This is a genomic window from Chitinophaga sp. 10T418, from assembly GCF_056394125.1.
The window spans coordinates 57,672-115,342 of sequence record NZ_JBFTHG010000013.1; the positions used below are offsets into that span (position 1 = coordinate 57,672).

Annotated in this window: 49 protein-coding genes, 3 tRNA genes and 1 pseudogene (2 of these 53 cut by a window edge); 28 read left to right on the plus strand and 25 right to left on the minus strand. The window is 45.5% G+C overall.

Annotation, left to right across the window (positions count from 1 at the left end; translation table 11 throughout):
* The 4 genes in view from AC1DCV_RS29325 to AC1DCV_RS29340 are tightly spaced (at most 50 nt apart) and all read left to right on the plus strand, a layout consistent with a single transcriptional unit that may run on beyond the window.
* Positions 1-275 carry the final stretch of a LiaF transmembrane domain-containing protein gene (locus tag AC1DCV_RS29325; protein ID WP_477026507.1) on the plus strand. It extends 463 nt beyond the left edge of the window, so the window shows 275 of its 738 coding nt (coding positions 464-738); the start codon falls outside the window, past its left edge; its stop codon occupies positions 273-275.
* 50 nt (positions 276-325) lie between these two features.
* Complete coding sequence (locus tag AC1DCV_RS29330) at positions 326-679, plus strand: DUF4288 domain-containing protein (RefSeq protein WP_477026508.1); 354 nt, start codon at positions 326-328, stop codon at positions 677-679.
* Positions 680-689: 10 nt separating this feature from the next.
* Entirely contained in the window at positions 690-1,754 is a 1,065-nt protein-coding gene (locus tag AC1DCV_RS29335; protein ID WP_477026509.1) for a sensor histidine kinase, read from the plus strand.
* The gene (locus AC1DCV_RS29340; protein WP_477026510.1) at positions 1,732-2,469 is read left to right on the plus strand and encodes a LytR/AlgR family response regulator transcription factor; all 738 of its coding nucleotides are present in this window, start codon (positions 1,732-1,734) and stop codon (positions 2,467-2,469) included. Before AC1DCV_RS29335 ends, AC1DCV_RS29340 begins: the two co-directional genes overlap by 23 nt.
* A 182-nt stretch (positions 2,470-2,651) precedes the next feature.
* Here the strand turns inward: AC1DCV_RS29340 and AC1DCV_RS29345 are convergent, their stop codons facing one another.
* From AC1DCV_RS29345 to AC1DCV_RS29355, 3 genes are read right to left on the minus strand one after another with little or no spacing between them, the layout of a single operon-like run.
* Positions 2,652-3,044, minus strand: coding sequence for a thioesterase family protein (locus AC1DCV_RS29345; protein ID WP_477026511.1), 393 nt, complete (start codon positions 3,042-3,044; stop codon positions 2,652-2,654).
* Between the two features lie 31 nt (positions 3,045-3,075).
* Positions 3,076-4,980: an Nramp family divalent metal transporter gene (locus tag AC1DCV_RS29350; RefSeq protein ID WP_477026512.1), complete on the minus strand. Its 1,905-nt coding sequence runs from the start codon at positions 4,978-4,980 to the stop codon at positions 3,076-3,078.
* Positions 4,981-5,009: 29 nt separating this feature from the next.
* Entirely contained in the window at positions 5,010-5,669 is a 660-nt protein-coding gene (locus AC1DCV_RS29355; protein ID WP_477026513.1) for a metal-dependent transcriptional regulator, read from the minus strand.
* 131 nt (positions 5,670-5,800) lie between these two features.
* Here AC1DCV_RS29355 and AC1DCV_RS29360 point away from each other — a divergent pair, with 131 nt between their 5' ends.
* The 4 genes from AC1DCV_RS29360 (at position 5,801) to AC1DCV_RS29375 (ending at position 7,438) form a co-directional block, all read left to right on the plus strand.
* Positions 5,801-6,742: a hypothetical protein gene (locus tag AC1DCV_RS29360; RefSeq protein ID WP_477026514.1), complete on the plus strand. Its 942-nt coding sequence runs from the start codon at positions 5,801-5,803 to the stop codon at positions 6,740-6,742.
* A 403-nt stretch (positions 6,743-7,145) separates the two neighbouring features.
* A tRNA-Val gene (locus AC1DCV_RS29365) sits at positions 7,146-7,220 on the plus strand.
* A gap of 39 nt (positions 7,221-7,259) precedes the next feature.
* A tRNA-Val gene (locus AC1DCV_RS29370) sits at positions 7,260-7,334 on the plus strand.
* 29 nt (positions 7,335-7,363) lie between these two features.
* Positions 7,364-7,438 (plus strand) — tRNA-Val (locus AC1DCV_RS29375).
* A 582-nt stretch (positions 7,439-8,020) separates the two neighbouring features.
* On the opposite strand, the gene AC1DCV_RS29380 is transcribed toward AC1DCV_RS29375, so the two are convergent.
* Both AC1DCV_RS29380 and AC1DCV_RS29385 read right to left on the minus strand, forming a co-directional pair.
* Positions 8,021-8,764 carry a hypothetical protein gene (locus tag AC1DCV_RS29380; protein ID WP_477026515.1) on the minus strand — a complete coding sequence of 248 codons (744 nt, stop codon included), beginning with the start codon at positions 8,762-8,764 and terminating at the stop codon, positions 8,021-8,023.
* Between the two features lie 235 nt (positions 8,765-8,999).
* Positions 9,000-11,141 carry a cation:proton antiporter domain-containing protein gene (locus AC1DCV_RS29385; RefSeq protein WP_477026516.1) on the minus strand — a complete coding sequence of 714 codons (2,142 nt, stop codon included), beginning with the start codon at positions 11,139-11,141 and terminating at the stop codon, positions 9,000-9,002.
* Positions 11,142-11,250: 109 nt separating this feature from the next.
* Between AC1DCV_RS29385 and AC1DCV_RS29390 the strand changes: the two genes are divergently transcribed.
* Genes AC1DCV_RS29390 through AC1DCV_RS29400 form a run of 3 tightly spaced genes read left to right on the plus strand, consistent with a single transcriptional unit; the run spans position 11,251 to position 12,870 of the window.
* Complete coding sequence (locus AC1DCV_RS29390) at positions 11,251-11,559, plus strand: ATP-dependent Clp protease adaptor ClpS (RefSeq protein WP_441577401.1); 309 nt, start codon at positions 11,251-11,253, stop codon at positions 11,557-11,559.
* An 8-nt stretch (positions 11,560-11,567) separates the two neighbouring features.
* Positions 11,568-12,206: a leucyl/phenylalanyl-tRNA--protein transferase gene (aat, locus tag AC1DCV_RS29395; protein WP_477026517.1), complete on the plus strand. Its 639-nt coding sequence runs from the start codon at positions 11,568-11,570 to the stop codon at positions 12,204-12,206.
* 52 nt (positions 12,207-12,258) lie between these two features.
* Complete coding sequence (locus AC1DCV_RS29400; protein ID WP_477026518.1) at positions 12,259-12,870, plus strand: DinB family protein; 612 nt, start codon at positions 12,259-12,261, stop codon at positions 12,868-12,870.
* A 116-nt stretch (positions 12,871-12,986) separates the two neighbouring features.
* Here AC1DCV_RS29400 and mtaB read toward each other — a convergent pair whose 3' ends face one another.
* The gene (gene mtaB / locus AC1DCV_RS29405) at positions 12,987-14,276 is read right to left on the minus strand and encodes a tRNA (N(6)-L-threonylcarbamoyladenosine(37)-C(2))-methylthiotransferase MtaB (protein WP_477026519.1); all 1,290 of its coding nucleotides are present in this window, start codon (positions 14,274-14,276) and stop codon (positions 12,987-12,989) included.
* A gap of 70 nt (positions 14,277-14,346) precedes the next feature.
* Here mtaB and AC1DCV_RS29410 point away from each other — a divergent pair, with 70 nt between their 5' ends.
* The 3 genes from AC1DCV_RS29410 to priA all read left to right on the plus strand — a co-directional run bounded on the left by AC1DCV_RS29410 (position 14,347) and on the right by priA (position 18,162).
* Complete coding sequence (locus AC1DCV_RS29410) at positions 14,347-14,790, plus strand: DUF4258 domain-containing protein (protein ID WP_477026520.1); 444 nt, start codon at positions 14,347-14,349, stop codon at positions 14,788-14,790.
* Positions 14,791-14,956: 166 nt separating this feature from the next.
* Positions 14,957-15,724, plus strand: a complete 768-nt coding sequence (locus AC1DCV_RS29415; RefSeq protein ID WP_441577396.1) for a lysophospholipid acyltransferase family protein — start codon at positions 14,957-14,959, stop codon at positions 15,722-15,724.
* Positions 15,721-18,162: a replication restart helicase PriA gene (priA, locus tag AC1DCV_RS29420; protein ID WP_477026521.1), complete on the plus strand. Its 2,442-nt coding sequence runs from the start codon at positions 15,721-15,723 to the stop codon at positions 18,160-18,162. The genes AC1DCV_RS29415 and priA overlap by 4 nt, the downstream gene beginning before the upstream one ends.
* Before the next feature lie 4 nt (positions 18,163-18,166).
* Here priA and AC1DCV_RS29425 read toward each other — a convergent pair whose 3' ends face one another.
* Together AC1DCV_RS29425 and AC1DCV_RS29430 are read right to left on the minus strand one after the other, a co-directional pair.
* Positions 18,167-20,137 carry a DUF3857 domain-containing protein gene (locus tag AC1DCV_RS29425; RefSeq protein WP_477026522.1) on the minus strand — a complete coding sequence of 657 codons (1,971 nt, stop codon included), beginning with the start codon at positions 20,135-20,137 and terminating at the stop codon, positions 18,167-18,169.
* 33 nt (positions 20,138-20,170) lie between these two features.
* Positions 20,171-20,833, minus strand: coding sequence for an oxidoreductase (locus AC1DCV_RS29430; RefSeq protein ID WP_477026523.1), 663 nt, complete (start codon positions 20,831-20,833; stop codon positions 20,171-20,173).
* Between the two features lie 74 nt (positions 20,834-20,907).
* Here AC1DCV_RS29430 and murB point away from each other — a divergent pair, with 74 nt between their 5' ends.
* Positions 20,908-21,915, plus strand: coding sequence for a UDP-N-acetylmuramate dehydrogenase (gene murB, locus AC1DCV_RS29435; protein ID WP_477026524.1), 1,008 nt, complete (start codon positions 20,908-20,910; stop codon positions 21,913-21,915).
* A 106-nt stretch (positions 21,916-22,021) separates the two neighbouring features.
* Here murB and AC1DCV_RS29440 read toward each other — a convergent pair whose 3' ends face one another.
* From AC1DCV_RS29440 to AC1DCV_RS29515, 16 genes and pseudogenes are all read right to left on the minus strand, one after another.
* Positions 22,022-22,990, minus strand: a complete 969-nt coding sequence (locus AC1DCV_RS29440) for a YpdA family putative bacillithiol disulfide reductase (protein ID WP_477026525.1) — start codon at positions 22,988-22,990, stop codon at positions 22,022-22,024.
* Positions 22,991-23,002: 12 nt separating this feature from the next.
* Positions 23,003-23,698, minus strand: a complete 696-nt coding sequence (locus AC1DCV_RS29445; RefSeq protein WP_477026526.1) for a type 1 glutamine amidotransferase — start codon at positions 23,696-23,698, stop codon at positions 23,003-23,005.
* Between the two features lie 40 nt (positions 23,699-23,738).
* Complete coding sequence (locus AC1DCV_RS29450; protein ID WP_477026527.1) at positions 23,739-24,620, minus strand: class I SAM-dependent methyltransferase; 882 nt, start codon at positions 24,618-24,620, stop codon at positions 23,739-23,741.
* A 125-nt stretch (positions 24,621-24,745) separates the two neighbouring features.
* Positions 24,746-25,702 carry a YeiH family protein gene (locus AC1DCV_RS29455; RefSeq protein ID WP_477026528.1) on the minus strand — a complete coding sequence of 319 codons (957 nt, stop codon included), beginning with the start codon at positions 25,700-25,702 and terminating at the stop codon, positions 24,746-24,748.
* Positions 25,703-25,795: 93 nt separating this feature from the next.
* Positions 25,796-26,632 (minus strand): hypothetical protein, encoded by an 837-nt coding sequence (locus tag AC1DCV_RS29460; protein ID WP_477026529.1) that lies wholly within the window; start codon positions 26,630-26,632, stop codon positions 25,796-25,798.
* Between the two features lie 76 nt (positions 26,633-26,708).
* A complete protein-coding gene (locus tag AC1DCV_RS29465) occupies positions 26,709-27,086 on the minus strand; it encodes a hypothetical protein (protein WP_477026530.1) in 378 nt (125 codons plus the stop codon).
* Positions 27,087-27,255: 169 nt separating this feature from the next.
* Entirely contained in the window at positions 27,256-27,834 is a 579-nt protein-coding gene (locus AC1DCV_RS29470; protein ID WP_477026531.1) for a hypothetical protein, read from the minus strand.
* A 63-nt stretch (positions 27,835-27,897) separates the two neighbouring features.
* A complete protein-coding gene (locus tag AC1DCV_RS29475; RefSeq protein ID WP_477026532.1) occupies positions 27,898-28,329 on the minus strand; it encodes a phosphohydrolase in 432 nt (143 codons plus the stop codon).
* A 74-nt stretch (positions 28,330-28,403) separates the two neighbouring features.
* Positions 28,404-30,332, minus strand: a pseudogene (gene nagB, locus AC1DCV_RS29480) (glucosamine-6-phosphate deaminase); the annotation flags it as partial.
* 237 nt (positions 30,333-30,569) lie between these two features.
* Positions 30,570-32,867: a beta-N-acetylhexosaminidase gene (locus tag AC1DCV_RS29485; protein WP_477026533.1), complete on the minus strand. Its 2,298-nt coding sequence runs from the start codon at positions 32,865-32,867 to the stop codon at positions 30,570-30,572.
* 34 nt (positions 32,868-32,901) lie between these two features.
* On the minus strand, positions 32,902-33,669 hold the full coding sequence (locus tag AC1DCV_RS29490; RefSeq protein ID WP_477026534.1) for an endonuclease/exonuclease/phosphatase family protein: 768 nt from the start codon (positions 33,667-33,669) through the stop codon (positions 32,902-32,904).
* Between the two features lie 126 nt (positions 33,670-33,795).
* Complete coding sequence (locus AC1DCV_RS29495; protein ID WP_477026535.1) at positions 33,796-34,680, minus strand: alkaline phosphatase family protein; 885 nt, start codon at positions 34,678-34,680, stop codon at positions 33,796-33,798.
* 94 nt (positions 34,681-34,774) lie between these two features.
* The gene (locus AC1DCV_RS29500) at positions 34,775-35,530 is read right to left on the minus strand and encodes a copper homeostasis protein CutC (RefSeq protein ID WP_477026536.1); all 756 of its coding nucleotides are present in this window, start codon (positions 35,528-35,530) and stop codon (positions 34,775-34,777) included.
* Positions 35,531-35,645: 115 nt separating this feature from the next.
* Positions 35,646-36,701: a glycosylasparaginase gene (locus tag AC1DCV_RS29505; RefSeq protein ID WP_477026537.1), complete on the minus strand. Its 1,056-nt coding sequence runs from the start codon at positions 36,699-36,701 to the stop codon at positions 35,646-35,648.
* A 124-nt stretch (positions 36,702-36,825) separates the two neighbouring features.
* Positions 36,826-37,791 (minus strand): ROK family protein, encoded by a 966-nt coding sequence (locus AC1DCV_RS29510; protein ID WP_441577378.1) that lies wholly within the window; start codon positions 37,789-37,791, stop codon positions 36,826-36,828.
* Positions 37,763-39,679, minus strand: a complete 1,917-nt coding sequence (locus tag AC1DCV_RS29515; RefSeq protein ID WP_477026538.1) for an MFS transporter — start codon at positions 39,677-39,679, stop codon at positions 37,763-37,765. The genes AC1DCV_RS29510 and AC1DCV_RS29515 overlap by 29 nt, the downstream gene beginning before the upstream one ends.
* 197 nt (positions 39,680-39,876) lie before the next feature.
* Here AC1DCV_RS29515 and AC1DCV_RS29520 point away from each other — a divergent pair, with 197 nt between their 5' ends.
* Together AC1DCV_RS29520 and galK are read left to right on the plus strand one after the other, a co-directional pair.
* The gene (locus AC1DCV_RS29520) at positions 39,877-41,202 is read left to right on the plus strand and encodes a sugar MFS transporter (protein ID WP_477026539.1); all 1,326 of its coding nucleotides are present in this window, start codon (positions 39,877-39,879) and stop codon (positions 41,200-41,202) included.
* Positions 41,203-41,372: 170 nt separating this feature from the next.
* Positions 41,373-42,533, plus strand: coding sequence for a galactokinase (gene galK / locus AC1DCV_RS29525; RefSeq protein ID WP_477026540.1), 1,161 nt, complete (start codon positions 41,373-41,375; stop codon positions 42,531-42,533).
* Positions 42,534-42,766: 233 nt separating this feature from the next.
* On the opposite strand, the gene AC1DCV_RS29530 is transcribed toward galK, so the two are convergent.
* Positions 42,767-44,161: a Gfo/Idh/MocA family protein gene (locus AC1DCV_RS29530; protein ID WP_441577374.1), complete on the minus strand. Its 1,395-nt coding sequence runs from the start codon at positions 44,159-44,161 to the stop codon at positions 42,767-42,769.
* 268 nt (positions 44,162-44,429) lie between these two features.
* On the opposite strand from AC1DCV_RS29530, the gene AC1DCV_RS29535 reads away from it, so the two are divergent.
* The 11 genes from AC1DCV_RS29535 to AC1DCV_RS29585 form a co-directional block, all read left to right on the plus strand.
* Positions 44,430-46,559 carry an alpha-L-fucosidase gene (locus AC1DCV_RS29535; protein WP_477026541.1) on the plus strand — a complete coding sequence of 710 codons (2,130 nt, stop codon included), beginning with the start codon at positions 44,430-44,432 and terminating at the stop codon, positions 46,557-46,559.
* A 508-nt stretch (positions 46,560-47,067) separates the two neighbouring features.
* The gene (locus tag AC1DCV_RS29540) at positions 47,068-47,847 is read left to right on the plus strand and encodes a GNAT family N-acetyltransferase (protein WP_441577372.1); all 780 of its coding nucleotides are present in this window, start codon (positions 47,068-47,070) and stop codon (positions 47,845-47,847) included.
* Between the two features lie 50 nt (positions 47,848-47,897).
* Positions 47,898-49,088: an argininosuccinate synthase gene (locus AC1DCV_RS29545; RefSeq protein WP_477026542.1), complete on the plus strand. Its 1,191-nt coding sequence runs from the start codon at positions 47,898-47,900 to the stop codon at positions 49,086-49,088.
* 12 nt (positions 49,089-49,100) lie between these two features.
* The gene (argC, locus tag AC1DCV_RS29550; protein ID WP_477026543.1) at positions 49,101-50,084 is read left to right on the plus strand and encodes an N-acetyl-gamma-glutamyl-phosphate reductase; all 984 of its coding nucleotides are present in this window, start codon (positions 49,101-49,103) and stop codon (positions 50,082-50,084) included.
* A 32-nt stretch (positions 50,085-50,116) separates the two neighbouring features.
* Positions 50,117-51,244 (plus strand): aspartate aminotransferase family protein, encoded by a 1,128-nt coding sequence (locus tag AC1DCV_RS29555; protein WP_477026544.1) that lies wholly within the window; start codon positions 50,117-50,119, stop codon positions 51,242-51,244.
* Between the two features lie 74 nt (positions 51,245-51,318).
* The gene (locus AC1DCV_RS29560; protein ID WP_477026545.1) at positions 51,319-52,269 is read left to right on the plus strand and encodes an N-acetylornithine carbamoyltransferase; all 951 of its coding nucleotides are present in this window, start codon (positions 51,319-51,321) and stop codon (positions 52,267-52,269) included.
* Positions 52,270-52,271: 2 nt separating this feature from the next.
* Positions 52,272-53,060, plus strand: a complete 789-nt coding sequence (argB, locus tag AC1DCV_RS29565) for an acetylglutamate kinase (protein WP_477026546.1) — start codon at positions 52,272-52,274, stop codon at positions 53,058-53,060.
* A gap of 3 nt (positions 53,061-53,063) precedes the next feature.
* Positions 53,064-54,128, plus strand: a complete 1,065-nt coding sequence (locus AC1DCV_RS29570) for a M20 family metallo-hydrolase (protein ID WP_477026547.1) — start codon at positions 53,064-53,066, stop codon at positions 54,126-54,128.
* A gap of 1 nt (position 54,129) precedes the next feature.
* Positions 54,130-54,711, plus strand: coding sequence for a GNAT family N-acetyltransferase (locus tag AC1DCV_RS29575; RefSeq protein ID WP_477026548.1), 582 nt, complete (start codon positions 54,130-54,132; stop codon positions 54,709-54,711).
* 38 nt (positions 54,712-54,749) lie between these two features.
* The gene (argH, locus tag AC1DCV_RS29580) at positions 54,750-56,084 is read left to right on the plus strand and encodes an argininosuccinate lyase (RefSeq protein WP_477026549.1); all 1,335 of its coding nucleotides are present in this window, start codon (positions 54,750-54,752) and stop codon (positions 56,082-56,084) included.
* A 264-nt stretch (positions 56,085-56,348) separates the two neighbouring features.
* A protein-coding gene (locus AC1DCV_RS29585; RefSeq protein ID WP_477026550.1) for an alpha-L-fucosidase crosses the window boundary here: on the plus strand, positions 56,349-57,671 show its 5' portion. 483 nt of this gene lie beyond the right edge of the window; 1,323 of the gene's 1,806 nt are visible here — the first part of the coding sequence; its start codon is at positions 56,349-56,351; its stop codon lies off the right edge, out of view.

Here is a 57,671-nt window from a genome sequence, read left to right on the forward strand (position 1 = left end):
GAGGCGATGTGACTTCCATTTTCGGAGGTACCGTGCTTAATTTTATGAAGGCAGATATAGATGGCACTGCAAAGCTGGATGTTACAGCCATTATGGGAGGATGTGAAATCATCATACCGGCAAACTGGAAAGTGAAGATGGATGTGACAACCATTATGGGCGGTGTGGATGATAAGAGGTATCTGGATACGATCCCTTCTACTGGTCCGGAAAAGCTGCTGATACTGACAGGTACCTGTATTATGGGCGRCCTGGAAATAAAAAGTTACGCMTAAGGAAACCACCATATCTCACCCTTCTATCTCCAACTTTTAAATCTTTTTTTATGCATTGGTTTGTTGCGAAAGTAGTATATCAGATCATCTGCGGAGACGGCAATCACACTCCGCAATTTGATGAACAATTAAGATTGATTAGTGCTCTTACTAAGAAAGATGCTTGTGACAAAGCCCGTGAAATTGGTATGCAGGAGCAGTACGCCTTTAAAAATCAACAACAGGAACTGGTACAGTGGAAATTCATCAACGTACCGGAAGTATATACCCTGGATCAGCTGACAGATGGTATGGAACTGTATTCCCGCATCGAAGAACCGGGAGATCCTAATTCCTATATCGCCTGGTTACAGATGAAATCAGCCCAGTTGCAGGGACAACAATATTTTGAACTCAACGTATAAAACCACTGTTTTGGTAAAGCAATTCATAAAAGGTAATTCCTGGTGGTCTTTTCTCTGTTCCTTTGCAATATGGATGCTGATTTACGGAGGATTGCTGTACTACTGGTTTGATATTCCCTTAGCACAGTCCATTATAGACAGTTGCGTACACGTCATCTTACTGGGAGCTGCCAGCATCATCATCAGTCATAACGTAGCCTATTATCGTCCGGCTGCAGGCACCATGAAGTTTGGTTATGTGGCGGTGGTGAGTTTTGCTTTATCCGTATTGTGGGTGTGTTTGAGCCGTTGGTTATTGGTTACTGCTTTTCCTAAAGATCCGGTGTACCTGGGATGGTTGAACAGTGCAATTCCCATTCACGCACTCACAGGATGGATGCTGATAGCCGGAATCGGTCTTAGAAGCCAGATGTGGTACGATATCTCAGAGCAGCAGGAAACTATGCAACGCAAAGAGGCCACCGAAAAAATAGTGAGAGAGGCAGAACTCTTTAAACTACGGCAACAGTTGCAACCGCATTTCCTGTTTAACAGTCTCAATTCCATTAACGCATTGATCATGCTGCGTCCGAAAGAGGCCAGGGAAATGGTATTGAAGCTCTCCGACTTTTTACGCGGATCGCTGAAACGGGAAGATGATCAATGGATTACCTTATCGGAAGAACTGAAGTATTTGCAGCTCTACCTGGATATTGAAAAAGTACGTTTCGGACATCGTTTAACCACTACCGTTATACCCGATGAAGATGCAGAGAGAATGCTTATGCCGCCGATGTTGCTGCAACCAGTAGTGGAAAATGCCATCAAATTCGGACTATACGATACTACCGGCGAAATTACGATCAGCATAAAATCGTGGATGCAGGACGGTATGTTACATATATCGATACAAAATCCATTCGACAACGAATTACAACAACCAAACAAAGGCACAGGATTTGGCCTGAATTCAATACAGCGGAGGCTTTACCTGTTGTTCGCACGGCAGGACCTCTTAGATACATCCGCTCACGAAAATATTTTTACCACAATTATCAAAGTACCACAAACCCATGATAAAAGCAGTAATAATTGATGATGAACCTTTGGCCCGTGAGGTGGTGAAAGAATACCTGCTGAATTTTCCGCAGATATCAGTGATGCAGGAATGTAATGATGGATTCGAAGGATTAAAAGCCATACAGCAACATCAACCCGATATTGTTTTTCTGGATATACAGATGCCTAAGATCACCGGCTTTGAAATGCTGGAACTGGTAGAGAATATGCCGGCAGTTATTTTTACCACTGCTTTCGAAGAACATGCCATTAAGGCCTTTGAAGTACACGCAGTAGATTATTTACTGAAACCTTTTTCCAACGAACGTTTTGATAAGGCGGTACAAAAGTGGCTGGACCAGCTACAGACGCCTGTTGCCAATACAGAAGCGCTGCTGGAAACCGCCGCTGCTAACCCGGTGCAAAGCAATCGGGTGGTGATTAAGCTGAATGGTAAAATCAAGATCATTCCTGTGCAGGATATTCATTACCTGGAAGCAGCAGATGATTATGTGAAAATTGTGACGCAGGAAGGTAGTTTTCTGAAAAACAAAACCATGTCATTCTTTGAGAAAATGCTCGATTCGCAACAGTTTACACGTGTGCATCGCTCTTATATTCTCAATGTAAACCAGGTAACCCGCATCGATCCTTACGAGAAGGAAAACCACCTGGCTATTTTACGCAGTGGCGCCAGGGTATTGGTAAGTAAAACAGGATATCCCAGGCTGAAAGCCGCATTGGGATTGTAATTTATATTTTGAAAGAGGTGTGCTTGGAAGATATCAGAAGGGCTGCTTGTTTCACTGATTTTTTTGATAGGAAGAGGACGTTTTAGATGAACTATTGTTTATAGAAGTTTTAGAAGAAGATGAACGGGGATTTACGCAAATGTTTTTGTGTAAATCCCCGTTTATCTTTTGAAATTAGTTATTCACGTTAATCCCGCAAATAGCTGCTCCAGCTTTTCTTTTTTTAATATTTTCTGCACCTGTATGCCGCTGGCAATCATCCTGCCGTTGGATACCGCTTCATAGCTGCAGGTGATTTCGTGATGATGTATACCGGTGATAGTGGCGGTAAATGTAACCTCACTGCCTATGAGTGCAGGAGACAGGTGATCTACCGTGAGCCGACTGCCTATTCCTTCTTCTGTATCGTCTTTCATTTCCATTACAAACAAACGGCAGCACCATTCTGCATCTCTTGCCAGTGCAAAGGTGGCATAAACCGGATGTACGTTGCCGCTGTCGAAGCTGGCGCAATCTTCTGTCCGGACCAGGCGGCTGAAATGTTTGGTATCACCGGGTTTAAATAGCTGCTGCATAAAATGACTGCATTGAATTTAAAAAGATCCATTATTTACGGCTTGCTTCCTGGTACCACTGTACCACCAGTACCGGTACTTTTACCTGGTGTCTTACCTGGTTAGCTGTTTCGCCGTAAAGCCAGTCTTTAAAGCCTTTGTGGCCGTGTCCACCCAATACGAGGAAGTCGCAGTTTTCTTCTTTTACGATGCGTGCAATTTCCCTGGCACGTCTGCGAAAACCGAGTACACCTTTTGCTTCGATGTTGCGGCTTTTCAGCAGCGCCAGATAGGTGTCCAGTTGTTCCTGGTCGCGGCGTGTTTCTAGGTCATCGGAGTCATGGCCGAAGTATTTGGCGGAAGCACTTTCCACAATATGAATGAGTACGTACTGCGTATGCTCGTTACCGTGAGCAATGGCGTTGGTGACAATTTCCCTGTCTTTGGTAGTAAAGTCGAGCGCCATCGCAATGCGGCGGTAGACCGGCTTTTCCATGTCGCCAAGGGATACCTGGGTAGTGTGGATACCAGCGGCAGCATCATCGCGGTAGCGGCTGCGCAGCGGGTAAATGATGGTGATGAAAAGCAGCACGATAAAACCGGCGCAACCGGCCAGTATGAGTCCATCTACCAGAATATTTCCTGTGCCGGTCATATAGCTGATGGCTTCTGTAAATACCATCCGCATATTAAGGTACACCAATAAAATGGTGACGGCCCAACTGAAAATTTTGGTGGTAGTAGAGATGGCAAAGATGCCCATGGTTTTTTTATCGCTTACAAAATGGATCAGCGGAATAATGGCGAAGCCCAGTTGCAGACTGAGTAGTACCTGACTAAATACCAGCAGCGCGCCTACTTCGTTGTCGCCAGCAATGATGATGGTTAGCAGCGCAGGGATGATGGCGAGCAGTCGGGTAATAAGTCTGCGTAACCATGGATTGATGCGCAGGCGCAGGTAACCTTCCATTACTATTTGTCCGGCGAGGGTGCCGGTAACAGTAGAGCTTTGACCGGCAGCAATCAACGCTACTGCAAAGAGTATGGGGGCTAGTTTGCTGCCTAGTAACTGATCGAGTAATTTATGTGCATCCTGTATTTCAGCTACATCAGTGCGGCCACTTTTAAAGAATACGGCGGCGGCCAGTATGAGTATTGCTGCATTTACCAGGAATGCGAGGTTAAGGGCAATGGTGCTATCCAGGAAGTTCATGCGGATGGCCTGCTTAATGCCGGCATCATCTCTTTTTATTTTCCGGGTTTGTACCAGTGCGGAGTGCAGGTACAGGTTATGCGGCATAACGGTGGCGCCTATAATACCAATAGCAATATAGAGGGCGGTGTTATCGGGGAGGGAAGGAATGAAGCCTTTGACTACTTCGCCCATTTGCGGTTTCACGAGGATGAGTTCTATCAAGAAGGAGGCGCCTACAATGGCTACCAGCGAGATGATAAACCCTTCCATTTTACGGATGCCATAACGCTGCAGAATGAGCAGGAGAAAGGTATCCAGTACAGTGAGACTAACACCCCAGATGAGTGGCAGGCCGGTGAGTAACTGAATACCGATGGCCATACCGAGTACTTCTGCCAGGTCGGTGGCAGCGATGGCAATTTCCGCCAGTACATATAAAATGAAATTGATAACGGGAGGATAGGTTTCACGGTTGGCCTGGGCGAGGTCGCGGCCGCGTACAATGCCAAGGCGTGCGCTGAGACTTTGCAGCAGCAGGGCCATCAGGTTACTCATGAGGAGTACCCACAGCAGTTTATAACCATACTGACTGCCGCCGGCCAGATCTGTGGCCCAGTTGCCGGGATCCATATAACCTACACTTACCAGGTAGGCAGGCCCAAAGAAGGCAAAGATTTTTTTCCACTTGGATTTTCCGTTGGTTTCTACACTCTGATGTACCTCACTTAACGATGTTGATGAATGTGTGTGCTCGATGCTCATAGTATACTGGAGTTCCTTATTCGTAATGTTTAAACGGGTCTTACCATAATATGTTTAGCAACCTGCTCACTGATGGTGATGGCCGGATGCTGTTTCAGTTTTATTTCAATAGAGTTATCGTATTCGTAATGGGCCACAATTTCCAGCTGGGTGCCCAGCTTAATGCCTTTGGCATTCAGGAAGGYGAGTAGCGCGGTAGATTGATCGCTAACGGCAGTTACTACCAGTCTTTTAGCATTGGCCTGATCCAGCGAGGTTTGTGGTCGCGGTTTGGCCAGTTTGCCGTTGGCATCCGGGATAGGGTCGCCATGCGGGTCTATTACGGGGTTGCCCAGGAAATCACTGAGGCGGTTGGTGAGTTTTTCACTGCGCACATGTTCCAGCTCTTCCGCCAGTTCGTGTACTTCTTCCCAGCTAAAGGATAGTTTATCTACGAGGAAACATTCCCACAGGCGGTGGCGTCTTACAATTTGTAATGCTGCTTTTCTGCCTTCGGGAGATAGGATGATACCCTGGTATTTCTCATATTCGATCAGCTTTTTCTCTTTCAGCTTTTTTGCCATGTCTGTTACCGATGCCGGTTTGGTATCCAGTTCATAGGCCAGTGCGTTTGTGCTCACCGCCTCATCGCCTTCCTGCAGTTTATAAATGGATTTAATATAGTTTTCCTCCGAAACCGATAAATTCATGTTATCTAAAATATTATTTAGACAAATCTAAATAATAAATCCGAACTTTTTCCTATCCGGTATGTTTTTTGATTTTTAGGGCTCACATATAAAAATTATATCTAACTTTTCGCCCAGAACTAACTTTTCTAATGAAGCGTTTCCTTTTATTATTACTGGCAATTGGTGTTTTAGCAGCCTGCAAATCGAAGAAAAAGCCAGGCAGTGGCGATGAACCAATGACATTTGAAGACTTCCAGGCATTATTTACGCCCGGCACCCTGCCTTATAAGCTCACCGCTGATACGCTGCAGCTGGAAATGGCGGACTCCCTGGCACTGGACACTGCAGCGATGCGGTTTTTAACAGATACACTGACCAAGGGAGATTTCTCCAGAAGTGAAAAGGTGAACTACTTCCCCCTGCAACGTATCCCGGGTAATACCGTGAATTATATGGTGGTAAAGGCGGAAGGCAGGTCGCAGTCAGTCGGCTATCTCTGCTTCCTGAATAAGAAAGGGAAATACCTGAACAGGATCCGTGTAGCCAATACCGGTAGTCCGGACGGCACGCTGATGTCATTGCAGCTGGACAGTAAAAATGTGATTAAAATCAGCAGTGAGAAAAGGCTCTCCGGTACCCGTAGTGCCCTGAAAGAGGACTTCTATATGGTAAATGCTGATGGCACTGTAACGCTCATTATGACTAACTCTAACGGGCCAACGAATGCCGGGCAGATATTTAATCCTATTGACACCCTGCCACGCAAGAATAAATTTTCCGGTGATTATACCTCCGGAGATATGAACATCGTATCAATCCGGGATGGTGAGGATGGAAAGACCTTCCAGTTCTTTATTACTTTCACAAAAGATAATGGTAATTGTAAAGGAGAACTGAGCGGTAAAGGTCATTATTTGGCAGGCAACAGGGGAGGATATAAAGACAAAGAATCTTCCTGTGGGATTTCATTTCAGTTTTCATCCGGCCGTGTAAATATCCGTGAAATTGGTGGCTGTGGTGCATATAGAGGCATTAAATGTTTCTTTGAAGGTGGCTTTGTGAAAAAGGCGGAGAAGAAGAAAAAGAAGTAAGGAGTGTACTTATCAGCTTTGGCTGAAGCGTATTTAAATGAATAAAATTTGTTGACAGGGCTGGCCGGTTAATGGCCGGCCCTGTTTTATTTAATGCAGTTGATCACAACAAGCTGCACGTACTTTTTAATCTACTGTTTTTCATCTTCCCCAACAGTGGTCTTACCTGCACATTATTGATGCAAAATATATGTAAGTGCAAATGCATGTGCTCTTTTTTATTTCAGGAAATTGAAATTTTATTTTTCCTGAAATGATTTGTGGTAAAGGATTTGGAGTCTGTTTGTCTATATGTGTTCAACTCATTTTTTACTCTTTTTTCAAAAAATATTTGGTAGAATAAGAATAGTTTATACCTTTGCAATCCCATCGAACAAAAGGGACGATCGGTAAGAAACAAAAAGGGAGCTTAGCTCAGCTGGTTCAGAGCATCTGCCTTACAAGCAGAGGGTCACTGGTTCGAATCCAGTAGCTCCCACATCCGTTTTTTTGACATTTTTTTCCAAAGATCTTTAGAGGGAGCTTAGCTCAGCTGGTTCAGAGCATCTGCCTTACAAGCAGAGGGTCACTGGTTCGAATCCAGTAGCTCCCACACTACATCACACACCCTTAAAGATCTTCGGGAGCTTAGCTCAGCTGGTTCAGAGCATCTGCCTTACAAGCAGAGGGTCACTGGTTCGAATCCAGTAGCTCCCACACTACACACAAATTGAAAAGGTCCTGCAGAAATGCGGGACCTTTTTAGCTTTTAGCCATTAGCTTTTAGCTTTTAGAAAAAATGCAGCGGAGATAGACATATATATTATGGATCAAGCCGAAAGCTTGGGGATAGCGTGAATTTTAAGCATTCAGTTTAGTCAATCTATAAAGGAAAAATGCTACAGATCCAAGCCTGCCAGCTGCCCGAAAGCCTTCATTACGGATATTTTAGAACGACTTTTATCTTCGTTGTCTCTAAATACGCTTTTAAGATATAGTGCATTAAGCCCCCCATCATTATAGTCAGCATTACCTTTTCATTATGTAGACACCGTCGAGCTTATACTTAGCACCCGCTTTGCACCTATAGAAACAGTGCAGGAGAGGTGGACTTGATGCGGGGATGAGTTTCGGATGTATAACCGGGATGAAATTGCATCAGCAAATGGATGGAGGTCGGAACTGGCCATAGGAGGACTGCTTCCCTACCAGGGGGGAGCTGCGGAAAGAGATGTACTATTGAAAGGAAGTTGGTATAAGGGGTTTATTTATCAAAATATCTCCGGGGGCAAGATCGCTTTATTCCAGTTGAATGACAGCTGGATATGCATATGTATAGGCAAGTTTGGGAAGCAATTTCGTCCGCTTTGGGTAAGTGCGTTTATGAGCATATTTGGGTACCTGTGGGGCTGCCACTGCAATAATATCGGCCGCCATATATTGCCTGTTGCCTGATGAGCCGTCTTTGTATAGGGCTCTTACCTGGAAAACCACTACCAGTGAGCCCTCCCCGGGTACATCCAGCGAAACATTTGTTTCCTGGAAAGTGGTATCGGGGGCGATCATTAGCGTAACCGTTTCGCTACCTGCCACCTGACGTGACTTAAAATCAATACGCATTGCGATCACTTTTACTTCCAGGGCAACAATGCCTTTATGCCCAGCGATGGTTTGTGCGGGAATATTTAATATCCCATTAGGGAGAAGGCGGGGAGCCACCGGAAAAAAGCGATCTACCCCGGTATGCTGATTGAAGCGGAAGCCTGTGATGGCTTCGTGATGATCGCCGGCAGCAATGAGTACCTTGTTGAGACGATTGATGTGACCGCCGTCACAATGGATATCCAGGTGAGTGTAGAAAGCATGACGAATAAAAGCACCTTTCCTGCTGGCGATGCCGAAGCGCCGGGATGCGCGGCGGGTAGCAGCCGTTTGCTGCACGCTTTCCGGCATGCTGCGCAGGAAGTATTCGCCATTGCGCTTATACCCAATGAGATTCCCGAGTTTTCCCGTAAAAGAAATGACAGACATTTGTTTTGCCATGGGAGATTATTTTGATTACTATAAATATAAGATAATCCGGGGGAACCTGTTTTCGGGACAGATGGAAGATTAGCTACAAGGTGTGTAATGGATATTGTTTAATATTCAACGATGATCAGCTTTTAGCCATTAGCTTTTAGCTTTTAGAAAAAATGCAGCGGAGATAAACATATATACTATGTGCTCCGCTGCATTTTTTCTAAAAGCTAAAAGCTAATGGCTAAAAGCTGGTTCGCTATTTCTTAAATATCCGCTTCACGGCTTTACCCAGTTTATTCAGATTTGCAATTTGTTCCTGTATAGGCGCCAGCGTGAGATCTTCCGGTTGGAGGCCTGCCTCCAGTGAATTAAATTCTCTTTGTTCGGGATATAGCAGGATCACGTTATTATCTTTAAAATGACGCTCCAGTTTAGCGGGAATGCTGTCCATGTAGGCATGATAGGAAAGCGTGCTTTTACGCGCAGTAACCACTACTACCAGGTCATCCCGGGTGATTTCCCTGGAAAGAATCAGGAAGTCTTCTATGGTATCAAACTGACGGAAGCTGAGATCTACGCTCATTTTGGACTTCTCGGCAAATGCTTCTGTAATCACCTGCGTTTTTGCACTACAGAACACCAGTAGCCTGGCGCCCGCCTGTTTGGCCAGCATAAACATTTTTTGCAGGTAATGCAGGAAGCCCAGCTCGTACTCGGCATTGGGTGGCATCACCAGCACCATTTTCTTGGTGGTGTTTAGGGGAGAATGGAAGTTACACACATATACGGTTTCCCATACCCGCTGTAATACGTTATCAAGTGTAGTTCCAAAGATGTTGCCCAGCCAGCGGTCGGTGGTGCTGGGTCTGTCTGTCCAGCCCAAAACCACATCACTGATCAGCAGTTCTTTCGTTGCCCGGGTAATGCCATCAGATACGTTCAGATCTATACGGGTCACTACCTGTACAGGGCTTTCGGTGGCGGCAGCATGAATTACCGCCTTTTCCAGCATCTTATTGGTGAGTTGTATTTTTTCTTTCGCCTCATCATTATCCTGTACCACAGCCAATGGATAAATTGGGGTGGAAGTACTGGTATCCTTGATCATTACAGCAAAGTCGAGGAGCGCTTCAATGCGGTCCGGGTTAGACACGGGTACCAATATACGCTCCGGTTGATCCGGTGCATCCGGCTTGCTCTCAGCTTCCTGGATTGCCAGCCGGCGGCCTGCATTTTCTGTTACAAAAGAACCCACCAGGCAGGTAATCAGGATAAGGATGACGGTGCCATTCAGTACATGTTCATCTACAATCCCCATATTGTAACCAATGAGTATCACTGCAATGGTGGCGGCAGCGTGCGCACTGCTCAACCCAAATATGACATTACGTTGGGTAGGACTGTATTTAAAAGCAAGCTGGGTAAAAAATGCTGCCAGCCATTTGCTGCTGAGTGCCATGATGGTGAGTGCGCCTGCAATGATGAGGGCTTCAGGACCTTTCAATAGTACCCGCAGATCTACCAGCATGCCCACACTGATCAGGAAAAAAGGAATGAACAGGGCATTGCCTACAAATTCAATGCGGTTCATCAACGGGGAGGTATGTGGTATGAGCTGGTTCAGTGCCAGCCCTGCCAGGAACGCTCCGATAATACCTTCTACGCCAGCCAGTTCGGCCAGAAATGCCGATGCAAATACCAATGCCAGCACAAATATGAAATGCGAGGTTTTATCGTCCTTTATTTTCTTAAAAAACCACCTGCCGAGCATTGGCATCAGCCAGAGGATAATAACGGCAAAAATGGTCAGGGAAATGCCCAAACGCACCCAAAAATAAGTATTCAGGTTGCCCGCCTGTGCTCCGGTGATGATGGCCAGTATCAGCAATACGGCTGTATCGGTGATAATAGTGCCGCCCACGGCTACGGTAACGGCTTCGTTTTTAGTGATGCCCAGTCTGCTGGCCAGTGGATAGGCTACCAGGGTATGCGTGGCAAACATGCTGGAAACCAGCAGGGTAGCCATAAAGTTAAAATGCAGCACATAGGTGCATACCACAAACCCCATGGTCAGCGGTATGAAAAAGGTGAAAGCTCCGAATACCATGCTGCGGTAGCGGTTTTTGCGAAACTCCGTCATATCCAGTTCCAGGCCCGCCAGGAACATAATATATAATAACCCTGCTTTGGCAAACAGGTCAATACTGCCTTTTTCAATGATTTTGAAACCATGGTCTCCTATCAGCATACCCGCAATGATCAGCCCTATAATGCTGGGTATCCGCAGCTTGCGCAGGAGAATAGGTGCCAGCAGTATAATAAACAATACCAGCGAAAAGATCGGTACAGGATCTTTCAGCGGTAAATTCGTATCCATCAGTAAAACCAGTCCTTTCATTATAACCATTTTTTATGCTCAGATGTATGCCAAAATCAGTAACTCCAGCTTTAAATATGGATAAATTAACGAATAATCCATGTAATTTTGTGTAAAGCTTTTTTTAAAGATGAGCGATCGTACAAGTACAAAAGGATTACCCGAAGAAGAGGTAGACGTGCTGGTGGCGGAAGATGAGCAATATCCGTTTAGCCTGGTAGTCTGGAATGATGAAGTAAATACATTTGATTGGGTCATATCTTCCCTGATGGAGGTTTGCGGGCATACGCATGAGCAGGCCGAACAGTGTGCCATGATTATCCATTTTAACGGAAAATATGCCGTAAAACAGGGTGAATACATCAAGCTACGCCCTTTATGTGAAGCTTTGCAGGAAAGAGGGCTGAGTGTTACGATTGAAGAAATGGCAGGCAGCTGATCCGCGATATGTCCGTTTTTCGCCTTAACAAACAACTGATATTTCCTCCTGTACAGCTCTCTGAGCCAGACGGATTGCTTGCTGTGGGCGGTGATTTATCGGTAGATAGATTGTTGCTGGCCTACCGCTCCGGTATCTTCCCCTGGTATGATGAACCACCCATTCTGTGGTGGAGCCCTGATCCCCGCTTTGTATTATTCCCTGATGAACTGAAAGTATCTGCGAGTATGAAGCAGGTGCTGCGCAAAAAAATATTCCGTATTTCCTTTAATGAAGATTTTGCCGGTGTAATCTCCCGCTGCAGCAGTATTCCGCGCGAAGGTCAAACCGGTACCTGGATCACCCCTGAAATGCAGGCCGCGTATATTCGTTTGCATAAGGCAGGACATGCGATGTCTGTTGAGTGCTGGCAGGATGATCAGTTGGTCGGTGGTCTCTACGGTGTTAAAACAGGTCCCTTCTTCTTTGGAGAATCCATGTTTGCAGATGTCAGCAATGCTTCTAAAGCGGCGTTTATCACCTTTGTGCAAACTTATGCAGCCGAATTAAAAATGATCGATTGCCAGGTCCATACCACTCATCTGGCCTCTTTAGGCGCAGGTTTTATTACCCGGGAAGAATTTCTGGAGATCATTGGTTTTTCGTAACTTGTCAAGCTACTTATTGACTCCAATTTCCTGGCACTAAAATTTATCCACGATGAAAAAACTATGGCTGTTGCTGTCTGTTGCAACGTTCTCCGGCTTTATAGCTCCGGGTCCTGCTGTGAAAACAGTAAAGGACGATAAAACGCTACTTCTTACCCAACTACAAGAAACCAGGGACAATCTCCTGAAAGATGTTCAGGGACTCACAGATGCGCAGCTGGAATACAAAACTGCCCCTGATCGCTGGTCAGTGATTGAATGTGTAGAACACGTCACACTCATTGAAAAAGCGATCATGGAAGGGGAGCAGCACCTGGTGCAACAACCTGCCAATCCTGAAAGAAGAAAAGATATCAAAGCCTCCGATGAGCAGATTATCAAAGGTGTGGAAGACCGCAGCCACAAGGTAAAAGCACCGGAGTTTGGGGTGCCGAAACACGGCTACTCTTCCGACGCGGAAGCCATTAAAAACTTTACTGAATCCAGGAATAAACTCATTGAATACGTTACCAACACCAAAGATGACCTGCGCAATCATGTAATGGATCACCCGGTGTTAGGCCCTATTGATGCGTATCAGCTATTATTACTGGATGCCGCACATACCAACAGGCATACACAACAGTTGGAAGAAGTAAAAGCAGATCCGGGATTCCCGAAATAGCGAGCCAGCTTTTAGCCATTAGCTTTTAGCTTTTAGAAAAAATGCAGCGGAGAACATAGTCTATATGTTTGTCTCCGCTGCATTTTTTCTAAAAGCTAAAAGCTAATGGCTAAAAGCTATCTCAGTTCCCAGTCTATGATTTGATTATGCCATTCCTGACGGAAAGGCGTTGTTACTTTTACGTAATTATCCGTGTAACCTTCCATCATACCGTCTTTTCCCAGTGATTCAAACAATACCTTTCTTGTTTGACCAAGATGTTGTTCATTGAAGAACTGTTGTTTTTTATGACTGAGATTACGCAGCATTTTGTTGCGTTCATTACGTATGTGAACAGGCACTACTGGTTTTATTTCGAGGGCATGCGTATTAGCACGTTCAGAGTAGGTGAATACGTGGAGATAAGATACATCCAGTTCATTCAGGAAGTCGTAAGTTTCCCGGAAGTGTGCATCACTTTCGGAGGGGAATCCTACGATCACGTCTACGCCGATGGCACAGTGTGGCATGAATTGTTTGATCAGTGCTACTTTTTCTGCGTACAATTCACGGCGGTAACGGCGGCGCATCAGGCCGAGTATATCATTGCTGCCGCTCTGCAACGGAATATGAAAATGAGGCATGAACTTACGGCTGTTTGCCACAAATTCGATGATTTCATTGGTCAGCAAATTAGGTTCAATAGAGGAGATGCGGTAGCGGGAAATACCTTCTACCTGATCTAATGCCTGTGCCAGTTCAAAAAACGATTCTTCTCTTTTCTTACCACCTTCAAATCCTTTTCCAAAATCGCCCAGGTTTACACCAGTGAGCACAATTTCTTTTACACCGGTAGCTGCCAGTGTATGGGCATGTTCTACCACATTGGCAACACTATCACTGCGGCTTTTACCTCTGGCCATAGGAATGGTGCAGAAAGCGCAGGTATAGTCACAGCCATCCTGTACTTTCAGGAAAGTACGGGTCCGGTCGTTCAGGGAATAGGAGGCATGAAAACTATTGACATCCTCAATGTCGCAGGAACAGATTTTAGTGCTGTCTCCTTTGGTGAGGGTTTTGAGGTGTTCGGCGATATTGAATTTTTCTGCAGCACCTAATACCAGGTCTACGCCTTCTATGGAGGCAATTTCTTCCGGTTTCAGCTGTGCATAGCAACCGGTAATGACTACCATGCTGCCTGGTGCGCGGCGCTGTATACGGCGTACCAGCATACGGCATTCCTTATCAGCATTGTCTGTTACCGAACAGGTGTTGATAACATATACATCTGCTGTATTATCAAATTCCGTTTTTACAAACCCATCCTGTTCCAGCAACCTGCTCAAAGTGGAGGTTTCTGAAAAATTCAGCTTACAGCCGAGTGTATGAAATGCTACTGTTTTTACCTGTTCCATAAAGGGAGGCAAAGGTAGGAACTTTTTATGTCATAGTTAGGTAAGGAATTTTGACTATTTTGCGCCGCGTTCTGTTGTCATTATGAAGTCTATACAAAAATATCTCCCCGTTTTACTCTTATCGCTATTACTGCTGGCCGGATGGCAGCAGAAATGGTGGAAGAACTCGGTTACACCTCCTGCTCCCGGCAGCAGACCGGTAATTGCCAGGGGACCTGTTAATAATCCACCTATTGCCGGAGAAGCCATTAACCGTCATGCCCACCTGGAATATACAAAGCATGCCATTTGTCGGATGGGTTGCCGTCAGGTGACTAAGACGGAAGTGGAGGAAATTCTCGCATCGGGTGAAATAAACGCCGAGAAATCCAATCCCGGTGACCATCCATGCCCTACTTATGCACTGGAAGGATATTCCAGTGAAGGACAGCACCTGCGGGTTGTCTTTGCCCCCTGCGATACAGGAAACGCTAAAGTAATCACCTGCATAGATCTCGACAAAGACTGGAGCTGCAATTGCGATTGAGCAGAAGGCATAAAGCGGAAAGCAAAAGCTATGAAGGCGAATCCCTGAGGGGTGTTCACTTTACATACTGCTTATCCGCTTTGGTGATCCGCTTTAATAGCTTTTGCTTTCCACTTTATCCTTTCCCTATTTTGTCGTAGTTTTCCGCTATAATTGAGAGGCGTTTATGAATTTTCTATTGAAACCGTTGCGTGTTATTTATGTGATATACGCCGCTGCCACCTTTCTTGGTATTATGTTTTTAATATTGCCGCCTATTTTCCTGGCCTCTTTACTGGGCAGGCAAAAGGGTGGAAACATTATATTTTATTTTCTGCGCTTTTGGGCGCATACCTGGTTTCCATTGGTAGGCATGTGGGTAACCCGTAAATACGAATGTGAACGCGACAATGATCCCTGCATTTATGTGGTGAACCACCGCTCGTACCTGGATGCAGCCATTGCGGTAAAAGTGATGCGTCTGCCTTTCCGCCCTTTAGGTAAAGTGGAAATGTCTAAAATTCCTTTCTTCGGATTTATCTATAAAAATTCTGTAGTACCGGTAGATCGCTCCAATGCGGCTGCGCGGGCCAGAAGTGTACGTGAAATGATGACCGCATTGAAAGCTGGTATTTCTATACTCGTATTTCCGGAAGGAACAACGAATGAAAGCGATCAGCCCCTGCGTCCTTTCCATAACGGTGCTTTCCGTATGGCCATTGAATTACAGATGCCTATTAAACCGGTGCTGTACCTGGATGCAGGCCACCGCCTGCCGCATAAAGGCCCCATGCATATCAGCCCGGGCAAATGCCGCGTAGTATTCCTGCCTGCCATCCCTGTAAAAGGAATGACAATGGAAGATATCAATACCCTCAAACAACAGGTGTTTGATGTAATGGACACCGAATTACGCAAGTATCATAAATATCCAACCCTGCAGCCGATAGGATGAAATACGCAGATGTAATATTGCCGTTGGCTTTACCCAGAAACTATACATACGCTGTTCCTGAAAATATGGAATCCGCCCTCAAAGTCGGTAGCCGTGTAGCAGTACAGTTGGGTAAACAGAAGAAGTATGCAGGGATTGTGAAAACAATACATGAGCAGGCGCCTCCCTATAAAACCAAACCCCTGCTGGATATGCTGGATGCCGATCCGGTCGTATATCCTACACAGTTAGCTTTCTGGACCTGGGTAGCCTCTTATTATATGTGCACAGAAGGAGAGGTGCTGAATGCCGCACTTCCCGCTCACCTCAAGCTTTCCAGCGAAACACTCCTGCTTTTTAACGATGCCTACGGCGATGATTTTACGGCGTTGGATGATGATGAATATCTCATTGCAGAAGCGCTGCACATCCGCAAAGAGCTGCGTATTGAAGAAGTACAGATGATCCTGGATAAATCAGAAGTGTATTCTGTCATCAAAAAACTGATAGAGAAAAAAGTATTGCTGGTTTATGAGGAGTTAAAAGAAGTATATAGAGAGAAGAAAGAAAACTATGTGCAACTGCACGCTGAGTACCAGGAAGAAGAACAACTGGCGGCACTGTTCAATGATATGGGACGCGCACCCAAACAAATGGAACTGCTGCTGGCCTACCTTCATTTACTGAAAACACAAGGCAGTGTATTACAAAACGAATTACTGAAAAAGTCCGGTGCCACTACTGCACAACTGAAAGGACTGGTAGATAAAAATATTCTTTGGGTAGAGAAGCGCACCGTTGATCGTATTCCCACGGGTAAGGTAGATACGCAGATCGATTTTGACCTGAGCCCTGCACAGGAAACGGCTCTCGCCGAAGTACGTACCCATTTTAAAGATAAGCAGGTAACCCTGTTGCATGGCGTAACTTCCAGTGGTAAAACGCAGGTATATGTGAAGATGATGGAAGACTGTCTGGCCAACGGAAAACAGGTGTTGTACCTGCTGCCCGAGATAGGACTGACTGCACAAATCATACGCCGGCTGCAGAAACATTTTGGCAGCAGCATAGGTATCTATCATTCCCGTTTTAACAACAATGAGCGGGTAGAAATATGGAACAAGGTAAAAACAGGGGAGATACAAATTATACTGGGCGCACGTTCCAGCCTGTTGCTGCCGTTTAAAGATCTGGGCCTCATCATACTTGATGAAGAACATGATTCTTCCTACAAACAGCAGGACCCTGCTCCCCGCTATCATGCAAGAGATGCGGCCATCTATTACGCGGCCTTGTTCAAAGCCAAGGTGCTGCTGGGTTCCGCTACGCCTTCCCTGGAATCGTATTATAATGCACAACAGGGAAAATACGGATTGGTAGAACTGAATGAACGTTTCGGTGGAGTAGAGATGCCTGCTATTGAAATAGTAGATATCAAAAAGGAAATGGCGGAAAAGACCATGGACGGCAACTTCACGGAATCGTTGAAGAATGCCATTGGGCAAAGCCTGGCAGATGGTAAACAGGTGATCCTGTTCCAGAACCGCCGTGGATATGCTCCTTTCCTGTTATGTACCACCTGTGGTACTATCCCACATTGTAAACAATGCGATGTATCGCTGACCTATCACCGCAACCAGGATAAGCTTACCTGTCACTATTGTGGTACCCGTTATCCGTATGTGCATACCTGTGTAGCCTGTGGCTCACAAACGCTGGAACCTAAAAGTTTTGGTACGGAAAAAATTGAAGACGACCTCCAGCAGATTTTTCCGGAAGCCCGTATCGCCCGTATGGACGTGGATTCCATCCGGAACAAGGATAGTCATAATAAACTCATTCAACTGCTGGAAGAACGCAGTATTGATATACTGGTAGGTACCCAGATGGTGGTGAAGGGACTTGATTTTGAAAACGTGAACCTGGTAGGTATCCTGAGCGCCGACAACTTACTGGGCTTTCCTGACTTCCGGGTAAATGAAAGGGCGTTTCAGCTGATGGAGCAGGTGAGTGGCCGCGCCGGTCGTAAACATGGTATGGGTAAGGTATTAATACAGGCCAGCAACACGCGGCATCCGGTATTGCACTATGTAATGGCACATGATTATAAAGCCATGTATGCTGCTGAAATTGAAGAAAGACAAGTGTTTAGTTATCCACCGTTTTTCCGGTTACTGAAGTTAACCATCCGTCATAAAAATCAGCAGGTAGCAGAACAGGCTGCATTGATTCTTGCAAGCTGGTTACAACCGCATATTGCTACGCAACTGGTGGGGCCCGCCGCCCCGTTGGTGGCCAGGGTACGCAATAACTATCTGCAGGAGATGCTGATTAAATTGCCCCGTGAAGCCAGAATGATAGCGCATATCAAACAGGTACTGCAGGAGTTTATTATACAATTGAAAATGGAGAAAAAGTTCCGCTCTGTGGTGATTATACCGGATGTGGATGGTGTATAGGAAGCTATTCTTTTACCAGTACCAGGTCCTGTTGTTGCACCTTGCGGATGTTGCTCAGCATTTGCCCGAATATGTTTTTATTTTCCCCGTAAAAGTCCATTTGCCGGTACCACTCTACGATAAAGATATGTAGCACGTTGCCTTCCTGTTCGCAGCGCATTTTATAGCCCAATGCCGGTTGTGATCCTTTATCGCTGATATCTGCCGAAAAATCACCTTTATTAGCTACTTTATATCCCGCCGGAATGGGTATGTTGATCCTTTTTTCCTGGTAATAAGGAAAGGACATCTGTATGGGTAACGTACCTGTTGGCAATGGTATATCTGCAGACAAGGTGCCCCCCAGCAGTTGACCAATATGGATATTTATTTCTGTATTTTTATTTTCCACGAGAGATGGTGTATTCAGTGTGCTGTTCAGCAACACCGGTTTATCCAGCGTGCGGTTATTGAATACCTCGTTTTCTGTTGCTACTGCAGTTGGTTTTCTCACGCCTGGTTCAAAAGGTAAGAGGGCATTGTATATTTTGAACTTTCCTTCCGTGGTTTTGCCGGTGATACCAAAGGCAGATTTAATATTCGCTCCCGGATAGCCGCCAAAAGATTGCTTCACCTCCCAGGCTGGATCTGTGATTGATTTGAGGGTGGCATCTATGGAAATATTACTAACGGTATAAGGTGTTACCGGGGTAGTGATGAAGTCCGTCAGTACTTTGCTTTCCTGACCTATGAGGGTATCGCGGCAGCGCAGGGCAGGTATGCCAGCCCATAATGCCGGATAGCAGGGAAAGCGTGTATCCATCTCCGTTGGCGCCAGCGCCTGCTGTGCCGTAGGGAAATACAGTAATATATTTTTGGCCAGTTGTCTGTTGACCAGCTGACTGTCCAGCAACAGGCTATCACGGGAAGAAGTGAACAGCACTTGTGTGGGGATATTCAGCATGTAATAGACGGCATTCAACAGGCGGGCCATGCCTATCTTTTCTGCGCGCCTGGTACGGACAATGGAAATAAGATCCATTGTTTCGCCGGTTTCAGATGGTGGGGTGAGTTCAAAATTTGTTTTTACAAATTGTTCTACCAGGTAGATCATCTGTGTGGCAGGCATCCGTTGTTTCGTGAACGGCCATTTCTGCAGTTCTTTTTCCAGTTGTCTGTATTCCGCTTTGGATACGGCTACCAGGGGAACATAACCTTCTTCGCCGAATTGTTGCCAGCGGATGCGGGTAGTATCTTTTCCTTCTATCGCCTCATGTAGCGCAAAGTCAATACGCATGAGCTGTGGAAGGTAATAATACAGGTCGCTGTTTTTAAGCTCCGGTACATTTTGCATATTCAGCTGATAATAGCGGGTATTACCGGCTATACTGTCGCTGAGGGGAGGTACGCCGGAACTGGTTTTAAACCGGAATTCCAGCTCTTTAGGAGCCACCAGGGTAAAGCTTACATGGTTGCTGGGAATTGGTGATTGCAGATATTCCGAGCTTGCATAATCGTATGCTACTTTCAGGCTCAGTTCATATTCCAGTTCTGCGCCTGGCTGTAGTACGAGGTTGTTGACTACAAGGGCCTTGCGGTTATCATTCAGTACAATCATCCTGATCTTATCATTGAGATCGGTGGCATCTCCGTTGGGAGCGAGCATCCGCAGGCGCATCCCGCGCAGCGCTTCGTTGATCTCTATCGTCATGATCAGTTGGGTCAAACTGTCGGCAGCGGCTTGTGTATTGACTTTTACGTTTTTATAAATCGTTTTGTAGTGCGACCAGTTGTTGGCTTTATCCTGCTTGCTCACATTGAAATCTCTTACCAGACGGTAATCGAGAATCGTATAAGGATGATCTGTGGAAGTGACCGTATGCAGCTGCGGCTTTTCTTTCCATATTTCAGGGAAATAACTGTTTACCTGTGCCCGTATAGAACAGGGAAGCATTGCAATACCTGCAACAGCCAGAAGAAGGACCCATTTTTTCATACGCGCTAAAGATAAGACTGAATTTTCGGATTATCATGAAGCGCCCATGCTTTGAATGGCGTCAGATTCAAAGATACTGACACCGGTATCAGCGTGCTTTGTAGCGGCTATCATGGCATTGGCAACGGTTGCTGCTTTAATACCCCGGTATTTTTTCCATCTCCCCTGTAATAAAAAATAAAAGAGCTGGATAAGATATTTTCCTATCCATTCGCCTAACCTGAATTCTTTCCGGGAGCCAATCAATATGGAAGGCCTGAAAATATATACGCCCCGGAAGCCAAGGGATTGAACGGCTTCTTCTGTTTCGCCTTTGGTACGTAAATAAAAGTTGCGGGCGTGCGGATCGGCGCCAATGGACGACATGAGCGCAAATTGCGATACGCCTTGTTCATGCGCTATCCGGGCACATTTTACAGGAATGCCATAGTCTACTTCCCTGAATTTCTCCTGGCTGCCGGCTTTTTTAATGGTAGTGCCGATACAGCAAAAAAGAACATCGCCCTGTAGTGCAGATGCCAGTTTTTCTGTATCATCGAAATCTACGATAACACTTTCCAACCGGGGCCTGGCGTGCGCCCATGGCTGCCGGATCAGTATTTTCACTTTGCTGAAGGCAGGATCCTGCAGCAGCGCTGCCACAAGATGTGTTCCTGTTAGTCCTGTTGCGCCTATGACAATCGCAGTCTTATTCATGAAAATGGATTATGAGATGTAGAAATTTCTAAGTGATTTGCGGTTATCTTTGCTGACCATAAATTTAGGTTATTATGCAGGTATCAGAAAATGTTCTGCTCAAATCATATAATACTTTTGGCATCGACGCTGTTGCGCGTTATTTCGCGTCTTTTTCGACTGTAGAAGAACTGCTGGAAGTTACCGAACAACAACAGTTGCCTCAAATGATCCTGGGTGGCGGGAGTAATATCCTGTTTACACAGGACTTTAACGGCTGGCTGCTGAAAAATGAAATAAAAGGAATTTCCGTAGTGAAAGAAGATAACGACTACGTATATGTGAAAGCAGGAGCAGGGGAAAACTGGCATCAGTTTGTACAGCATTGTATCGGACTGAATCTGGCTGGCCTGGAAAATCTGTCGCTGATACCCGGCAATGTAGGAGCCAGTCCCATGCAGAACATTGGCGCCTATGGTGTGGAAATAAAAGACGTGTTTCATGAGCTGGAAGCTTTACACCTGAAAGACAGGAGCATCGTTACCTTCAATAATGCAGATTGCCATTTCGGTTACCGGGAAAGTGTTTTCAAAAAGGAATACCGGCAGCAGTTTGCCATCTTATCCGTTACTTATCGTTTAAGTAAACAGCCGCATTTCAATACCAGCTACGGTGCTATCAATGAAGAACTACAACGGATGAATGTATCCGATCTTTCTATACAGGCTATCAGCCAGGCGGTGATTAATATCCGGTCTTCCAAATTACCCGATCCTGCAAAGATTGGTAATGCCGGCAGCTTCTTTAAAAACCCTACTATCAGCAAAGAACAGTATACCGCGTTGCATGCTGCCTTCCCACAACTGGTGGCGTATCCTGTAGCTGATGAACAGTTCAAACTGGCGGCAGGCTGGCTGATAGAGCAATGTGGCTGGAAAGGTTATCGTAAGGGCGATGCCGGTGTACACGCAAAACAGGCCCTGGTACTGGTGAATTACGGCCATGCCAAAGGCAACGAAATATATGATTTATCTCAGCAGGTACTGGATAGTGTGGAAGAGAAATTCGGGGTGTTGCTGGAGAGAGAAGTGAATATATGCTGAAAGCTTAAAGCAAAAAGCTATTGAGGCGATTGATTAAAGTGAATAGTAAAATAATTACTCGCTTTAATCAATCGCCTCAATAGCTTGTTGCTTTCCGCTTTATGCCTTATGCATTCCCCTTAATGTGCGCGATAATTTTTCCTGCATGCTCTCTTGAATTTTCAATGAACCACACATGTGTGTTCATACCACCACAAACCACACCAGCAAGGTAAATGCGGGGCATATTTGTTTCCATGGTGATAGGATTGTATGCCGGCATTTTTATGTTGTCGTCAGATAAAGCAATACCTGCTTTTTGGAGCAAGTGGAAGTTCGGCTGATAGCCGGTCATTGCAATCACAAAATCATTCGGAATGGTAATTGTGCCATCGGGAGTTACAATATCAACTTCGCGTTCCCGGATAGCCTGTAAGGAGGAATAAAAATATGCTTTGATAGATCCTTCTTTAATACGGTTTTCAATATCCGGTTTTACCCAGTATTTTACCCGGGAACCGATGCCGGACTGCTTTATCACCATGGTTACACGGGCGCCTTTGCGATACGTTTCCAGTGCGGCATCCACAGCAGAATTAGCCGCACCTATCACCACCACATCCTGTGTGGCATAAAAGTGAGGGTCTTTGTAGTAATGGGTGACTTTAGGTAAATTTTCACCGGGGATCTGCATCAGATTGGGGATATCATAAAAGCCGGTAGCGATCACTACGTGCCGGGCATGATAAGTAGCTTTGCTGGTGGTAATCGTATATTCGCCGGCGTTAGGTGTTACCTGTTCCACTTCTTCAAACAACCTTATATTCAGGTGATGAGAAGTAGCTACTCTACGATAGTATTCCAGTGCTTCCGGCCTGGTAGGCTTGGGATTGATGGATACAAAAGGTACATTCCCGATTTCCAGTCTTTCTGAAGTAGAAAAGAAAGTCATGTACAAAGGGTAATTATAGAGAGAATTTGTTACACAGCCTTTTTCTATGATAATATAGTTAAGTCCGGCTCTCTTGGCTTCCAGTGCGCAGGCGAGACCAATGGGGCCTCCACCTATAATCAGCACATCAAACGCAGCATTCATACAATCAGTTTTTTATAGCGCCGCCATATAATCCAGCAGGCGATACATGATATCATTATTTTGTGTCAGCAGGTTTTCGTGCTGATGTATTTTTTCTTCACTTTGAATAAAGGAACCACCGGCAGCGATAGTAGCAGCACCAAAAGTCAGCATCTCCTGCAAACTTTCCCGGGTGAGTTCCATATGAAATTGTAAGCCTATTACACGGTCACCGTAAATGAATGCCTGGTGGCTGCAGGCTGCGGAGGCAGCAAAGCGGGTAGCGCCGGCAGGAACATCGAAGGTATCACCATGGAAATGAAAAGTATTGAAATGGGCTGGCAGTACAGCCTGTAGTGGTGCGGCCTTATCCTGGAAGCTGAGATCCAGCGGATACCAGCCGATTTCAGTTTGCGTATGTGGATATACGTTAGCTCCAAGTGCAGTAGCTACCAATTGTGCCCCCAGGCATATACCGAGTACTTTTTTATTTTGCTGAATAGCCTCCAGGATGAGGGCTATTTCGCTGGACATCCAGGCATACTGATCCTGTTCATATACACCCATAGGACCTCCCATGATAATGAGCCATTCAGCGTTGGCCAGTGCAGTGGCGTCTGTATTTTCGTACCAGGGGGTATGAGTGATGGTATGGTTTCTTTTAGCCGCCCAGTCAGCAATGCAGCTTAATCCTTCAAAAGGCACATGTTGAAAGTAGTGAATATGCATATGCGGATTGGTAAAAAATGATTTACCGAAGATACGCCTGCTATTTCACTTCTACTCTTATTACCCTGAAATATTCGTAGCCTTTCATTTGCTTACTCTTCTCTCCGAAGTATTGTGCGCGGTAGTCTGTAGCGCCACCATCATAACGGACTTTCATATCGTGCGCATCAAGATAGGCATGGAGTTCAGCCGGACACATACCGAAATCCCAGTCTTCACCGGCACGACGGAGTAACCGGTTTACCTTTTCAAAACCATGAAATGCTTTCGGATTTTCCAGCACTGCTTTTTCTACATAGGTAAAGATGGCTTGTGTGCCGGGGCTGAATTTTCTGATATGATGGAAGATCGCTTCTCCTTGTTTGGCTTCCATAGTGGAGGTGAGCCCTTCCCAGAGAAATAATGTTTTATAATGCTGGCGATAGAATAGTTGAGGAATGACTTCTGAAATCTGTTGGGTGTTCATATTCAGTTGCACGTAATCTACCGGTACATTGGGTAATCCTTTCAATGAGGCCAGCATGGTACGTTTGCGATGTTGAAGATCGGGATGGTCCATTTCAACATAATGCAGTGGTAAGCCTACCTTTAAGCGATGTGCTCTGGTATCATATGTGGCATGCAGAATAATGACCTGGTTCACACCTTCATTTCTGACCGCATCCAGGATCATGTCGTCAATTAATTTTGTTCTGGCTACTGCGGCGGTGAAAGTACCTGGCCAGCGAAATTGTATACCTGCGGTGATGATATTGCGGAACAGCGAAATACTGCAACAGGCCAGTAAAAGCTGGTAGAATTTTGACAGAAATACAGCGGCGAACGGATCATGAAGCAATCGTTCTTTTTCCGGTTTGGTACTCTCAATGGCACGGAATGCAGCCATATAGGTGCCCGATTTGGTGGCGGGAGACCGGCTCATGAATTACGTGTAGTCATATTTGTTATTGGATCTGGTTACCTGGTTATTTCGGTTGCGTCTCTTGAACTATAATCAAATATATGTAAAAATGAGAATTAGATTATCATGGGATTTTCCCCGGTAGGTTACACCAGGGAGCAAATGGCTATCAGCGTGGCAGTGCTGATAAATACCCATAATAACACCCCTTGCAGTAAAGGCTTACGCCCAATACCCCGTAATGATTCTCTGCTGAGATTGGTACCTATCAGGAACAGGGTGAGTGATAAACCTGTTTTGGCGCTTTGCACCATAAATGGCCCTGTTTGTTGTACGAATGGCACCCAGGTATTGAGTAGCATAGCGATTACAAAAATGGCAATGAACCAGGGGATTTTTATTTTGCCGCCAGCTGTTTTGAAAAGCAGGGTGGTGATAAATGCTACAGGAATAATCCAGAGGGCGCGTGATAGTTTTACGGTGGTGGCTATTTGCAGGGCTTCTTCACCGTATTTGTTGGCAGCGCCTATAACGGAGCTGGTATCGTGAATAGCGATGGCGCACCACAATCCAAATTGTTGCTGGGACAAATTCAGCAGGTGACCTACTGCCGGGAATATAAATAGTGCCAGGGCATTGAGTAAAAAGATGATGCCCAGTGCAACGGAGATTTGTTTTTCTCCGGCTTTCATCACCGGTGCGATAGCCGCGATGGCGCTACCGCCGCAGATGGCGGTACCACAGGAAATCAGGTGGGCTGTTTTTTTATCAACGCCCAGCAGTTTCCCTAAAATAGCCCCGGTGATCAGTGTGGCAGCAATGGCGGTGGTGGTAAACACCAAACCTTCTCTGCCTGCTTTCAATGCGCTGTGTACGTTCATGCCAAATCCCATTCCGATAATGGAGAGCTGCAGCAGCCAGTGGGTGATGCGTGGGGTGGCCACCGGGAATGGATTACCGGTAGTTTGTGCCAGGGCTAAGCCCAGGAGCAGTGCTACCGGCGGTTGTACGATTGGCAGCAACGTAATGGCTGCTGCGGTGAGGAATATTATTTTGGCCGTGTTGTCGGCTAACCAGGCGCCTGCGATCTTCTGTTGTTGCATACACGAACATTTGTAATGAAACACAAAGGTCCGCATCTGCAGTACCGAAGTCAAATGGTGATAAGTGATAGCTGATAACTAAAAGTTATGAGCTTAATCGACAGAGAGAATGAACTTGTTAAACTTTCCTGCGAAATCTTCCTTCAGCATTTTATCAATGCCATTGAGATAGTTTACGGTAAAGCCGCGTTGCAGGCGGCGGGCGGTACTGCCATCCAGTTGCAGTGGGCGGGAGTGTAGTACGCCTATAAGTTGTTTGCCCTGGAAAACAAGGGCCAGGCGATACAATGGGCTGGGGTCATCTATGCCGCTTTCATAGTTGAAATACAGTGTATAAGGTTTAAGTGCTGTTTCTTCTTCCAGTTTAAAATTGCGGATGAAAGGCTGCATATCATCTGTACTGCGGCCGGCATGTTGTTTCAGGTAGCTGGTGAGCGCGGTTTCTATAATAGAGCCATTCCGGATATTTTTCTTTTCCGTGTAGCCATTAATGGTAGCCCACATTTTTTCGCCATTGGTAGATACGGGTAATTTCATATCCCGCTGTAATACGCCGGCGGTCACGCCGTTTACTTTTATTTTGCGGCCTTTTGTGAACAGTGGTTTGCTGAATTCTTCCTTTGTAATATCAAAATCCACACTTACGGGGTACCAGTCTTTTTTTACAGGGGCACAGCGCAGGGGGATATAGTCCAGTAGCGATACCATTGGTTCGCCATCGGGATTATTGTATATCGTGGCGCCTCCGCTGATTCTTTCGCTGATGATAGGTGCAACGGCACCTGCTATTTTGGGGGTGTTACTTTTCTTGGTGCTGTTCCTGGTAGTGGTGGTTTCTTCTTCGTTATCGTATTTGCTTTTGTTTTTCAGATCACACGATACTAGTAATACTGCCAATGCGAGGCAGGACAAGTGTTTGTTGAGATGCATATGGTAAAATTACTGTTTAATGGGGATGGAAGGGACTCCGGCTTCCATCTGTGCTGCATCCGCACAAAGATTGGGCCTAGAATTCGGCGTATATAACGGTATCGGCTATTTGAAGGCGATGAATTTGTTTCATACTGGAAAACGGGTCCAGGGGAGACCAGTCGGATGAGGTGTAGAGTTGTATTTTTTTACCACGTAATTGTTGTTCCAGTGCATTTAAGGTGATGCCCGTATTGGATTTACGGGAGATGTAGTAAATTTTTGGATCATTTTTCAAGTGAACCATGATACCGGGAGGACCATTTTTCACTTCCTGTACAATACCACTGGTGGGTACACAATTCTTTTTATTTGCCTTATGGGCAGAGGGAATACCGGAAATGAGCAATACCAGTATTAAAGCGGCTACCAGCAACAATGCTGCGATACCTTTTTTGTTGGCTTGTTTATTCATGATCCGTTGGCGTAAGTCAGGTTAGGTACAGTTATTTCAATTTACGAAATATAAAAATAAAAATGGAAGTGGCAAAAGTAAATTATGGCTGGTGATGACTGCATTGCTTTCGCAGTAGCGCTTAAAAAAAAAAGGGTGTCTGTTGAGAGACACCCTGCTATATAAGATCTTACTTTTCTTTTTTTCCGTTGGCGTCGGCTTCTTCTTCCCAATCATCATTGTCGTCCCAGTCATCCTCCTCATCGTCCCAGTCTTCTTCCTCTTCTTCAATCAGAAGGCTTTGTTCTGAGCCAGGTTCTATGTCGTTATCACGCCAGTAGGCTACAATTTCATCTGCTTTCTTTTGCACGGGGGCAAAGTCGGTGATGTTGCTGCCTTCAAATGCTATTTCCACATCGGGCATTCCTTTGATTGTATTGAAACAATCCTGCAGGAGGGAGATGTTCACCGGTGCATTGCGTAGTGCGCTGTATGACAGCCGGATGGCATCGAATGGGCCGCTGTTGTGAAATACTTCTTCCCCGTTGAGCATGGGAAAAAGCCATACCAGCACGTCGTCACCGGTATCTTCGCTATTGAGGATACCGAAAAAATCATCGAGTTGTTCAAAACCCAACGGTGCCAGTTGTGCAAAAAATTTGTTCCTGGGCGGAAATTTAGGATGCTCTTCTCCTGTAATTAAGAATAATTCACCGAATCTTGGCTTCTCTTTGGCAAACCTAAAGTCAATGAGGATATCGTTTTCCATTGATGGCTATTCTGTTTTCTACTGTAATTTAATAGTTTAATCGGAAGGTGTTGAAAAAAAATTCTACTGGATAACGGCTGCCGCAATTCTCCGGTAGGCATGAAGGTATTTGTTGAGGCGGGCAATATCGTGCTCTTTTACGTTTGTCATACGCCTGATATCCATATTATCTGTCAGGTCATTGAGTTTGACCATACAGGCGAGGCGGTTCTGGAGGGTCCGGTCTACAAAATGGTCATAGTCTTCGTCTTCTTCCAGTTTGGTCACGCAATAAAGGGCTGCCAGCAGGTGTGTGGGCAGTCCTTCCTGCTCCAATGCTTCAAAGGTCCAGTCGGTGTCTTCCACTACATCATGTAATACACCTACTATTTTCTCGTCCTCGGTGCGGCCCAGTTGCATTACCCGGAATACATGCCCTATATAAGGCTGTCCGTATTTGTCTACCTGGTCTTTATGGGCCTCCGTGGCTATTTCTATTGCTCTGGTCAGATTCATATTAAAAAATTCAGGGATTTTCTCCTGCCTGGTTTTAGCCGGTAGCAGTAGAAAATCCCTAAATTAAAACTTATTTACATAAAATGATAACGTACGAATGCTTCCATCGCGGCATATTTCTGTAAGCCTAAGCGGTCGTAGAGATCGGCGGTGTTAGCGTTACGGTCTTCCGCACGTTGCCAGAATTCACGCAGATCGGTACCCTGGAAAGGCACCACATCTTTCTGACTCTGGTGGATGAAGATACCGAGACGTTTCTGCATTACCTGGTCAGGGCTCATTGGAACAGCCATTTCAATTTCATGAATTTCCCATTCCTGCCATGCGCCTTTATACAGCCATACCCAGCAATCTTTCGCCCAGTCTTCTGACTTTACGATGTCGAGTGCGGCGAAAATAATGTCGAGGCATACCTTGTGGGTACCATGTGGATCGGCGAGGTCACCAGCACAGAAGATCTGCTGTGGTTTCAGTTTGCGAAGCAGTTCTACTGTCAGGGCTACATCTTCAGGACCCATTGGTTTCTTTTCCACCAGACCGGTTTCATAGAAAGGCAGGTTCATGAAGTGAGCGTTGTCTTCCACGCCTACATAACGGCAGGTAGCTTTTGCTTCGCAACGACGGATCAGTCCTTTAATAGCGCGGATTTCCGGTGTATCTTTCTGGCTTGGCTTCTTGGTGCGGATAAATGCTTTCGCTTCATCCAGGATCAGGGAACTTTTGCTCTTGTCGATGTCGAACATACCTTCAAACCCTACTGCGAAGTCAATAAAGCGCAGGAGGAATTCATCTGTTACGGCAATGTTGCCGGAAGTCTGGTAAGCTACGTGTACATCATGCCCCTGTTCGTGCAGGCGGATGAAAGTACCACCCATAGAGATGATATCGTCATCAGGATGTGGGGAGAAGATCAGTGCACGTTTTTTAGCCGGTTCAGAACGTTCCGGATGTGCCGGTAACTGTGGACCAGGTTTACCACCAGGCCAGCCGGTAATGGTATCGCGGATAGCGTTGAACTCTTCAATATTCAGCTCATAGGCAGAACCATATTGTACGATCAGGTCGTTCAAACCATTTTCGTTATAGTCCTTATCAGTGAGCATCAGGATAGGCTTATTCAGTTTCAGTGCCAGGCTGGTTACAGCCTTGCGGATCAGACCGGGAGTCCATTCGCAATCGCCGGTAAGCCATGGTTCATTGAAACGGGTGAGTTCCGCTGCTGCCTGTTCATCAATGATGAATTTGCAGTTCTGATGCTGCTGTAACAGGGAAGCAGGTACCTGGTCGGTACTGTGACCTTCTACGGAGCGGCGTACTATTTTGGATTTATGGGAACCCCATGCCATCAGCAAAATACGTTTTGCCTTGAAGATGGTGCTCAGACCCATGGTGATCGCCAAACGAGGCACCTGGCTCATGTTAGGGAACTCGTATGCATTGGCCAAACGGGTGCTGTTGTCCAGTGTAACGAGACGGGTATGTGAATTCATATTAGCGCCTGGCTCGTTGAAACCAATATGGCCGTTGTTACCAATACCCAATACCTGGATATCAATACCACCTAACGATTCAATGCGCTTATCGTATTCTTCGCAATATTTTTTGATCTGATCTTTCGGAATCGTGCCATCCGGAATAAAGTATTGTCCTTCCGGGATATCGATGTGATTGAACAGGTGTTCTTTCATAAAGCGGTTGTAGCTCTGTAAAGCATCCGGCTCTATTGGATAGTATTCATCCAGGTTAAATGTTATTACATTTTTGAAGCTCAACCCTTCTTCTTTGTGCAAACGTACCAGTTCTGCATAGAGATATTTAGGAGTGGACCCTGTTGCCAATCCTAAGATACAATTTTGACCGGCAGCCTGTCTTTCGCGGATTAACGCGGCAATTTCCTGCGCCACTGCTTTGGACCCCTCTTTGGCAGAAGGATGTATTTCCACAGCAATTTGTTCAAAGCTGTCGATCAGTTCGATTTCCTGATGATTAATCGTCATTTGTAAACGTTTTTGATTAGATGCGGTTTAAAAACGAGCCGGAAAATTAAAGAAATTACTGCTAATGCGCATTATTATTTAGCAAAATTTAAATTATATTTCTTTGGCTTGTAATGAACCATTTAATATTTGATCTCGTTAATATGTTTAGCATACAGCGGTTGAAGGCCGTATCACATATTTTGGTGTAGGAGTCATAAGATGAAAACCGTTCGCGCAATTGCACGGACGGTTTTCTGATTTTTAGTCAATTATGAACTCATCAGCAAACAACCATGCGGGGCTGCCTGCTCCTGCTGCACCAGCAGGGATCTTACCAAAGTTCTGCATCTGCACTTTTACAAAGCGACCACGTACCTGTTGCAGTTTGCCACGTACTTTGTTAATGCCTTGTTGCGCAAAGGCGGTTTGTTTGTATACTTCTTTATAAGTCTTACCATCATCAGATACAGAAAATACCACCTGTTTGGGCGGATAAATCCAGTCTCCTTTAGCATTGATAGTATTGATACCTACCAGCTGAATTGCCTGGATACTATCCAGTTCTACCACTGCTTCCATATTGCTGCCTTTGAAACCAAACCACTCGCCATCATCGTAGCTGGCATTGCCTTCCAGGCCATTTACCAGTGTAAACGTGCTGGCAGGACTATGACTTTTATCTGCTGCGGATGCCAGGGTTACTTTTTTAGCCATCCCTTTGTGAAAGATGAACGTCTGGCTAAATTCGTTGCCAAAAGGTTTGCCATCCAAAAACACCTGCGCGCGGATAGTGCCTGCATGGCTGATTTGTATCGCTTGCGTATAAGGAGTCGCCTGAGGGGTAGGGGCAGTACTATCGGTAGTGAAAAATATTTTACCACCATCCAGCTGACTGGCCAATACTACCTGTACGCCACCTTTACCATTGTCAGCAACAGTACCGGTTACTGCAAATACATGTTTGGCATAGTTCACTTTTTTCAGGTCCAGTCGTTTTACATGTACTTTCAACCTGTCAATGAAGTTGTCGTAATTACGTTTGTCTTTCGGAGACCATAGTACTTCTGATAATGCAGACGCACGCGGATATACCATGTATTCCATGTAGTCGTTGTTGCCGATATATTCTGACCAGAGATTGGCTTGTGCTCCTTTAATATATTTTGCCTGATCGCTGTTCAGCTCTGTAGGTACGGGCTCGTAGGAATATACTTTGTTTACCGGGAGGAATCCGCCGATGGCCAATGGCTCGTTGGGACTTTTAGACTGGTAATGATCAAAGTAGCAGAATTCACCGGGCGTCATGATCACATCATGCTTTTGTTGGGCTGCAGTAATGCCGCCTTCAATACCTCTCCAGCTCATTACAGTGGCATTAGGAGCCAGGCCACCTTCCAGGATTTCATCCCAGCCAATGATCTGACGGCCTTTGCTGTTCAGGTATTTTTCCATACGCTGTATGAAATAGCTTTGCAGCGCATGCTCATCTTTCAGGCCTTCTTTTTTCATGCGGGCCTGGCATTTAGGACATTTTTCCCAACGTACTTTGGGGCATTCATCTCCACCAATGTGAATGTATTTGCTGGGAAACAGTGGTAATACTTCATCCAGTACATCCTGTAAGAACAGGAATACACTGTCGTTGCCTGCGCAGAACACATCATCATATACGCCCCAATGGGTGCCTACTTCGTATGGTCCGCCGGTGCAGCCCAGGTTAGGAAAGGCCGCGAGTGCTGCCAGGGCGTGACCTGGCATTTCGATTTCAGGAATAACGGTTACAAAATGATCAGCTGCATACTGTACCACTTCTTTTACCTGTTCTTGTGTATAATAGCCACCATAAGGTTTGCCATCGTATTTGTTGTCGTCATAACGACCTGCCATGGTTTCCTTCCTTTTGGAAGCAATTTCCTGCAGACGTGGATATTTTTTTATTTCAATACGCCAGCCCTGATCGTCTGTAAGATGCCAGTGAAAGGTATTCATCTTATGCATCGCCAACAGGTCGATGTATTTCTTCACAAATTCTACAGAAAAGAAGTGACGGCTTACATCCAGGTGCAGTCCGCGATAAGCGAAGCGTGGGGCATCGGTGATGCTTACACCCGGTATGTACATGGCATGCGCTTTTTCTACGGGCAGCAGCTGGATGAGCGTCTGCACACCATAGAAGGTGCCACTGCTGCTGTTACCGTTGATGCTTACATTATTATGATCTGCATTCAGCGTATATCCTTCTGCGTTAGTAGTATCATTACCGGTGTGGAGCAGGATGGCATTTTTATCTCCCTGGTCTTTTATTTCCAGTTCATACCCGGTCAGTTCTTTCAGCCACGCATTAAATAAGGCAGCTGTTTTTTTGTCGCTTTCATTGTTAGCAACGATGACTGTTTGCTTATCCAGCAAAAAGGAATCTGCTTTTTCGCTGATGCTGGCGGGCATAGGAATGATGCTCACCTTACCTTTCGGAGCAGTGGTCTGTTGGGAGCCGGAACAACTCCACAGTCCTGTTGCCGCTGTTAGTAAGCACAGGTGAAATACTCTTTTCATTGTCATATAATGGATTGTTTTTTTATTGTTTGCCTTCTGCTTATTTGATTTCCAGTTCACAGAGCACAGGCCGGTGATCTGATGCTACCGTTTCTTCGATAATGCGGGCACCGGTGACAGTCCATCTGTGTTTCGGAGCTACCATGATATAATCTATTTTTATCCGGGGGGAATCAGAAGGGAAGGTAGGTCCCATCTGGCTGGTGGCATCTGTGAATACCTGTTTGAGTACGGTGATTTCCTTTGAAGCCGGGAGTGCGTTGAAGTCGCCGGCGATGATAACAGGCGTAGCTGTTTCCCGGAAATAATCAGCCAGCGCATTCGCCTGTGCTATCCTGTCTGTGGCATGTTTACCGGCATCCAGGTGAGTAGTAACGAAGCGAAGGGTGCTATCACCAGGCAATTGTATGGTAACAATACCTGCTGCTCTGGGCTCATTTCCTTTGGAGGAAGGTAATGGAAGAGTAATGCTGTTGTTGATGGGAAACCGGGAAAGGATACCGGTACCATAGCCACCACCATCGAAATCCATGGCTTTCACGAAATAGGTATACATGCCGGTAATGGAAGCCAGTTCTTTTAGCTGATCGGATTGACTGGTGCGGGAAGTGGAGCTATCTACTTCCTGAAGCGCCACCAGGTCAGGGTTGGTTGCCAGAATTACATTGGCAATTCCCTGTAAGTCCAGTACCTGTTTCATGTTTTCCCCATGGTGAATGTTGTAGGTTAGTATTTTTACTTTTTGTGTTTGTGCAAAAAGTGTTATACCTGTAAAACATACAACGGTAATTAGCAGCATTTTTTTCATAGCATCATTATTTAGGGATTTGCAGATACCGGAATGTAGGAATTTGTAAGAGAAGAGTAATTAACCAGGGTAATACCAAATGGTTATCTTTTCCTCCTGAAATCACTTCATCCCGCCATCGCAAAATCATTTAAACGCGTCTTTAACGGGTCTTCCGACCCACACCTGCGGTGTTTTCAATCCGAAGATCCATGCAAGGGTAGCAGCGGTGTCGTATGTCATCACGCTGCTTTTAATTTCTTTATTTTTTGCAATACCGGGGCCACGGATAATCCATGGAATCTGCATTTCTTCCATGGTTTTACCACCATGTCCTTTTTTGATACCGCCGTGATCTGCTGTCAGCAGAATAATGGTGTTTTCCCACATGCCTGCATCTTTTACTGCCTGCAATATTTTGCCGAGCAAAATATCATTCTTGTGTACCTGGTCAAAGTAAGGCTGAATATTATGACCTATGTTGTGCCCGGTGCCATCTGGCTCATCAAAATGGATGAACAGGAAGTCCGGCTTCTTTTCTTTGATATAGTCTACAGAAGCTGCCGTAGCGAGACTGTCGTTATCATGACAGGCCAGTTGTTTGTTGACTGCTTCTTTTGGAAACAGATGGCCGATACCGTCCCAGCTGTAGATAACGCCAATTTCAGCGTTGGGTTTTTGTTCACGGAGCAGGGTGTAGATAGAAGGGAACATGCCGTACTGGTCGAGTTCACGAGAAGGCAGTTCTGGTTTTTTGCTATCCCACTCTGTATATCCGTGTATTTCAGGGCCTGCGCCCATCACCATGGAAGCCCAGTTAACCGCACTGGAAGAGGGCAATACACTGCGGGCTTGTAAGGTCCATGCACCGTCCTGCATCATTTGTTTCATGTTGGGATTATCCACTTTCGGAAAACAGTACGCACCGAAGCCATCCATGCCTATCAGGATAACGTGTTTAACCCCTTTGATCTGTGCCTGCGTGAAGAATCCGCCAAGCAACAGACTTGTTGCAATGATCAGTTTTTTCATTTCGTTGTTCACTTTTAAGCAGTTAGTAATTGGCTAACGCTTTTTAAATTTTAATAATGGGCTTTAAATAGCACCCTTAGCTAAACGTTAACGGCTAAGATAGTAATGTTTTCTCGCCTATTTCACGGATTAATTCGACTTCTTTTTGTTGTGTGGCGGAGATGCCATATTCAGGAACGCCGGGAATGCCGCCCATGCTCACATTGGGATTGCGATATACCATTTTACTTTCTTCATAGGCTTTGGCAGATGTATGATATTCTGTTACACCTGTTGCAGTGATTAGTTGTGCGATGTTGCTGGCGCGCACACCAGATCCTGCCATGATGGCGATCCGGTCATTGGCCCTTTCTACAAGATCTTTCAGCAGTGAAGCTCCTTCTACAGCGGTGTTGCGGGCGCCAGAGGTAAGGATTCGTTCGCAGCCGATGGCAATAATATCTTCCAGCGCTTCAAAAGGATTATCTGTCATATCAAATGCGCGGTGAAACGTAACGCCCATGGGCCATGCCAGAGAAGTCAGTATTTTGCAGCGTTGTTTATCCACGCGGCCTTCCGGGGTGAGAATGCCTATCACTACGCCATTACAGCCCAGTTGCTTGCATAGCTCAATATCTTTTTTCATTACTTCAAACTCCAGGTCGGAGTAGAGAAAGTCGCCACCGCGTGGACGTATAATAGGGTAGAGGTCTATTTTTACTTTTTCCCGGGCAATAGCGATCGTGGCATAACTGGGAGTGGTACCACCTTCCAGCAGATTATCACAGAGTTCTATCCGGTTGGCACCACCTTTTTCTGCGGCAATGCAGGAAGCCACAGAAGCGGCGCATATTTCGAGGGTAAATGGCATAAAACAGCTTTTAGCTTTTAGTAATTAGCTTTTAGCTTGCCGGATTAGCTTTTAGCTTTTGGCAAATGATCATCTTCGCTGCATTTACCAGAAGCTAAAAGCTAATGGCTAACAGCTAAAAATGGTGTTTACCATCAATCAAAATATTGCTGGTATCGCTGGTGCACACGGCATAGCTAAAGCCTTTCTGGAGGCAGTAAGCGCCATGTTCTCCTTTTTTGTTGAGGGCAAGGAAACCTACCTGGATTTCTTTTGCTTTGGAAGGACTCCTCTTTACGATACGATCTACTGCTTCTTTACAGGCTTTTTCCGGTGGATATCCCTGACGCATCAGTTCTACCACCAGGTGGCTGCCGACTATTTTAATCACTTCTTCTCCTACACCGGTGCTGGTAGCTGCGCCTATTTCATTATCTACATATAATCCTGCGCCAATGATAGGAGAATCACCTACGCGGCCATGTAGTTTGAAAGCCATGCCACTGGTAGTACAGGCGCCGGACAGATTGCCTTCGGCATCCAGGGCTACCATACCAATGGTATCGTGGTTATACACATTACCAGGCAGCATCAGCGGATTAAATGCTGTAGCGCCATTGGTGGGTGTGTATGATTTGTTTTCTATGTTGATGACCGGTTTGTACTCCGATGTTTTCAGCCATTCTTTCCATGCTTTTTCTGATTCCGGTGTCAGCAGGTTTTCTTTCTGAAAGCCGTTGGCCAGTGCAAATTGCAGGGCGCCGTCACCTACCAGCATTACATGCGGTGTTTTTTCCATCACCATGCGGGCTACTGAAATGGCATGGGTAACATGCTCCAGTGCACCTACAGAACCGCAGTTGCCGTGTTCATCCATGATGCAGGCATCCAGTGTAACGCGTCCATCGCGGTCGGGGTAGCCGGAGTAACCCACTGTGTGGTTGTTGGGATCTGCTTCCGGTACTCTCACACCTGCTTCTACTGCGTCCAGGGCACGACCACCCTTTTTCAGTATTTCCCAGGCGGCAGCATTGGCAGCGCGACCAAAGTCCCAGGTAGATACTACAATGGGCTTTCCTTTCACTGATCCGCGTTTGCCCTGAGAACGTGCAGTCGTTCCCGTTATTCCATCTAAAGAGAAAACAGCGGCGCTAAGGGCCGCTGTTTTCAGGAATGTTCTTCTATTATTCATAAAATAGCTTTTAGCAGTTAGCTTTTTAGCTGTTAGTTTGAGTGATTAGTTATTAGCGTTAAAGTAAATCCGGTTGATCTCCGCTGCATTTACTAAAGGCTAAAAACTAACAGCCAACAGCTGTTTAGTCCTTCATTTCCCAAGCCAGCGCGCTGGCACCCAGAATCGCGGCATCACTTTCTCTCAGTTCTGAGAACAGCAATTTAACTTTATTCTGGAAAATAGGAAGGAGGTTCTTTTCCATATGCTCCCGCACAGGTTTCATGATCAGGTCACCGGCTTTGGTAAGGCCGCCGAAAAGCACAATGGCTTCCGGGCTGGAGAACATCACGAAATTGGCAAGGGCTTCACCGAGAATTTTACCGGTGAACTCATATACTTCCATGGCCAGCGGATCGCCTTTCATAGCAGCTTCGTAGATGAGTTTGGAATTGATTTCTTCTTTGGAATGTTCCCGCATCATGCTGGGGGTGTCCGGGCGGGTAGCCAGGAACTCCAGCGCAGTATTGGTAACACCGGTAGCGGAAGCATAAGCTTCCAGCGAACCATGTGCACCCGTACCGGAATGATGGCGTCCTCCCGGAATCACGATACAGTGGCCCAGTTCACCTGCAAAACCATCATGTCCGTAGATCAGTTGTCCGTTGGCGACAATACCGCTACCTACACCTGTACCCAGGGTAATCACGATAAAGTCTTTCATTCCCCTGGCAGCGCCGTAAATCAGCTCTCCCAGTGCGGCCGCATTTGCATCGTTGGTCAGCACGGTAGGCAAACCAAATTTCTGCTCCAGCAAACTGGCTAAAGGTACTACCCCTTTCCAGCGCAGGTTAGGCGCATATTCAATATTGCCAGTGTAGTAGTTGCCGTTAGGCGCACCTACACCGATGCCTTTTATGTTTTCGATCCCACCTGCCTGTTCAATGAGGGCAGACAAGTGTTGATGTAATTCATCGAGAAAGCCAGTTACATCTTCATGCTGGTTGGTCAACATACGACCATCACATAAAATATTACCTCTGCGATCTACAATTCCGAATTTGGTGTTTGTGCCTCCAATATCAATGCCCACCGCTAACTGCTGACTCATAATCAATTCCTTGAGATTTTAAAATGGTTTTAACTCTAAATGCGAAGAACGCGAGATAAGCAAAGCACAGCGCCGGAATAACATAAGAGGCGTGAATGCCAATGCTTGGAATATCTGCGAGACCACCCTGAACAGGAGGAATGAGTGATCCACCGAGGATCATCATTATCAGGAATGCAGAACCCTGGCCAGTATACTTGCCCAGACCTGCAATAGATAATGCGAAAATGCTAGGCCACATTACAGAGCAGAATAATCCGCCGCTGATGAATGCAAATGCTGCCAGCTGACCGGTGGAGAATAATCCGATCAGGATAGAGCCAACACCCAGCAGACCGAAGATCATCAGGGTTTTGGCAGGTTTATCCTGTCCGGCAAAGAAGCCAATGATCTGCACCACTATACAGATAGCATATGGATATAACACTGTGATGTCGTTGCCTTTAATGCTGTTAGCGCCGAGAATAACACCATAAGCAACAAAAGGAACTACTACACAAAGAATATTACGTACTGATTTTGAGACATTGAAAACGCTGATAGCACCTGTCCAGCGACCAATCATCATACTGCCCCAGAACAGGGAAACATAAGGATCCAGTTCGGATTCAGCCAAACCTTTTGCGGTCAGGAAACCCGGATGTTTCAGCAATGCGCCGAGGTTACTGGCAACGGAAACTTCCACCCCTACATAAATGAAAATAGCCAGCATACCGAGGATCAGCTGTGGATATTTCATGGCGCCCCAGCCTTCACTGTTACCGGCAGATGCCATTTTAGAGTAGAAGAGGATACCGACAATACCTACGATACCAGCGATAAACATAGGCAGTTCAAATTTCAGCACCAGACCCATGAGGATCAGGATGAACATGAAGGTGATGCCCAGTAAGGATTTAGTTGCTTTAGGAGAAGACTCGAATGCTTCTGTATCCTGGCTTTCCGGCATTTTTACAAAAGCAAAAATGGCTGCTGCAATGAGGAACAGGGCAATGAGGAGGAAGTATAAAGTATTGATCTTGCTGATATCAGTGCTAACATCCCCCCCTTTAATGTTACCGAACAGCAACATGCTTACGATAATGGGGCCGATAGTAGTACCGAAGGAGTTGATACCACCTGCCAGATTCAGACGGTGTGCGCCTTTGGCAGGGTCTCCCAACAGAATAGCAAATGGGTTGGCAGCAGTTTGCTGCAGGGAAAATCCTAAGGCGACAATAAATAATGCCATCAGGATCAGTGCAAAATAACCGAAAGTAACTGTTTGTTTATAGTCAGTATCTAATACTGTGACTACCTTTTCCAGGTTAGCTTTTGTGAAGATAGCAGCATACTGATGGTGCTCTTCATCTTTTGTAAAGCCGCCGGAAACCGCGGAAATTAACTGAGGATTGGTCGTGTACTTTTCAGCAGCATCATTGTTGTTGATTAACAGGGAGTAAGTATCAGGATCTTTCTCACGACGGATTTTTACCTGTCTGTCAGAAGTTTGCAGCTGTTGTTCTACCTGGAAACCGCTGATGTCAGCAATAGTTTCCTTAATAGGAACGATCTTTTCCTTATTTACACATGGAATCATGATCACTGATCCCAGTACAGAGATCAATAAACCGTAAATAATACCCTTCTTATACCCGATCTTATTAAGGATATCTACTTTCCTTGCAGTAGAGGCCAGGTACAGAATCAGTGAACCTATGAAATAAGCACTGTAGAATGAGAAGTMAATCAGTTGAGACTCCAGTTGGGTAAGGTTAAAGTGAGATTTGCAGAAAGGGATAAAGATACTGTTGGACGCAGCCAAAAATCCCCAGAAAAAGAAAACCAGTATTAGCACGAAGAACGACGGATGGGTGCTTTGTGCGCTTTGTTTAGGTTGCTGAGTCATAAACGTGTTAAGTTACAGTGAAATTTTGCCGGATAAATGTATAAAGAATTTTTTAAAATTTTTTAAAAAGTAAAATTATTCTTGCATTTTAGTATTTAGGTAAAACGTTTTAGCAAAAATATTTGCGAAATATACACGAAATATAGGAGAAGTTTAATTATGTTCGTGCTTATCAAAAAAAATAATTCTGACAGCTTATGTCCAACCAAACAGTAACAATGAATCTCCCTCCTAAACAGGCAGGATACGCGCAGTCAATGGCTATTATAGGCATGTTGTTCTTCGTATTCGGCTTTGTTACCTGGCTCAACGGAACATTGATCCAGTTTTTCAGAATTGTGTGTGAGCTGAATGTGGCACAGGCACTGCTGGTAACCATGGCCTTTTTTATGGCCTATTTTTTCCTCTCTATTCCTTCTTCTTTTATCCTGAATAAAACGGGATTCAAAAACGGGATGGCCTTAGGACTCCTGATCATAGCTGTTGGTTCCCTGATCTTTATTCCTGCTGCCAACGCACGTAGCTTTGGTATTTTCCTGACAGGTTTGTTTGTACAGGGGGCGGGACTGGCATTGCTGCAAACGGCTTCCAATCCTTACGCCAGTATTATTGGTCCTAAAGAAAGTGCTGCCAAGCGTATCAGTATTCTGGGGATCTGTAACAAAAGTGCGGGGGCACTGGCGCCATTGATCCTGAGTTCTATTGTATTGAAAGGTGCAGAAAAGCTGGAGGCAGATATTGCTGCTGCGGTGGATGCTACTCAGAAAAATGCTTTGCTGGATAGCCTGGCTTCCCGCGTAATTGCTCCTTACCTGGTTATTGCTATTATATTAGCTATTCTGGCATTCCTGCTGAAACGTTCTTCTTTACCTGAAATAGATACTAATGCGGAAGACGCTTCCACGGCAGCAGCTACCCATGGTAAAACCAGCGTATTCCAGTTCCCTCAGCTGGTGCTGGGCGTGATTTGCATCTTTATGTACGTTGGTGTGGAAGTAATGGCAGGAGATGTGATCGGACAATATGGTACTTCATTGGGTATGAGCGTGGATGACAGCAAATATTTTACTTCTTTTACCCTGGTAGCCATGCTGGTAGGATATGTAATAGGTATTGCCACCATTCCGAAATACCTCAGTGGTAAAAAAGGTCTGCAGATCTCAGCGGTGCTGGGGGTGATATTTACCATAGCGGCCTATTTTAATACCGGCGCTTCCGCGGTAACCTTCATCGCTTTACTCGGATTGGCCAACGCACTGATGTGGCCAGCCATTTTCCCAATGGCCATTGACGGCCTGGGGCGTTTTACAAAGATCGGCTCTGCCTTACTGGTAATGGGTATTGTGGGCGGCGGTGTACTGCCACAGGTATATGCCGGTATGTTTAACGAACGCAGTATGTTTAACTTCCTTTACAGCAGCAGCATCGATTTCAGACATGCATTCCTGTACTGCATGGTGCCCTGCTACCTGTATATCCTGTTTTATGCCCTGGCAGGAGACAAGATTGGAAAGAAGGCATAAAGCTTAACGCAGAAAGCCAAAAGCTATTAAAGCGAATGACCGAGCAACTAATTTATTAGTACCGCTCGGTCATTCGCTTTAATAGCTTTTGGCTTTTTGCCTTCCGCTTTTTGCTTTTCCAAATCATTTTTATATTTTTAGGTGTAAATTTTACGTTTAATTTTCTTTTAATGATACAGAAAACCAGGGAGCAGTTTATCCACTTATTTGAGAAAGAGCCACTGATGGTCGTTTCCCCCGGCAGAATCAATTTGATTGGTGAACACACAGATTATAATGATGGTTTTGTGTTGCCTGCGGCGATCGATAAAAAAATTGTATACGCCATTGCACTCAACAATACGCAGCAATGTAATGCGCATGCCGTTTTCACCAACGAAACGGTGTCTTTTTCGCTGGCAGACGTTAAGCCTACCCCCGGATGGATCAACTACCTGATGGGCGTAGTGAACCAGCTGCAGGAGCGTGGTTTGCCGGTACAGGGCTTTGACTGTGTGATATCAGGCGATATTCCCGTAGGTGCAGGCATGTCTTCCTCTGCTGCGGTAGAGGGCGGATTGGTAGCGGCACTGGATCACCTCTTTGGCTATGGCCTGGATCGTATGCAGATGGCATTAATAGGTCAGAAGGCGGAGCACACTTTCCCTGGTGTAAAATGCGGTATCATGGACCAGTTTGCGAACCTGCATGGCAAAAAGGACCAGGTAATGCGCCTGGACTGCCGCAGTCTGGAGTTTGAGTATTTTCCGTTCAACTTCCCGGGGTATAAAGTAGTCCTGTGTAATTCTATGGTGCATCACTCGCTGGCCTCTTCTGAATACAATGTACGCCGTCAGCAATGTGAGGAAGGCGTTAAGGCTATTCAGGCTAACCACCCGGCGGTTAAGTCATTGCGGGATGCTGATATGAAGATGTTGAATGAAGTGCGGGATCAGATCTCCGCTAAAGTATACGACCGTTGTAATTATGTGATTGCAGAAATCCAGCGGGTACAGGATGCTACCAGCTTACTGAAGCAAGGCAACCTGCAACAGTTTGGAGAGCTGATGTATGCAACACATGAAGGACTGAGTAAACTTTATGAGGTAAGCTGCCCAGAGCTGGACTTCCTGGTATCTCTTGCCCGTCAGCGGGAAGAAGTGGCCGGAGCCCGCGTAATGGGAGGAGGTTTTGGTGGTTGTACCATCAACCTGGTGAAAGCAGAAAAGGTAGCTGAATATGTAGCGTTTATAAAATCCCGGTACCAGGATCAATATGGTAAAGAACCAGAAGTATACGTAACGACCATTGAAGAAGGTGTAACGGTACAGCCATTAGCGGTTAGCTACTAACAGGGGGTAGCCATTAGCAGTTAGCCATTAGCAAAAATGCAGCGGAGATATCAGCGGAAAGTATTTTACTCCCTCCGTTTTTATCTCCGCTGTATTTACTAGCAGCGGTTAGTTATTAGCAGTTAGCCATTAGCAAAAATGCAGCGGAGATATCAGCGGAAAGTATTTTACTCCCTCCGCTTTTATCTCCGCTGCATTTACTAAAAGCTAAAAGCTAATGGCTAAAAGCTTTCTTAATATTGGTCGTCCAGTGCGAAAATCGGTGTTCTGTTCATCCAGCGACCACGGGTGAAGTCAGGAATGAATTGTACACTGCCGCTTTCTGCTACTGATTGTTCGCTCAACGGGGTGATTGCATACCAGGTAGCCATATCATATACATCCAGCGGATACGGAGTACCGCGTTTGATACACTCCAGGAAAGAGTTGAGTACAAACCAGTCCATACCACCGTGACCAGCACCTGCAGCATCGGCTGCATACTTCTTCCACAGCGGGTGATCATATTTACCGAAGTAACTGTTGGCATCTTTAGGATCGCCGGTTGGTTCCCATTCGTCGTATTTACTTTTCTTTTCTACGTAAACAGATTTCTGGTCGTCCATCCACAGGCCATTGGTACCTTGAACGCGGAAGTTCAGGGAGTAAGGGCGTGGGGAGTTGGTATCATGCGACAGCATGATGGTTTCGCCATTGTTGGTTCTGATCAGGGTAGACACGATATCACCCAGTTTGAACTCTACTTTCGCGTTTGGATGACTTTCGCCACCGTTGTCAACGATATATTTGTGCAGGCCGCGGGATTTAGTAGCCACTGAAGTCAATGACAGCAGGCGGTTACCGCGGTTGATATTGATCATGTTGTTGATCGGACCCAGACCATGGGAAGGGTATAAATCAGCATTGCGGTGTACGGAGTGGTTAGTTCTCCATTTGGCTTCAGATAAAGCTTTCTCGCCAAATTCTACACCACCACCATAATATTGTTTACCGTTATTGAATTTAACGCCGCGCAGATCGTGCTGGTAGCCACCCTGCAGGTGAGTCAGTTCACCGAATAAACCCTGGCGAACCATGTTCAGTACTGCCATCACATCTCTGCGGTAGCATACGTTTTCCATACCGAATACTGGAATACCTGTTTGTTCGCTGGTGTTTACCAGTTCCCAGCACTCCTGGATATCAGATGCGCCACATACTTCTACTGCTGGTGTTTTACCTGCTTTCATTGCAGCAACTGCCATGATAGTATGCCATTCCCACGGAGTAGCAATTACTACAGCGTCAATGTCATCACGTTTCAGCAGGTTGCGGAAATCTTCCGGACCATTGGTGTATTCAGCTACTTTTCTTTTACCACCGTATGCTTTTTCAATCATCGCTTTAGCTTTGGGAACAGTAAAAGCTGTATCCGGATCAGCGAAAGCAACTACTTCTGCGTCTTCACGGTGAAGGAAAAAGTTCAGGTGACCCAATCCGCGGGCACCTACGCCGATAACACCAATTCTTACTTTAGGTTTCTTTTCGTTAGCAAATAATTTGGCAGAAGAGCCGAGCATAGAAATACCTACGCCAGCTGCTACCGTGTTTTTGAGAAAACTTCTGCGATGCAGTGGTTGTTTATTCATTGTTCAAAGTTTATTAGCGTATACATTTATACGGTAAGGAGGGACTAAATTTATAAAAATTGATTTATCAAAACCAACCTATAGTGTAATAATCTTACATTTTTGTGATAAACGGTGGAGAAATGAAGGAATTACGGTGCTGAATGACGTAGAATGAGGGAGATATGAGAGAATATAGAATTAAGAATGGAGAATTTGGGATCGAATCCTTTTGATTATCTGCTATATCTTCGCTCACATCCATCATCTGTAATTTTTATTTCCGGCAATGAAAAAAAACGCGTTACTCCTCGCTGGGTTGTTAGGCTTTAATATGGCTATGGCTCAGGAGATTAAGCCTTACGGTGCCTTACCTTCCAAAGCACAGGTAGCCTGGAATGATTTAGAATATTATATGTTCATTCATTTCGGTCCCAATACCTTTACCAATAAAGAATGGGGACATGGGGACGAAGATCCGAAAGTATTTAATCCTACGCATGTAGATGCCCGCCAATGGGCACGTACCGCTAAGTTAGCAGGTATGAAAGGTATTGTACTCACCGCCAAACATCACGATGGGTTTTGTTTGTGGCCCAGTAAGTACAGCACCCATACTGTTCGTGAAAGCGCCTGGAAAGATGGTAAAGGAGATATCCTGAAGGAATTATCCGCCGCCTGTAAGGAATACGGTCTGAAGTTCGGTGTGTATCTTTCGCCCTGGGACCGCAACCATCCTGAGTACGGCACGGCCACCTATAACCAGGTATTTGCGAATACTTTGAATGAAGTATTGTCTAATTACGGACCTGTATTTGAACAATGGTTTGATGGCGCCAACGGTGGTAATGTTAAACAACCGTACGACTGGAACCTGTTTCACAACGTGGTATATAAGAATCAACCCAACGCGGTTATCTTCAGTGACGTAGGTCCCGGATGCCGCTGGGTGGGCAATGAGAATGGTATTGCCGGTACTACCAACTGGAGTACGCTGAATGTAAAAGGATTTGCTCCGGGTGCAGATGGTCCTCCGGCTAAATCTCTCAATGAAGGTAATGAGGATGGCGAACAATGGATTCCTGCGGAATGCGATGTATCTATCCGCCCGGGATGGTTCTACAGCCCTGATACAGATGATAAAGTGAAGTCTGTTTCACATCTGCTGGATATCTATTACGGTTCAGTAGGCCGTAATGGTAACCTGATCCTGAATGTGCCGGTAGACAGAGATGGTGTAATTCATCCGAACGATTCTACCCGTTTGATGGAGCTGAGAAAAGTGCTGGACGCATCTTTTAAAGACAACCTCGCAAAGAAAGCAGTAGTAACGGCAACGAATACACGTACTGGTAATGCAGCGGTGAAAGTATCTCATCTGAATGACGGCAATAATACCACTTACTGGGCGACTACCGATGCTGCTACAAGTACAGCAATCACACTGAGCTATAAGCAACCCATTACTTTCAACAGGGTGGTGTTGCAGGAATACATTGCCCTGGGGCAGCGTGTGCAGCATTTCTCTGTGGAAATCCTGGAAAATGGGCAGATGAAGGAAATTGCGAAGGAAACTACCATTGGGCACAAACGTATCCTGCGTTTGCCGGATTATACCACTACCCGGGTACGTATTAATATACTGGACGCCAAAGCGGCACCGGTGATCAGTGAGGTGCAGTTGTATAAAGCGCCGGGTTTACTGGCAACGCCACAAATCATGCGTTCGAAAAACGGTCAGGTAATTATTACCTGCGCTTCGGCAGATGTGGAGATTCGCTACACACTTGACGGTACGGAGCCTACACTGAAATCGCCTGGAAAGCATGGTTTCAATCCACCGGTGATAGCTAATGTATCGGAAGAAATAAAGAAAAGTGCCAAAAGTGAACAAAGCATTCTGGTGGATTTGCCCCGTGGTGGCATGGTAAAAGCCAAAGCTTTCCTGAAGAACGGCAGCAGCAGTGAAACGGCAAAGGCGTCTTTCGATGTAGCAACCACCAAGTGGACTATACTTTCCGCTGATGGCGCTGCCACCGATCGCGCTGCCGCCAAAACGATAGACGATCAGCCTGAAACGGTATATATTACCGGTACGGAGGGAACGAAATATCCACACGAATTACAGATAGATCTGGGCGAGTCCCTGTCACTCAAAGGATTTACCTATATGCCGCCTACCGGCGAAGGGGCTAAAGGGGTGGTATATGGCTATGAGTTTTATACCAGCACTGATGGCAAAAACTGGGGCAGCCCGGTGGCGAAGGGGCAATTTGCCAATATTAAGAACAACCCTGTACTGCAGTCTATCCCGTTTGGAGCGGTCAATGCCCGGTATATCCGCTTTGTGGCGGTATCGCCGGCCAGTGAGTCCGACAACCAGGCAGCGGTGGCTGAGCTGGGTGTGATCACCCGATAAGGTATTTATTTTATTGATTATAAAAAGATTAGCGGAGATAAGTGTCCATTTGACGGCCTTTTTCTCCGCTAATCTTTTTTTAATCAATGTAAATAATCCTAATGTATAAACCCCTTGAGTGGGGTAGCAGGCCCGATACCGGGCAACGCAATGTCAGCCTTTGTTAAAATTGTGTCCTAACGAAAAAAAATTCGACCATTTAAAAAGATATTGTTATAACTTTGCGGATATTCTAAACTAAAGACAATATTTATAACAATTTAACGCTGAACTGAAGTTGGAAAAAACCGCAACTCATACCAACATCTCTGCATATCATCCCGCTTTAAACAAAGGGGTATATTCTGTTGGGTTCAATGTCTTTAGATTCCTTTCCCGACGACCTAGAATTTGATAGCGCTTGTCTCTATATGACCGCTATCGCACCGTGATTCCCCAATCCTCCGGTGAGCTTTCCAGTAATGGAATTTCAAGTTAGTTTATTGATTCACGATTTCAATTTAAAAAGTTGGAAAATCAACATATCATCGTTAGGGTAGCCACTCCTGACGATATTCACTATTCAAATACCATCACCGATGAGATGGAATCGTCTGCAAAAGCAAGAGGAACAGGCATAGCGAAGCGTTCCCCTGCCTATGTAGAGCTGAAAATGCAGGAAGGTAAAGCAGTGATTGCTGTTACAGACAAAAACGAATGGGTAGGCTTCTGCTATATTGAAGCCTGGGGTCATGAGAAGTTTGTAGCCAATTCAGGGCTGATTGTAAACCCCGCTTTCAGGGGCCATGGCGTTGCTAAATCGATAAAGAAGAGAATATTTGAGCTTTCAAAGGAGAAATATCCTGAGGCAAAGATCTTCGGTTTAACCACCGGTCTGGCGGTAATGAAGATCAACTCCGAACTGGGCTATGAACCCGTTACCTATTCTGAACTCACCGACGACGAAGAATTCTGGAAAGGCTGCAGAAGCTGTGTTAACTTCGACATTCTCACCGCTAAAAACAGGAAGAACTGTTTATGCACAGCCATGTTGTACAACCCACTTGAAAAGCTGAAGGAAGCAGAGGAGAAAGCGATGGCGGAAAAAGCAGCTGCAGAAGAAAAACAACCTCAGCCACAATTGTCTGTTACCGCCAATGGCCACATGCACCACGAAAGACGCCGCCGGAGATTTAAAGGAAATATAAAGTTGTACGAGCGATGGTTGCGATTTAAAAGATTTGTTTTGCTGAAGAGCAAAAAAGAAGGTGGCGCCACCGGATCTAAAAAGAAATTTTTCCTGTTCTAACTACAGGACATATAAATATTGTTACTGGAATTATAAAAAAAGATGTCATAATGAAAAAAGTAGTACTGGGATTTAGCGGAGGACTTGATACTTCCTATTGCGTTAAATATCTGACGATAGAAAAAGGATATGAAGTGCATTCAGTGATTGTAAACACTGGTGGTTTTTCTGAAGAAGAGCTGCAGGAAATTGAAAAGCGCGCTTACAGCCTGGGCGTTAAAAGTCATAAAACTGTTAATGCGATACGTTCTTATTATGATGGCGTTATTAAGTACCTCATCTTCGGTAATGTACTGAAAAATAATACCTACCCGCTGAGTGTGAGTGCAGAGCGTATGAGCCAGGCACTGGCCATCGCTGAATATGTGAAGGAAGTTGGTGCAGACGCAGTAGCACATGGCAGTACCGGTGCCGGTAATGACCAGGTGCGTTTTGACATGGTATTTCATATCATGATTCCTGGTGTAGAAATCATCACACCTATACGTGATCTGAAACTGAGCCGTGAAGAAGAAATTTCCTACCTGAAATCAAAGGGTGTGGAAGTGAATTTTGAAAAAGCCATGTACTCTATCAACAAGGGCATGTGGGGAACTTCCGTTGGTGGTAAAGAAACGCTGACTTCCAATGGCATGTTACCAGAAGCCGCCTGGCCTACCCAGCTGACAAAGCAGGGCGAAGAGCAGGTGAAATTAACTTTTGAAAAAGGTGAGCTGACAGGTGTGAATGACAAAAAATTCGGTCATCCTTCTGAAGCCATACAATATCTGCAAACCATTGCCGGTCCTTTTGCGATTGGTCGTGATATCCACGTAGGTGATACCATCATTGGTATTAAAGGCCGCGTAGGTTTTGAAGCAGCGGCACCCATGGTGATCATCAAAGCACACCACGCACTGGAAAAACACGTATTAACAAAATGGCAGCTGAGCTGGAAAGATCAGCTGGCACAGTTCTACGGCAACTACATGCATGAAGGTCAGATCATGGACCCGGTAATGCGCGATATCGAAGCCTTCCTGCAGAACACCCAGGAAAATGTTTCCGGTGAAGTATTTGTAACGCTCATGCCTTACCGTTTCCAGGTAACCGGAATCAGTTCTCCTTATGATCTGATGAGCAGCAAATTTGGCAAGTACGGTGAAATGAACACCGGCTGGAGTGGAGATGATGTAAGAGGGTTCAGCAAAATTTTTGGTAACCAGACAATGATCTGGCATCAGGTTAAAAATTCTATCTAAATCAGCAAGGCAATGGCAAATGATAAAAAGATAAGAGCAGGGATCGTAGGCGGGGCTGGTTATACAGGCGGTGAAATGATCCGGCTTTTGTTGAATCACCCGGATGTTACTATTTCGTTTGTACATAGCCGTAGTAATGCGGGCAATCCATTATATGCGGTACACGCAGATCTGCTGGGTGAAACAGAACAAGTGTTTACCGGTGAGCTGAGCAACGATATTGATGTGATGTTTCTTTGCCTGGGGCATGGAGAATCTAAAAAATTCCTGGAAGCAACAGATGTAGCCGCACATGTGAAAGTGATTGACCTGAGCCAGGATTTTCGTTTAGGCGAAACTGTTAAAGACCGCACTTTTGTATACGGCTTACCAGAAATGCAGCGCGACCTGATCAAGACGGCACAGAACATTGCCAATCCAGGCTGTTTTGCTACCGCCATTCAATTAGGCCTGTTGCCACTGGCAAAGGCAGGTTTGCTGAAAGAAGTACATACAACCGGTATCACTGGTTCCACCGGTGCTGGACAAAGCCTTCAGGCCACTTCCCACTTTACCTGGAGAGCAAATAATATTTCAACTTATAAAGTGCTGAATCATCAGCACCTGAAAGAAATACGACGAAGCCTGCAGCTGTTGCAGCCAGGCTTCAATGGTGAGGTAAACTTTGTGCCGGTGCGCGGTGACTACCCGAGAGGAATATGGGTAACGTCCTACCTGCAAACTGACTTATCACTGGAAGAGGCTGTGAAGCTGTATAAAGACTTTTACGCCGGTCATCCGTTTACGCATATAAGCGACAAACAGATCGATCTGAAGCAGGTAGTCAACACCAACAAATGTCTCATTCAACTGGAAAAAACCGGTGATAAACTGGTGATCCATTCTGTTGAAGACAATCTGCTGAAAGGCGCTTCCGGTCAGGCTGTACAAAACATGAACCTGATGTGCGGACTGGATGAAACGGCGGGGCTGAAATTAAAGTCCATCGTCTTCTAAGTGTTTTTATCATTTTCAATTTATTTGCCGACATGAAATTATTCGACGTATATCCCGTTAACGATATCATTATAGAAAAAGCTCTGGGTTCCCATGTATGGGACGACAAGGGTGCGCAGTATCTGGACCTCTACGGTGGACATGCCGTGATCTCTATTGGTCATACGCATCCGCATTATGTAAAGCGTCTCACGGATCAGTTGCATAAAGTAGGTTTTTACTCCAACTCTGTAAAGATGCCTTTGCAGGAAGAGCTGGCTGCTTTGCTGGGCAAGGTTTCCGGTAAAGAAGACTATCAGCTGTTTTTATGTAACTCCGGTGCCGAAGCAAATGAAAATGCCCTGAAGCTGGCTTCTTTTTACAATGGTAAAAAGAAAGTAATCGCTTTCAGAAAAGCATTCCATGGCAGAACATCACTGGCAGTAGCGGTGACTGATAATCCTAAAATTGTAGCACCGGTAAATGAAACAGACAACGTGGTATTTTTACCATGGGAAGATGAAGCCGCATTGGAGCAGGCTTTCCAGCAGCACGAAGTATCTTCTGTGATCATTGAAGGTATACAAGGTGTAGGTGGTATTAATGTAGCCAGTGAATCTTTCCTGCGTAAGATCAGGACGTTGTGTGATACACATAATGCCGTGTTTATTGCAGACTCCGTGCAGTGTGGTTATGGCAGAAGCGGTAAATTCTACTCCCATGATTTTGCTGGTGTAAATGCAGATATCTACAGTATGGCAAAAGGTATGGGTAATGGTTTCCCTATAGGAGCTATTATTATTGCGCCTAAATTCCATGCCGTATATGGTATGTTGGGTACTACGTTTGGTGGTAATCACCTGGCCTGCGCGGCGGCACTGGCAGTGTTGGAAACTATCCAGGCAGAAAACCTGATCGCCAACGCAGCTACTATAGGTAACTATCTCATGGAACAATTGCGGACCTTTGATAAAGTAATAGAAGTAAGAGGCCGTGGTTTAATGATAGGCATTGAACTGCCTGCGGAACTGGCACATGTAAGAAAAGAACTGTTGCATACGCACAAGATCTTTACCGGTGAAGCGAAGCCAAATGTAATCAGGTTGCTGCCATCACTGGCATTAACACAGGAGCATGCGGATCAGTTCCTCGAAGCTTTTGGAAAAGAATTAAATAAATAAAAAATCAACAACCATGAATGGCAGATAGTGTGCCTTTACATCTTTCCACTATCTGTTTAAAGCCTATAAGCGAAATGAAACAATTTATTTCTACAGCAGATGTTCCCAGTGTCCCGCGGTTAGTGGACATTGCGTTGAACTACAAGAAAGATCCTTTCAGGGACCAGGAATTAGGGAAGAATAAAACAGTGGGAATGATATTCCTGAACCCCAGTTTGCGAACACGGTTAAGTACACAGGTGGCTGCTAAAAACCTGGGTATGGAACCTATCGTATTTAACATTGATAAGGAAGGATGGGCGCTGGAAATGAATGATGGTGTTGTCATGAATGGTAACACTACTGAACACGTAAAAGAAGCGGCAGGAGTAATGGGACAGTATTTCGATATACTCGCTATCCGTACTTTTCCGGGTTTAAAAAATAAAGAAGAAGATTATACTGAGAAGTACATCAACCAGTTCATTAAATATGCCGGTGTGCCGGTAGTTAGCCTGGAAAGTGCTACGTTGCATCCTTTGCAGAGTTTAACAGATGTGATCACTATTAAGGAAAACTGGAATCAATCCCGTAAGCCTAAAGTGGTAATGACCTGGGCACCTCACGTAAAAGCACTGCCACAGGCTGTTCCTAACTCTTTTGCACAGTGGATGAATGCCTGGGGGGAAGCGGATTTTGTGATCACTCATCCGGAAGGGTATGAACTGGATGAGAAATTCTCTGGCAATGCGCGTATTGAATACGATCAGGATAAAGCTTTGCAGGATGCAGATTTTGTGTATGTAAAGAACTGGTCTTCCTACAAGGATTACGGTAAAGTTACCTGTACGGATTCCAGCTGGATGTTCACCAATGAAAAACTCAAACTCACCAATTCCGCTAAAGTAATGCACTGTCTGCCCGTAAGAAGGAATGTAGTCATTGCGGATGAAGTACTGGACGGACCGCAATCTATCGTAATACAAGAAGCTGGTAACCGGGTATGGGCTGCCCAGGCGGTTTTGAGTGAAATACTGAAAGGATAATTATGATCGATTTATTTATCATTAAAGTAGGCGGAAACGTTATAGACAACCCGGTATTGCTGCAAACCTTTCTCGAAAAGTTTGCAGCCGTACCTGGTAAAAAAATCCTGATACATGGTGGTGGTAAAATAGCTACCCGTATCGGTGATAAGCTGGGTATCGAGTCAAAGTATGTGGATGGCAGACGGATTACGGATGCTGAAACTATTGACCTGGTAACGATGGTATATGGTGGTTTGGTTAACAAACAGCTGGTAGCAAAACTGCAGGCGAATGACTGTAATGCCATGGGTTTAACAGGCGCTGACGGTAATATTATTCCAGCGATAAAGAGGCCGGTGAAAGACATTGACTACGGTTTTGTAGGAGATGTCAGGACGGAGATATTGCATACTGCTCCGCTGAAGGCCCTTCTGGAAGCTGGCATCACGCCGGTGTTTGCACCGCTTACACATGATGGTAAAGGACAGATACTGAATACCAATGCGGATACCATCGCCTCATCTCTTGCCATTGCATTGTCTGCATTTTACAGTGTACGACTCATTTATTGCTTTGAGAAGAAAGGGGTATTACGTGATCCGGCAGATGATGACGCCGTGATTAATTTAATCAACAAAGACATTTACCAGCAGTTGCTGGCAGAAAAAATATTGACAGACGGCATATTGCCTAAACTGCAAAACGCTTTCGGTGCCATTGAAAATGGTGTAAAAGAAGTGCTGATAGGACATGCAGACGATGTTCTGAGTAATACAACAGCAAAAGTGGCAGGCACTCTAATATGCTAACCTATGTGGAACGAAAAACTATATGATGTGGCCGTGGCGCTGTTAAAGCAGATGATCGCCACCCCATCGTTAAGCCGCGAAGAAGACGGCACTGCGCAACTGATCAGTGATTTCCTGACGGCCATGGATATTCCGCATGAGCGGMATCTCAATAATATCTGGGCTCGCAATAAACATTACGATCCCTCCAAACGTAATATACTCCTGAACTCCCATCATGATACGGTAAAACCAAATCCGCAATATACCCGCGACCCTTTCAGTCCGGACGTGGAAGACGGTAAACTGTACGGGCTCGGAAGTAATGATGCCGGAGGTTGCCTGGTAAGCCTGATCGCTACGTTCCTGCATTTTTATCACCAGCGTGATCTTACCTACAACATCATACTCACTGCTACCGCAGAAGAAGAGATCAGCGGTGTCAATGGTATAGAAAGTATCTTATCCCAGCTGCCCCCTATTGAATTTGCGATTGTAGGGGAGCCCACTTTAACGCAACTGGCCATTGCTGAAAAAGGCTTAATGGTGCTGGATTGCAACAGCGTGGGCAAAGCGGGCCATGCGGCGAGAGAAGAAGGCGAAAATGCCCTGTATAAAGCATTGCCGGATCTGAACTGGTTTAAGGACTATCGTTTCCCGAAAGTATCTGAAACACTGGGACCCGTGAAAATGAGCGTTACCGTGATCAATACTTCCAATAAAGCACATAACGTAGTGCCGGCAGATTGTTCCTTTGTAGTAGATGTACGGGCTACAGATCAATATACGTTGGAAGAGCTGCTGGAGATCATCCGCGCCAATGTATCCTGTGAAGTGAAACCAAGGTCTATGCGTATGCGGCCCTCCTTTATTCCGATGGATCACCCGTTTGTACTGGCTGGCATAAGTGTAGGTAAAACCTGCTACGGATCGCCTACCACTTCAGATCAGGCGCTGATTCCTGCTACCTCTGTGAAAATGGGCCCCGGCGATTCTGCCCGCTCACATAGCGCAGATGAATATATTCACCTGCATGAAATTAAAGAGGGTATAAACAGTTATATTCAGTTACTTGAAATGATACAGTGATATGGACTTTCAACCTGTTTTAGAGAATAAGCGTGTTTTGCTGCAACCTTTACAGGCAGCACATCTGGAGGACCTGTGGTCAATTGCGGCGGATGCTTCTCTGTGGACGGTACAGTTAAATAAAGTAGAAAGTAAAGAGGACCTGGAGAAATATATTCAGAAAGCATTAAAAGAAAGAGCGGCGGAAGAAGCAGTTCCATTTGTGATCATCGATAAAAAAGAAAACCGTATCGTGGGTTCTACCCGTTATATGGGTTTATCTCTGCTTCATAAACGTACAGAAATCGGGTCTACCTGGATCAGCCCTTCCCTGCATGGTTCGGGGCTGAATAAAGCTATGAAGCATGCTATGCTGCAACATGCATTTGAAGTGATGGGGCTGAACCGTGTGGAGTTTAAAACAGATGAACTGAATACGCAGTCGCGCAATGCTATTCTGAGCCTGGGTTGTACGCAGGAAGGTATTTTCCGGCGTCATATGATCACCAGTGCCGGGAGAGTGCGCAACACTGTTTATTTCAGCATGCTTAAAGAAGAGTGGCCGGAGATAAAGCAGCGTGTTTTTGGTAAATATGATTTTTAATTTCAGGCTGTCATGCAGCATGGAAAAACTATATTATTATGAAATTGTGGCAAAAAGATAAAGCTTCCTTAGCGGCGGTAGAACAGTTTACCGTTGGAAAAGACCGTGAAATGGATGCCTTCCTGGCACCGTTTGACGTGCTGGGTTCTATGGCGCACATCACCATGCTGCAAAGTATTGGATTGCTGGAAGCGGCCGAATTGACCGTATTAAAGCAGGAGCTGAAAAACATTTACCAGGAAATACAGGCTGGTGATTTTAAGCTGGAAGATGGGGTAGAAGATATTCACTCACAGGTAGAATTGTTGCTGACCCGCCGTTTGGGTGAAGTAGGCAAGAAAATTCACAGTGGCCGTTCGCGGAACGACCAGGTTTTAGTAGACCTGAAACTGTACCTGCGCCATGAGCTGCAAACGATGGTAGAAGAAGTGCTGGCGCTGTTTCACCTGTTACAGCAACAAAGTGAAAAGTATAAGGCACACCTGATCCCAGGTTATACCCACCTGCAGATAGCGATGCCATCATCTTTCGGATTGTGGTTTGGTGCCTATGCAGAAAGCCTGGTAGACGATCTCACCATGTTACAGGGTGCTTACAAAGTGGTGAATAAAAACCCGCTCGGCTCTGCTGCCGGTTACGGTTCTTCGTTCCCCCTTGACCGTGAGTTGACCACTGCTTTACTGGGTTTTGATACGCTTAACTACAACGTGGTGTATGCGCAAATGGGGCGTGGTAAAACAGAAAAAATAGTATCTTTTGCGTTGGCAGGTATTGCCTCCACCATCGCTAAAATGGCCATGGATGCATGCTTATTTATGAACCAGAATTTTGGTTTCATCAGCTTCCCTGACGAACTCACTACCGGTTCCAGCATCATGCCACATAAAAAGAATCCGGATGTATGGGAGCTGATCCGCTCACATGGTAATAAATTGCAGGCATTGCCCAACGAAATTGCCATGATGATCACCAACCTGCCTTCCGGCTACCACCGTGATCTGCAGCTGTTGAAAGAGAACTTATTCCCTGCTTTTCAAACACTGAAAGACTGTATCCGTATGAGTCGCCTGATGCTGGAGAATATCCGTATCAAGGAAAATATATTGGATGACAACAAGTATCAATACCTATTCAGTGTAGAAGTAGTGAATAACCTGGTATTGCAGGGTACACCCTTCCGTGAAGCCTATAAAAAGGTGGGAATGGATATAGAGAATGGTACTTTCTCGCCAGAGAAGGCCGTAGCACATACACATGCAGGTAGTATCGGTAATTTATGTACAGAACAAATTGCCGCGCAGATGGATGCGGTGATAAAGGGTTTCCCTTTTGCATCAGTGGATAAAGCATTGGAGCAATTGCTGAATAGCTGATGTGATAAATAGCAGTCTAATATAATTTTTGATGATAAAAACGAAAGAGCCGCTTGAATTTATCAAGCGGCTCTTTCGTTTCACCTTCCTGCCATGCACTATTGGTATTATCTTCCCGCTTACTGAATTAATATTGACAAATTCCCCGATGCAGCCACTGCAAAGCTTTGCGCTTTGAAATATTTTTTATCTTATAGGACCAAAGAGCGTATACAGCCTGCCACTTTCGTTTACTATGGTTATCAACATAAACAGTTTGAACAAATGAAAAAAAGATTTTTACAATTATGTCTTTCAAGCGTCCTGCTGTCAGCCTCCGCTGCTTATGCACAACAGGATCCGGGGTTGATCGCCAATGCTACAGAGCCCGAAGCCATAAGGGATGCCCGTATGCGCTGGTTCAGAGATGCACACTTTGGTATGTTTGTGCACTGGGGACTGTACAGCGTGGCTGCAGGAGAATGGAACGGAAAAGATTACGATGGTTGTGTAGAATGGATACAGAATATGGCCAACGTGCCATCAGCGGAATATGCGGCGAAGTTAACACCGCTCTTCAAACCAAAAAAAGATTTCGCGCGGGAATGGGCTAAGACAGCGAAAGACGCTGGTTGCCGCTATGTGATCTTTACCAGCAGGCATCACGAAGGGTTTGCTTTGCACGATAGTAAAACTACCACCTTTGATGGAATGGATGTTACCGGGAGAGACCTGTTCCGCGAAATCGTAAACGCCCTGCATGAACAGGGATTACGGGTTGGCGTTTATTTTTCCCTGGTAGACTGGCATCACCCGGATGCTTATGTAGAGCATGGTATGCCGGCACCTGGCGGTGTGAAAAATGAAGGTCGCGATAATGCAAAGTATGTCGCTTATATGCATCAGCAGGMAGAAGAAATATTCTGCAATTACGGGCCTATTGATGTGGTTTGGTGGGATTACAGCTCCATGGAGATTCAAGGCGAAAAATGGGGCGCTAATGCGTTAGTAGCGATGGTGAAAAAGCATCATCCCAACATTATTATGAACAACCGGTTATACGCCTTTGAACATAACAGCGAATATACCCGTGCGAATGGTGATTTGGTAACACCGGAACAGTTTATTCCCGAAACCGGCTTTAAAGGCATGGACTGGGAATCCTGTATGACCATGAATGGAACCTGGGGATACAGTAAGAACAACCAGAAATGGCATACAGAGCAAGACCTGGTACATAACATGATAGACATCGTTTCCAAAGGAGGCAACTACCTGTTGAATGTAGGGCCTATGGGCGATGGTACTATTCCGGGCAAAAGCATAGAACTGATGCATGGCATCGGTGACTGGATGCGCTTAAACGGAGAGGCCATCTATGGCTCCAGGGCTAATACCATCGGCAAGGTAAACTGGGGCCGTATCACTACAAAGCCAGGCAGGTTCTTCCTGCATATATTCAACTGGCCCGCAGATAATCGCTTGCATGTGCCGCTGGCACCGGATGCAGGCGTAACGCCGCAGGCTTTCTTCCTGGCAGATGCTGCACATGCACCATTAAAAATAGAAACTGATGAACGCGGATTATTTATCGATGTGAGCAACAAA

Excerpts from the sequence above, each read along its gene's own strand:
- AC1DCV_RS29415 (WP_441577396.1), top strand. The coding sequence starts at position 14,957 with ATGAATTTTCTATTGAAACCGTTGCGTGTTATTTATGTGATATACGCC.
- AC1DCV_RS29450 (WP_477026527.1), bottom strand. The coding sequence starts at position 24,620 with ATGAGCCGGTCTCCCGCCACCAAATCGGGCACCTATATGGCTGCATTC.
- AC1DCV_RS29410 (WP_477026520.1), top strand. The coding sequence starts at position 14,347 with ATGAAGTCTATACAAAAATATCTCCCCGTTTTACTCTTATCGCTATTA.
- AC1DCV_RS29345 (WP_477026511.1), bottom strand. The coding sequence starts at position 3,044 with ATGCAGCAGCTATTTAAACCCGGTGATACCAAACATTTCAGCCGCCTG.
- AC1DCV_RS29455 (WP_477026528.1), bottom strand. The coding sequence starts at position 25,702 with ATGCAACAACAGAAGATCGCAGGCGCCTGGTTAGCCGACAACACGGCC.
- argC (WP_477026543.1), top strand. The coding sequence starts at position 49,101 with ATGGCAAATGATAAAAAGATAAGAGCAGGGATCGTAGGCGGGGCTGGT.
- AC1DCV_RS29425 (WP_477026522.1), bottom strand. The coding sequence starts at position 20,137 with ATGAAAAAATGGGTCCTTCTTCTGGCTGTTGCAGGTATTGCAATGCTT.
- AC1DCV_RS29535 (WP_477026541.1), top strand. The coding sequence starts at position 44,430 with ATGAAAAAAAACGCGTTACTCCTCGCTGGGTTGTTAGGCTTTAATATG.
- AC1DCV_RS29500 (WP_477026536.1), bottom strand. The coding sequence starts at position 35,530 with ATGCCATTTACCCTCGAAATATGCGCCGCTTCTGTGGCTTCCTGCATT.
- AC1DCV_RS29545 (WP_477026542.1), top strand. The coding sequence starts at position 47,898 with ATGAAAAAAGTAGTACTGGGATTTAGCGGAGGACTTGATACTTCCTAT.
- AC1DCV_RS29340 (WP_477026510.1), top strand. The coding sequence starts at position 1,732 with ATGATAAAAGCAGTAATAATTGATGATGAACCTTTGGCCCGTGAGGTG.
- AC1DCV_RS29400 (WP_477026518.1), top strand. The coding sequence starts at position 12,259 with ATGAAAAAACTATGGCTGTTGCTGTCTGTTGCAACGTTCTCCGGCTTT.
- argB (WP_477026546.1), top strand. The coding sequence starts at position 52,272 with ATGATCGATTTATTTATCATTAAAGTAGGCGGAAACGTTATAGACAAC.
- priA (WP_477026521.1), top strand. The coding sequence starts at position 15,721 with ATGAAATACGCAGATGTAATATTGCCGTTGGCTTTACCCAGAAACTAT.
- AC1DCV_RS29555 (WP_477026544.1), top strand. The coding sequence starts at position 50,117 with ATGAAATTATTCGACGTATATCCCGTTAACGATATCATTATAGAAAAA.
- AC1DCV_RS29440 (WP_477026525.1), bottom strand. The coding sequence starts at position 22,990 with ATGAATGCTGCGTTTGATGTGCTGATTATAGGTGGAGGCCCCATTGGT.
- AC1DCV_RS29490 (WP_477026534.1), bottom strand. The coding sequence starts at position 33,669 with ATGAAAAAAATGCTGCTAATTACCGTTGTATGTTTTACAGGTATAACA.
- AC1DCV_RS29360 (WP_477026514.1), top strand. The coding sequence starts at position 5,801 with ATGAAGCGTTTCCTTTTATTATTACTGGCAATTGGTGTTTTAGCAGCC.
- AC1DCV_RS29445 (WP_477026526.1), bottom strand. The coding sequence starts at position 23,698 with ATGCATATTCACTACTTTCAACATGTGCCTTTTGAAGGATTAAGCTGC.
- AC1DCV_RS29495 (WP_477026535.1), bottom strand. The coding sequence starts at position 34,680 with ATGAAAAAACTGATCATTGCAACAAGTCTGTTGCTTGGCGGATTCTTC.
- AC1DCV_RS29460 (WP_477026529.1), bottom strand. The coding sequence starts at position 26,632 with ATGCATCTCAACAAACACTTGTCCTGCCTCGCATTGGCAGTATTACTA.
- AC1DCV_RS29560 (WP_477026545.1), top strand. The coding sequence starts at position 51,319 with ATGAAACAATTTATTTCTACAGCAGATGTTCCCAGTGTCCCGCGGTTA.
- galK (WP_477026540.1), top strand. The coding sequence starts at position 41,373 with ATGATACAGAAAACCAGGGAGCAGTTTATCCACTTATTTGAGAAAGAG.
- AC1DCV_RS29470 (WP_477026531.1), bottom strand. The coding sequence starts at position 27,834 with ATGGAAAACGATATCCTCATTGACTTTAGGTTTGCCAAAGAGAAGCCA.
- AC1DCV_RS29390 (WP_441577401.1), top strand. The coding sequence starts at position 11,251 with ATGAGCGATCGTACAAGTACAAAAGGATTACCCGAAGAAGAGGTAGAC.
- AC1DCV_RS29350 (WP_477026512.1), bottom strand. The coding sequence starts at position 4,980 with ATGAGCATCGAGCACACACATTCATCAACATCGTTAAGTGAGGTACAT.
- AC1DCV_RS29505 (WP_477026537.1), bottom strand. The coding sequence starts at position 36,701 with ATGAATAATAGAAGAACATTCCTGAAAACAGCGGCCCTTAGCGCCGCT.
- AC1DCV_RS29475 (WP_477026532.1), bottom strand. The coding sequence starts at position 28,329 with ATGAATCTGACCAGAGCAATAGAAATAGCCACGGAGGCCCATAAAGAC.
- AC1DCV_RS29385 (WP_477026516.1), bottom strand. The coding sequence starts at position 11,141 with ATGAAAGGACTGGTTTTACTGATGGATACGAATTTACCGCTGAAAGAT.
- AC1DCV_RS29430 (WP_477026523.1), bottom strand. The coding sequence starts at position 20,833 with ATGAATAAGACTGCGATTGTCATAGGCGCAACAGGACTAACAGGAACA.
- AC1DCV_RS29575 (WP_477026548.1), top strand. The coding sequence starts at position 54,130 with ATGGACTTTCAACCTGTTTTAGAGAATAAGCGTGTTTTGCTGCAACCT.
- AC1DCV_RS29510 (WP_441577378.1), bottom strand. The coding sequence starts at position 37,791 with ATGAGTCAGCAGTTAGCGGTGGGCATTGATATTGGAGGCACAAACACC.
- AC1DCV_RS29330 (WP_477026508.1), top strand. The coding sequence starts at position 326 with ATGCATTGGTTTGTTGCGAAAGTAGTATATCAGATCATCTGCGGAGAC.
- AC1DCV_RS29380 (WP_477026515.1), bottom strand. The coding sequence starts at position 8,764 with ATGGCAAAACAAATGTCTGTCATTTCTTTTACGGGAAAACTCGGGAAT.
- AC1DCV_RS29530 (WP_441577374.1), bottom strand. The coding sequence starts at position 44,161 with ATGAATAAACAACCACTGCATCGCAGAAGTTTTCTCAAAAACACGGTA.
- AC1DCV_RS29520 (WP_477026539.1), top strand. The coding sequence starts at position 39,877 with ATGTCCAACCAAACAGTAACAATGAATCTCCCTCCTAAACAGGCAGGA.
- argH (WP_477026549.1), top strand. The coding sequence starts at position 54,750 with ATGAAATTGTGGCAAAAAGATAAAGCTTCCTTAGCGGCGGTAGAACAG.
- murB (WP_477026524.1), top strand. The coding sequence starts at position 20,908 with ATGCAGGTATCAGAAAATGTTCTGCTCAAATCATATAATACTTTTGGC.
- aat (WP_477026517.1), top strand. The coding sequence starts at position 11,568 with ATGTCCGTTTTTCGCCTTAACAAACAACTGATATTTCCTCCTGTACAG.
- AC1DCV_RS29465 (WP_477026530.1), bottom strand. The coding sequence starts at position 27,086 with ATGAATAAACAAGCCAACAAAAAAGGTATCGCAGCATTGTTGCTGGTA.
- AC1DCV_RS29485 (WP_477026533.1), bottom strand. The coding sequence starts at position 32,867 with ATGACAATGAAAAGAGTATTTCACCTGTGCTTACTAACAGCGGCAACA.